The following is a 57,671-nucleotide window of genomic DNA, read 5'->3' as shown; positions in this document are numbered from 1 at the left end:
ACCTGTCACCTGTCACCTAAAATTATGAACATCACTAAAAACATCACTAATTGGTTAGAAACTCGCGCATCTACACCAAGTTATGGCGGTTGGGTATTAGTCGGTATTGCAGTTTGTTATTTAGGTGCTGCTATTAACACAATGGCGGGCTGGTTATATGTAATTAGTGGCGTATGTTTGGCTTTATTAGGTGTATCAATATTTTTAGCACCGCGATCGCTCAAACATCTGATCATCAAACGCTCTCCCATCCCACCTGTCACCGTGGGAGACGAACTCAACATTGAAATAGAAATCTATAACCCCACCCCAAAACCTGTAACTTTATTACAAGTCAGCGATATACTTCCCTTTATTTTAGGCAAACCAATTAAAAATCCTATTGATACCATTGAAGCACAAAATAGTTATCGTTGGCAATACTACCACCCTACCCAACGCCGAGGATTATACAGATGGGATAAAGTAGAATTAGCTACAGGTGCGCCCTGGGGTTTATTTTGGTGTCGTCGTCAAAGAGAAAGTAAAGCGATCGCCATCGTTTATCCCACAGTATTACCCCTTAGCAATTGTCCTTTAGTAGATGAAATTGGCCAAGACGACAGCGAAAGAAACGATCCGCGAGGAAAACCCTTACAATTAGCCACATCAGGATTAGTGCGATCGCTGCGTCCTTATCGTATCGGTGATCCTACCCGTCTCATCCATTGGCGTACCAGCGCCCGTTACGGAGAATTACGAGTAAGAGAATTAGAAATTATTACAGGTGGAAAAGAAGTGATAATTGCCCTTGATAGTGCCGCCAAATGGCAAGAAGAGCAATTTGAACAAGCTGTCATTGCCGCTGCATCCTTGTATTTTTACGCACAAAGACAAAAATTACAAGTACAACTTTGGACAGCAGCCACAGGAGTAGTCAAAGGTGATACCATCATTCTCGAAACCTTAGCAGCAACCAACCCCCTAGAAGACGCAAATACACCACCAGAAAACCATCCTTTAATTTGGCTGACTCAAAACCCCCTCACCATCTCTAAATTACCCCAAGGTAGTCGTTGGGTGTTATGGGAAAATACCCAATCATCCCCAGAACATAAGGTCATTAATCTAGATTACCCCGGTATCATTTTGCAAAGTGAACAAGAACTACAACTGCAACTGCAAAAACCATTAACTTCATTTTAGGGAACAGAAATCAAAAATCAAAAACTCCTGACTCCTGACTCCTGACTCCTGACTCCTTGCTGTTGTACAATGCAAGGAAATATTTAAATTATCAAAGCCGATCCAATGATAAATTCAGAACCTAGCACAAAAGCCAGTGATAAAAGCTTAGAGGCAATGCGTCATTTTTCCGAACAATACGCCAAACGCACTGGAACTTTCTTTTGTTCTGAATCTTCCGTGACAGCAGTTGTTATCGAAGGTTTAGCCAAACATAAAGACGATCTCGGTGCGCCTTTGTGTCCTTGTCGTCACTATGAAGATAAAGAAGCGGAAGTTAACGCAGCTTATTGGAACTGTCCTTGCGTACCCATGCGAGAACGCAAAGAATGTCACTGTATGCTATTCCTGACTCCAGAAAATGATTTTGCTGGTGACAAACAGGAAATTTCTATGGAAGCCATCAAAGAAGTGCGGGATAGTATGGGTTAATAGTAGATGAGTGAAAACCTGCCCCAAGAGTTTTGGCAAGGAGTAGAACAGTTCAACTCTGGACAGTTCTACGCTTGTCATGACACCCTAGAAGCTCTGTGGATTGAAGCAACAGAGCCAGATAAAACTTTGTATCAAGGTATTTTGCAAATTGCTGTAGCCTTATATCACCTGGGTAATGGCAACATAAGAGGAGCAATGATCTTATTAGGAGAAGGTTCTAATCGTCTCCGTCGTTACCCAGACTATTATTGCGGTATCAATGTGGAAAAATTATTACTTGAGAGTGTGGAGTTTTTAAAGGCACTTCAACAAGTTGATATAGAAAAAATCGCTGGTGGTGATGTGGGTGAAAATATAGCCTTGCCTTTACCCCAAATTTCTATGATCAAAGAATAGCAGTTTTCAGGAGTGAGTAGGGGTTTAGCAAAAGCTAAACCCGTACAAGAGTCAGAGTATTTGGTGGTATCAGCAAGGTGAAAACCTACCAATAAAGAAACCTTTGGATGCAGGAAACCGTCAAACCTCCAAATTAGAATATCAAGCAACTGCCAAAATGGTAGTTCACAAACAGATAATAAAACTTGTGATCAAACTTGTGATCAAACTTGGAAACAAACAGGTTTGTAAATCTGCCACTAGTCCCCAGTCCCCAGTCACCAGTCACCAGTCCCCAGTCCCCAGTCACCTGCTATAACCTGAAAACTTCTATCACAAATTGCTATGACAAGTCCCTATCACTGCCTAAAATCACAGATGCTCCGTCTAGGATTAGCTGTAATGCTGCCTGTAGCCCTCTTGGGTACAGTTACCCTTACTAACCAACTTCCCACCGCTACAGCCCAATCTTCTGGGGGAAACCGTCCCCTGACTATTCGCTCGGATGTCCAAGAATATGATGCTAAAGCTCAAGTAATTACTGCTCGCGGTAACGTGCAGATGTTGTATCCTGCACGTCAAATACAAGCCACAGCCGCCCAAGCACAATACTTTAGCAAAGAACGACGCATTGATTTCAGTGGCAACGTCTATATTTTGCAACAAGGTAATAACAGTATTAGGGCAGAAAGAGTCACTTATTTAATTGACGAAGGTCGATTTATCGCCTTACCTCAGTCCAATCGTCAGGTAGAATCTGTTTACATGGTGGATGATGGTGATATGAGTGGACAAACCGCTAAACCAGCGCCCAGAACACCACCCCTCAAGCGTTAAAATTAGTATTCATTACCACAAAAACGCGAATAGTGAAAATTGTTTTAGAAAATATTCATAAATCTTATGGCAAGCGAGTCATTGTCAATCGTGTTAATCTTTCTGTAGCCCAAGGTGAAATTGTTGGTTTACTTGGACCCAATGGTGCTGGTAAAACCACAACATTTTATATTGCCACAGGTTTAGAAAAACCTAATCAGGGTAGGGTGTGGTTAGATAATTTAGATATTACGGGAATGCCAATGCACAAACGAGCTAGATTGGGTATTGGCTATTTGGCACAGGAAGCTAGTGTATTTCGGCAACTGTCTGTTATAGATAATATTCTCTTGGTTTTAGAACAAACTAATGTGCCACGTAGGGAATGGTCAAGCCGGTTGGGTGATTTATTAACAGAGTTTCGCTTAGAAAAAGTTGCCAATAGTAAAGGTATTCAACTTTCTGGAGGTGAACGACGACGGACAGAATTAGCCAGGGCTTTAGCAGCAGGTAGACAAGGTCCAAAATTTTTATTTTTGGATGAACCCTTTGCCGGAGTTGATCCTATAGCAGTTTCAGAAATTCAGCAAATTGTAGCACAACTGCGCGATCGCGGTATGGGCATTTTAATTACAGATCACAATGTCCGCGAAACTCTCGCTATTACTGATCGTGCCTACATTATGCGGGAAGGGCAAATTCTCGCTTTTGGTATTGCCGATGAACTTTATAATAATCCCCTTGTTCGACAATATTATTTAGGTGATAATTTTAATGTTTAAAAATAGGGAATAGGGAATAGGTAATTGGTAATTGGTAATAATTATTTTTTTTCTGACTTCTGACTCCTGTACGGGCGTTCCCGAAGCGTGCTGGAAGCATCAGCATTCGGACGACCTATCAATTTTTGTCCCAGCTTATTTTCCTGTAAGGGCGAAGCATTCGGACGACCTATCAATTTTTGTCCCAGCTTATTTTCCTGTAAGGGCGAAGCATTCGGACGACCTATCAATTTTTATCCCAGCTTATTTTCCTGTAAGGGCGAAGCATTCGGACGACCTATCAATTTTTATCCCAGCTTATTTTCCTGTAAGGGCGAAGCATTCGGACGACCAATTATCAATTTTTATCACAGCTTATTTTCCTGTAAGGGCGAAGCATTCGGACGACCAATTATCAATTTTTATCACAGCTTATTTTCCTGTAAGGGCGAAGCATTCGGACGACCAATTATCAATTTTTATCACAGCTTATTTTCCGAATGCTTCGCCCCTACGACTCCTGACATTTTTATTTTTAACTCCTCTTATGGCATCTAAGCAAATTAAATCTTTCTATACCCTTAATTCACTGCTGCCTTTTTCGATTATGGATCGTTATTTGGCGACGCAGTTACTCCCGCTTTTTTTATTTGGAGTTGGGGCATTTACTTCTGTAGTTTTAGCCATTGATAGTTTATTTGAATTATTACGAAAAGTCGTAGAATCTGGATTACCAATTAATATCGCTCTCAAGGTTTTTGTCTTAAAATTACCTTATGTAATGGTTTATTCTTTCCCCATGTCCACCTTACTCGCTACGTTGATGACTTACAGCAAGTTATCTAGTGAAAGTGAACTAATTGCTTTAAGGGGATGTGGTGTAAGTGTATATCGGATGGTATTCACGGCTGTTTTATTAAGTAGTTTAGTCACAGGTATGACTTATGTATTTAATGAACAAATAGCCCCAGCCGCCAATTATGAAGCAACTCGAACTTTAGAACAAGCACTGCAATCAGACAAACCATCATTTAAACAACAAAATATTTATTATCCTGAATACCGGGAAGAAAAAGCAGCAGATGGTAGCACAAATAAAATCTTATCTCGCTTGTTTTATGCCGATCAATTTGACGGTAAGCAAATGAAAGGTTTAACAATTATCGACCGTTCTAGAGAAGGAGTTAATCAAATTTTAGTTTCCGAATCTGCTGCATGGAATCCTACTCAACAAGTTTGGGATTTTTATAATGGTACAATTTATTTGGTTGCACCAGACCGTTCTTATCGGAATATTTTGCGCTTTGAACATCAACAATTGCAACTTCCCCGCACGCCTTTAAATGTTGCAGAAAATAGTCGAGATTATGGAGAAATGAATATTTCTCAAGCCCTAGAACAATTAAAAATTGAACGTTTAGCAGGTAATCCCCAAAGAATTAGAAAATTAGAAGTGCGGATTCAACAAAAAATTGCCTTTCCCTTTGTTTGTATTATTTTTGGTTTAGTGGGTTCGGCGATGGGAACTATACCTCAACGTACTGGTAGAGGTACGAGTTTTGGTATTAGTGTGATCGTGATTTTTAGTTATTACTTATTATTATCAGTTTCTGGGGCTTTAGCACAGGCAGAAATTCTTTCTCCCGTTGTCGGTGCTTGGTTGCCTAACTTGTTTGGTTTGGGAGTTGGTCTATTTCTGTTAATGCGAGTTGCCCAAAGATAAGGTCTGAATTAACTGACTGAAAAACTATTGCTCTCCGGTAATTAAAAGTGCATAACCTTCATTGCTAATAAAACAAATACCCAACTTCTTTAAAATATCTCACTTACATTGATACTCACACCAGGAAAAGCGAAAATTGATAAACTTTGATTTTTCTCTAAAGTTTGCATATCTTGATAAATTCCCTGGTGAGGATGGCGATATACTTCTATTATTTCCTGATTAACATCTATTAACCAAACTTCAGAAATATTTGCTTCTGCATACAAGGGAATTTTAACTTGGCGATCATATTTTACAGTTGTATCAGCAACTTCTATTAATAAAAATATATCTTCTGGTTGAGGGTGTGCATTGCTGTAAAAATCTGGACGGGGTTTTAATAATGCTATATCTGGTTGTGGTTCGGAAATTTCATCTAATTCTACAGGATTTTGGGCTGAAAGCACGATTTTTTTACCGAGAAGCTGAATGAGAAGATTAACTAATCTGTTTACACAACCTGAGTGTCTTGTACCAATAGGTGACATATCAATCATTTCCCCCCGAATTAGTTCGACTCGATCATTTTCTGATAAAATACCAGATTCAGCCATTTTGTGAAATTGCTTCACTGTAAATTGGTGTCTGAGTAGTTGTACAACCATTGTCACCTCTATGGAAATTTTATTTAATTAATTGAGATGTTTATTTTATAGTAGGTTGGGTTAAGCGATAGCGCAACCCACAAAACCCAACAACAGTATTAAGCTAATAAACCTTTAATTGGGAGCATCCCAAATTTGTACCAAATTTGTAATTTGATTTTTTGCTAATCTTTGAATTGCTACAAAGTCCTAATATGAATGAACCGCAAAGAACGCAAAGGACACAAAGGGAAGAGAGTTTAAGAGAGTTTTTGGTGTTGCTGCGGTTATTTTTTCAAAATTGGGATGCTCCCCTTTAATTTGCATAACTAGGGCGGGCAGGATGCCCACCCCACAAGAGTTTTAATTTGAGATTTTGATTGCAAGTTAAATGTCCAACAGCTTAATTATGTTGGGTTTTCTTGCGTCAACCCAACCTACTAAAACTACAAAAACTAGACTAAAGCTACTTCAGGAATAACTCCTTGCATTTTAGAAAAAACATCAATTAATGTCTGTAATTGTTGTTCAGCTTTAAATACTCCTAAACCCCTCGCTGTTACTTTTCCTTGAGAATAAACAAAGCGATTTCGCATCGAGTCTGTTAACTTTTCTGCTAACAAATTCCAAGCAGGTTCTTCCATTGGAGTTTCTAAAACTATATGCTGTTTATTCTCTGGTTTAATGCGACTGAATCCTAAAGCTTTCGCTAATTGTTTTAATTCCATCACCCGTAAAAGTTGATTTGCAGGAACAGGAATTGCACCATATCTATCAGTCCATTCTGCGGCAATTCCTTTTAATTCTTCTTGAGATTTTGCTGTTGCAACCGCACGGTAAGCACTCATTTTTTGATCTATATCGGTAATGTAGGTTGAAGGAATCAATGCAGTGAGATTCAGGTCAATTTGGGTATCTTCAACCTGGGGTATTTCTTGACCTCTAATTTCTCGAATCGCTTCCTCTAACATTTCCATGTACAAATCAAATCCGATGGCATCCATTTGACCAGATTGTTCAGCACCAAGCAAGTTTCCTACACCACGAATTTCCATATCTCGCATTGCTAGTTGATAACCAGAACCGAGTTGAGTAAATTCTTGAATTGCTCTTAATCTTTGTCTAGCTGCATCGGATAATTCTCTTTGTTTGGGGTAAAATAACCATGCGTGAGCTTGGATTCCTGCTCGTCCTACTCGTCCTCTTAATTGATATAATTGCGATAAACCAAAACGATGAGCATCTTCAATTAAGATGGTGTTCACTCGCGGAATATCTAAACCAGATTCGATAATTGTGGTACAAACTAAGATGTCAGCTTCATGGTTGCTAAAGGTGAGCATAGTTGATTCTAACTCACTTTCATCCATTTGACCGTGGGCGATCGCAAATCTTCCCCCTGGGATCATTTCCCTTAATTTTGCTGTTGTTTCTTCAATTCCTTCGACTCTGGGAACGACATAAAAAACCTGTCCACCTCTATCTAATTCTTGTCTAATTGCACTTCTAACAATTTCCGGGTTTAAAGGTGCTAAATGAGTTTGAATTGGTCTTCTGGTTGGGGGTGGTGTGGTAATTAAACTCATTTCCCGAATCCCAGATAAAGACATATATAAGGTTCTAGGAATAGGAGTTGCTGATAAAGTTAACACATCAACTTGTGTTTTTAAACTCTTGATTTTTTCCTTTTGATTGACACCAAATCTTTGTTCTTCATCAATTACTAAAAGTCCTAAATCTTTAAATTGCACACCTTTTCCTAATAATTGATGTGTTCCTACAACAATATCTAATTCTCCAGTCGCTAGACGTTTTTGAATGTTGCGTTTTTCTTCTGCACTGCGGAAACGATTTAATAAACCGACATTCACAGGATAAGGTGAAAACCGTTCTTTAATGGTGTGATAATGTTGCTGAGTTAAAATTGTCGTTGGGGCTAAAAGTGCCACTTGCTTACCAGCAGTAACAGCTTTAAAAATTGCCCTAATTGCTACTTCAGTTTTCCCAAAACCCACATCACCACACACTAAGCGATCCATCGGTCTTTCACTTTCCATATCCCGCTTGACATCTTGCACAGCTTTGAGTTGATCTGTGGTAGGTTGATAGGGAAAAGAATCTTCCATTTCTGCTTGCCAAGGCATATCTTGGGGATAAGAAAAACCTTGTTGTTGAGAACGGGCAGCATATAATTTTAGCAAATCTACCGCTAATTTTTTAATAGATTTTCTAACTTTGTTTTTAGTATTTTCCCAAGCTTTACCCGTCATTTTATGTAATGCTGGGGGGTTATCAGCATTAGTTCTAAACCGAGACAAAGAACCAACTTGATCCGCCGCAACTCTCAGCACACCATCAGCATATTGAACAACTATATAATCACGGGTTTCATGATTAATTGTCAAACTTTCTAATTTGATAAATTTACCAATGCCGTGACTACGATGAACAACAAAATCACCTGGTCTTAATTTATTCGGATCAACTTGTTTAGATTTAGCTTGACGACGTTTACGAACATAACCAAAATTAGCTAAAGAATGTTGTCCGTAAAATTCGCGATCTGTAACAATAACAATCCGAAAAGAAGGTAAAATGAAACCTTCTAATTCTGCTAAACCGGAATATTTCAGGGCAACTGGTGTATGATTGATTTGTAGTTTATCAATTGCTTGATAATCACGAGGATTAGGGATAAACTGGGCAGGACAATCATGTTCTTGCAGTAAAGCTACAGAACGGGAAGGTTGAGCAGAAATTAACCAAACTGCAAATTTTCTTTCTCTTTCTTGTCTGAGGGTTTCTGCTAATTTAGCAAATTGATGAGGTGTAACAGGTAAAGGTCTACTCGCTAAATTAGTACCGCTATTTTCTTCCGCTAATTCTGATAAATATAACTTGTGAAATTTGTGAAAACTGCTAATTTCCGCCAAACATTCATCAAAAGTTTTATGAATTTTAGAAACTCGATAAGATTCTTCCCCAGTCACCATTCCCCACTGTTCATCAGCATTTTCTACCCAGCGATCGCTATGGGCATGACATTGTTCTACCTCATCAATAGCAATGAGGGTATTTTCAGGTAAATAATCTAAAATTGAAGCGGGTTTATTAAAAGCTAAACCTAAAAATCTTCTACTTCCTTCTAATGATTGTAATTCCGATTCCTGTAGAGCAGTTTCATGAAACGTCTCTACAATAGTTGTAAAATTGGGATGATTTTTTAATGCTGCTAAAACAATCGGCGCAAAGCTAGTAGGAGTAAGAGAAATTTGATTAATCTTATCTAAAGCAGAACGTTGGGTAGAGGGGTCAAATTCCCGAATTTTTTCAATTTCATCCCCAAACCATTCTAAACGGACTGGTAACTCAGAAGATACGGGAAAAACATCAACAATATCCCCTCGTCTACTCCATTGACCTTCAGTTTCTACTAAAGAAACCCGTTCATAACCTAAAGCGGTAATTTTTTCACTAAACTCATCTAAATCATATTCCATCCCCTTTTGTAAAGAGAGACAAAAAGATTTAAATACCTCTAGGGGTGGTAGATGTGGTTGTAGCGCCCCTATAGTAGCAACAATAGCTGTATTTTTATTCGGAATGCCACTACTAATCAAATCTGCCAAAACCTGCATTTGACCCCAACTTAACTCAGTTTCTGGGTCAAAAGGTTCATAGGGGGAAGCTTCCGAAGTGGGGTAAAAATGTACAGTATTCCATCCCATCGCTTCCATTTGGGCATAAACCCGTCCAGCTTCTTCCAGAGTGGCACAGATCACGCATAAATCCCTACCCTCAGGATGAGCCAAAGCGGAAGTAACTAAACCCTTGGGTAAGCGAGAAATGCCATTTAACCGCAATTCTTGATGTTTTTTGAGTTTAGTGTTTAGTTCGGTGGTGAGAGGCGATCGCGCCAAAGCACGCACAATAGAAGAAAAAGCCATAAGTGTTACTAGCGTGAGAAGTCTGGAAAAGTGGGAAAATCTAGATTGTAGTTATATGTAAACCATTTTAGGTGATTGGTGATTAGGGACTGGTGATTGGTGACTGGGGACTGGGGACTGGTGATTGGGAAAATACAAATAATTTCCCCCTGCTCCCTGCTCCCCTGCTTCTTCTTCTCCTGCCTCCTGACTCCTGACTCCTGACTCCTTGAACTCCTTCCAAAACAAAATGTCATCTATCACTATTGAAATTTTAATCATTTTGGTGCTAATTCTTGCCAACGGCGTGTTTTCCATGTCTGAAATGGCCATAGTTTCCGCCCGTAAGGTCAGATTACAGCAACTAGCCAATCAAGGAAACCTCAACGCCCAAGCTGCACTGCAACTGGCAGAGTCTCCTAATCATTTTTTATCTCTGGTGCAGGTAGGGATTACACTGATTAATATTCTCAATGGTGTTTTCGGTGGTGCTACCATTGCCCAAAGGCTAGAGAGATATGTTCAGTTAGTTCCTTTTTTGGCAGATTATAGCCAACCTATTGCTTTTGGAGTGGTGGTTTTAGTCATCACCTATTTATCATTAATTGTCGGTGAACTTGTACCCAAGCGGTTAGCATTAAACAACCCAGAAAAAATAGCCTCATCTGTAGCCCTTCCCATGCGGGCTTTAGCGGCATTAGCTTCTCCTGTGGTTTATCTTTTAAGTGTTTCCACAGAAACAGTATTGCGAATTTTAGGAGTTAGACCTTCTCAAGAACCGCAAGTTACAGAAGAAGAAATCAAGATTTTAATAGAACAGGGAACAGAAGCGGGGACTTTTGAAGAAGCGGAACAGGATATGGTAGAGAGGGTTTTTCGTTTAGGCGATCGCCCTGTGAGTTCTCTAATGACACCCCGCCCGGATATTGTTTGGTTAGACTTGGAAGACTCCCCAGAAGAAAACCGTCACAAAATGTCTGAGAGTGCCTATTCTCGTTATCCCGTATGTCAAGAGGGACTTGATCATGTTTTAGGTGTTATTCCTGTGACTGATTTATTAGCCAGGAGTTTACGCCATGAACCTTTTGATTTAACAATAGGATTACGTCAACCCATATTTGTCCCCGAAAGTACCAAGGGTTTAAAAGTTTTAGAGTTATTTAAACAAACCGCCACTCATATTGCTTTAGTAGTTGATGAATATGGAGTCATTCAAGGACTAGTAACGCTCAATGATATTATGAGTGAAATTGTCGGTGATGTTCCTGCACAACCTGGACAGGAAGAACCCCAAGCAGTGCAAAGAGAAGATGGTTCTTGGTTGGTAGATGGGATGTTACCAGTAGAGGAGTTTTTTGAACTTTTTGATATAGAAGAATTGGCAATAGAAGAAAGAGGTAATTTTCAAACTTTAGGCGGTTTAGTTATTACTCATTTAGGGCGTATTCCCGCAGCAGCAGATCATTTTGAATGGGAAAATATGAGAATTGAAGTTATGGATATGGATGGAAATAGAGTTGATAAAGTGTTGGTTATTCCTAAAGAAAAGGGTAATGGGTAATAGGTAATAGGTAATGGGTAATTGGTAATAGGTAATAGGTAATTGGTAAGAACAATATAGGAATCCTATTTGATTATTGAACAAAACTTCCTACACCAAAATTATCTAAAAACCTTTTACCTGCCTACACAAATAATTGCAGGAATCAAATCGGATCACTATAGTATAACATTAAATATACTCAGTAAGTGAACATAATCATATACTTTGTGATGCTGTAGCTGTTGAAATTTAATATCAATCAACATCATCCATTCACCCGTAACCAATAAACTACGAAAATTGCCAATGGAGAAATATGTGATTATAGTATTGGTTGATGATTCAATAGGATTTTATGCCCCTAAAATTTTCTCAAGATATTAAATTATTATTGCAACATTTAGCTGAAAAACCACTGACTTTGGGTGACGTGATTTCAGAAACATCAGAACGGGGTTTTAGCTTAGTGATTGCATTATTGGTATTACCCTTCTTGTTACCAACACCACCAGGGTTAAGCACTCCTCTAGGTGTAGCTTGCTTATTAATGTCAGGACAAATGGCACTGGGAAGGCGTACACCCTGGCTTCCTAAAAAAATTGCCTCCCTTAAATTCCCTGATTGGTTTGCTCAAACACTGTTGCGAAATTTACAGCGTGTAACCAGAATCTTAGAAAAAATCACCCGTCCACGCCTCCAGAAAATTGCTGAAAATCAATTAACTTGGCGGTTTAATGGGATGTGTCTAACCTGGTTAGCAATATTATTAATGTCCCCATATCCCCCTGCTACTAATCCTATTCCTGCTGTGGGAATGTTAATTTTAGCAGTCGCAACCATCGAATCTGATGGAATATTGATGTGTATTGGCTATGTAGCTACTGTTTTGAATACTTTGTTTTTTGGCTTCGCTTTTTATATTTTATATACAGGAGCTACTTATTTATTGCCTAATGTTTTTCGCTAGAAGTAGTTGCTAATTATCAAATTATCTTTAAAGCATCAACTACAGCTTCCGCTTTTAACAACATTTCTGCTAATTCTGCTTGGGGGTTTGATAAAATTACAATTCCCCCACCCACACCTATAGAAGTTTGTTGATCTGTTAAAATTGCAGTCCGAATCACAATGTTTAAATCTGCTGTACCATGACAACTTAAAAAACCAATTGCACCAGAATACACACCTCTTGCTTTTGGTTCTAATTTATCTATAATTTCCATAGTTCTAATTTTTGGCGCACCTGTCATTGAACCACCAGGAAAAGCATTTTTAATACAGTCAATAGCATCCATTTCTGGACGTAATAAACCCCTAATTGTAGTTACTAATTGATGTACTGTACTATAGGTTTCTACATCCATTAATTTGGGAACATGAACACTACCAACTTGACAAACTCTCCCTAAGTCATTACGCAATAAATCAACTATCATTAAATTCTCAGAACGATCTTTTTCACTGTTACGTAAACTTGCTTTTAAAAGTTCATCTTCTTGGGGTGTTTTTCCCCTGGGTAATGTTCCTTTAATGGGTTTTGTTTCTACCCAACCTTGAGAGTCTATACTTAAAAATCTTTCCGGTGAAGAACAAGCTATAGTGAAATTATCGAACTTTAAAAAAGCTGAATAAGGTGCAGGGTTAATTTTTCTGAGTGTGCGATAAAATTCTAAAGGTTCTGGTGTAAATTCTGTAGATAATTTATTGGTTAAACAAACTTGATAAGTTTCACCTTCATAAATTTCTTTGAGTGATGTTTGAATATCCTCAAGATAATTTTTTTCAGACTGTTGTAAATTAAATTTAATCTTTTCTTGTGGTTGAGGTTTAAGTTTAGATTTAATAATTGGTTGAATAGGTGATAATGTTTGTAATTTTAATTCTGTCTCTGAAAACCATGTTTTTGCAGTTTCTTCATCTGTGGTTAAACAGACTAAATAAATAACTTGTTCTTGATGATCAAAAGCAATGATTCTATCTGCTAAAATAAACATAGCATCGGGTAATTCAGAATTATGTACTAAATTTCCTCCACATTCTGCTTTTAATTCATATCCAAAATAACCCACAAAACCACAGTTAAAATCAAAGGGTAATTCCTCATTTACACAATTTACATAATATCTATTTTTAATTTCTCGTTGTAAATAATCAAAAATACTTTCATGATAAGTTGTAATTTTACCACCTTGCGTAATTTTAATTTCTTGATTTTGGGTTTGATATTCAACTAATAAACTATGAACACCGCTATTATCTCCCATAAAGGAAAACCGAGATAAACCAGGTTCATATCTACTACTATCTAACCAAAAGGTATTTACCTTGTCACCAAAAAGCTGTGTAAATACCTGTTCTGCATCAGGATATATATCTAATTTTTTACTACAAACTTGATATTGTTGCTGTTTTTGTTTTTGATGTTTTTTGGTTAAAAGTATGTTTTGATGATTTGTATTTTCGGGAATTTGATAATTATAAAAATTAGCTGTTATATTTCTAAAGTTGTTAAAAATCTCTTTTCCATATTCAGTACAAATTGATTCAGGATGAAATTGTACACCCCAAAAAGGTAAATTTCGATGACGTAAACCCATGACTACACCTTCTGGAGTCCAAGCAATTTTTTCTAAACATTCGGGTATGTCATCCGCAACAACTAAAGAATTATAACAAACAGCTAAAAATGAAGATGGTAAACCTTGAAATAATTGACAATGATTATGATAAACTTCACTTAAACGACCATGTTTAATTTCTGGTGCATGGATAATTTTACCACCATAAAAATAACCTAAACCTTGATGTCCTAAACACACACCCAAAACAGGTACTTGAATATTCTGTAAAACCTGACCACAAATACCAAAATCTTCTATTTTTTCTGGTCTACCTGGTCCTGGAGAAATAACCACATTATCAAAATCAATCTTAGTCAAATTTTCCCAGTCAACTTCATCATTACGGATGACTATAGGATTTTTTCCATTTACTTCCGCAATGAATTGATATAAATTAAAGGTGTAAGAATCATAATTATCAATGATTAGAGTTTTCACAAATAGGGAGTAGGTGACAGGTGACAGGTGACAGTAAGAAAGGAATAGGGATAAGTGAACTAACTTTGAGATAATCTTTTTACATCTTTCCCCTTTAAGATTGCATTAGCTTTAGCTAACATTTGGGGTATTTTCTCAGCATGAGGACTGTTAACTAAACATCTTCTCAAATCTAATTCATCTAATTTATCTGCTTGATTACCAGGAAACCAGTGATTACCATTACCTAAGAGATTATAACGCATTTTTCCATATTCCACCATGTCATAAGCTAAAGCTAAATTCAACAACCATAACACATATTTAATATTAATTTGTCCTGGTGTTTCTTCCCAACTTGGTAAATTTTGATCCCAAGATTTTACCCAATCTTCCCCTAAAACTTCTATAGCAGCATTTTCTAATCTGGCAATAATTGGAGGTAAGATTTCATCAGCTTTGTTTAATAATTCTAAGGTTTTTAAATGTTCATCAAAATCACTGGGTTTTGCAGCACCAATACTTAATGTATTTACCTGGGGATGACTTAAACAAAATAAGTCATTAAATACCATTGGACTTAATGGATAACATAACTTAACCAACTTTTCAGATGGTTGATATAACAAACCTCCTTTATTAGAAGGACTGATAATAAACACCCCCATATCTAACTTATTAGCAGCTTCTATTGCTGACCAATTCCATTGATTGATATAGTACCAATGGAGGTTAATATAATCAAATTCATTGGTATTAATTGCCTGTAAAATTATTTCTAAAGGTGCATGAGTAGAAAAACCAATAAATCTGACTTTTCCTGCTTTTTGTAGTTCCTTAGCAACCTCTAAACAACCACCTTCACCAAGACTATAATTTAAAAATTCGGCATTATTAATACCATGTAAACCTAATAAATCAACATAGTCTAAATTGAGATATGATAAAGATTTTTCAAATGTTTTTCTAAATTCCTTAGCATCTGCAACAGGAGAAACTTTAGTTTGGACAATTAACTTTTCACGGGGAAATGTAGGTAAAATTCTCCCTAACTGCATTTCCGAAGTTCCATAACCCCTAGCAGTTTCAATATGATTAATACCTAAATCCAAAGCGCGATGAATAACAGCTTTTAAATTTTCCTGATTATCTTGAGGAATTTCCTCTAGTTTAACATCTTGCCATTTAAATTGATAACGCATTCCCCCGCAGGAAAATACCGGCATTTGTAAATTTGTGCGTCCAAATCTTCTGTATAACATCACGGAATTTTAGATAATAATCATGTACTTTCTTTGCGCCTTTGCGTCTTGGCGTGAGCTTTTTTCATAGGTGGGAAAAACCCACCCTTTTTATTTTACCTACATTTGACGAACAACAGGTTGACCATCAATAACTTCACCAATTAAAACCTGACTGACACAGTTAACAAAGATGCCATTTTCCAAAACACCAGGAATATTATTCAGTGTTGTTTCCAAAGTTACAGGATCATCAATACTATCAAATCTGACATCTACCACCATGTTACCTTGGTCAGTGATTACAGGACCTGCTTTTTTCACACCCATACGTAATTCTGGCTGACCACCGAGTTTTTTGATAGCATTAATGACTGGAGTAATAGCCATCGGAATGACTTCCACAGGTACCGCAAAAACAGAACCCAAACGGTCAACCAACTTACCGCTATCAACTACCACAATAAATTCTTTTGCTAGATAATCTACCACTTTTTCGCGGGTATGTGCAGCACCACCACCTTTAATCAAGTTTTTATGGGGGTCAACTTCATCAGCACCATCAATAGCGATATCAATATGATCAATAGCGTCTAAAGTGGTGAGAGGAACACCGTACTGTTTTGCTAACACTTCCGACTGAAACGAAGTAGGGATACCGACAATATCTTTAAGTTCACCAGACTTGAGGCGATCGCCCAAAAACTGTATAGTGTAAGCTGTAGTTGAACCCGTACCCAACCCAACAATAGAACCTGATTTTACTAGGTTCGCTGCTGCTTTACCAACTTCTTGCTTCATTAACTTTACGGGATCTGCTGATACGGACATTCTCAACTCCTGAAAATTTCACAACATGAAAAATACTCTCATAGCCGAATATACTACAAAATTGGTGATTGGTGATTGGTGATTGGTAATTGGTAATTGGTAATTGGTAATTGGTAATTGGTTAAATAATATATAATTTTCAATCACATTAATTATACATTTTTAGGGAAATCAGAAACATTAAAAAAAAGTAACCGTCAATATCCAAGAACGAAGCTGAAAATAAACAATTACAATAATCTGGGATATGAAGAAATTAGCAATTTTGACCTTGGGGACATTGAACTTATTAACCTTCCTGTTTATATTTCCAGTCATTGCCCAGGAAGTCAACACACCAAAGCTTTCTATTGAAAATAATATTGAAAATCTTGTTGAAAATACAGACAAGAGCGATTTAGATTATATCCAAAAAGTTGTAGAATCAAAATTAATGGATAACTTACCCGATGGAAAATTTTATCCAGAAAAATTAATCAGTAGGGCAGAATTAGCAGCAATTTTAGTCAAAGCATTTTATTTAGATAAACGCCAAGCAGCTAAACAAGAAAAAACCATAAATGTACCAGATGTTCCGAAATATCATTGGGCATATCAAGATATTCAAACAGTGCTGAAAACCGATATTATGAAAGGATATCGGGGAAATATGTTTTTTCCAAACCAAAGAGTCACTAGGGCAGAAGGTTTAGCAATTTTTGCCCAAGCTTACGGAGTGTTTCAGTTTCCAAATGCAACAGTGAACCAGATTTTATCAAAATACCCTGATCAAAATTCTATACCGACATGGGCAAGAAAGGCGATCGCCACAGTCATAGCAGAAGGTTTCATCAACACAGACCCTAACGGTAATCTTAACCCATTAAGCCCCATGACTCGCGGTGATATGGCTTACTTGTTAAGTAGATATTTGCAACGTCAGCAAAAACAGGCAGAAACACCCATAGTTCCCACTACCCTGAAATTTTAACGGAGAGATGGGGTGATGGGGTGATGGGGTGATGGGGAGAAATTATTTGTATTTTCCCAGTCACCAATCACCAGTCACCAGTCACCAATCACCAGTCAACGTTATATTGATAAAACTGGTGACAGTGAGATTTTTATAGTCCCGGAAGTGGGAAAATCAATTAATGCCAAAAAGTAGAGTTAGAGAGGAAAACCTTATAATATGCACCTGAGTGAAATTACCCATCCTAACCAGTTGCACGGTTTGTCTATTCGGCAGTTACAGCAAATAGCCAAACAAATTAGAGATAAACACTTACAAACCGTAGCCGCAAGTGGGGGACATTTGGGACCAGGTTTAGGAGTTGTAGAATTAACCTTGGGACTATATCAAACATTAGACTTAGATCGGGATAAAGTAATTTGGGATGTAGGACACCAAGCTTATCCCCATAAACTAATTACCGGACGCTACCACGACTTCCACACCCTCAGACAAAAAGACGGAGTAGCGGGATATCTCAAACGTTGTGAAAACCAATTTGATCACTTTGGCGCAGGACACGCTTCTACAAGTATTTCCGCCGCTTTGGGTATGGCCTTAGCCCGTGACTTAAAAGGGGAAAAATTTAAAACAGTAGCGGTGATCGGTGATGGTGCTTTAACCGGCGGTATGGCATTAGAAGCTATTAACCACGCAGGCCACCTCCCTAAAACTAACTTGTTGGTAGTTCTCAATGATAACGAGATGTCCATTTCTCCCAACGTCGGCGCTATTCCCCGCTACTTAAATAAAATGCGCCTCAGTCCCCCGATGCAATTTCTCACTGATAACATTGAGGAACAATTTAAAAATATACCCTTTGTTGGTGATGAACTAGAACGCATTACCGAAGGGATGAAACGGTTAGCTGTTTCCAAAGTTGGCGCAGTTTTTGAAGAACTAGGTTTTACCTACATGGGTCCAGTGGATGGCCATAATTTAGAAGAACTGATCGCCACCTTCCAACAAGCACATCAAATGACTGGTCCAGTGCTGGTTCACGTAGCCACCGTCAAGGGTAAAGGCTATGAAATGGCAGAAAAAGACCAAGTAGGCTATCATGCCCAAAACCCCTTTAATTTGACCACTGGTAAAGCTATTCCTTCTAGTAAACCTAAACCACCTGCTTACGCAAAAGTCTTTTCTCACACTTTGGTGAAATTAGCAGAACAAAACCCGAAGATAGTCGGTATTACTGCTGCTATGGCTACAGGTACAGGTTTAGATAAATTACAAGCTAAATTACCTAACCAATATATTGATGTGGGTATTGCTGAACAACACGCCGTTACCTTAGCTGCGGGTTTAGCTTGTGAAGGTATGCGTCCGGTAGCTGCCATTTATTCTACCTTCTTACAACGTGCCTACGATCAAATTATCCATGATGTCTGCATTCAAAACCTGCCTGTATTTTTCTGTTTAGATCGGGCAGGTATTGTAGGTGCTGACGGTCCAACTCACCAAGGGATGTATGATATAGCTTATCTGCGTTGTATTCCCAACATGGTGTTAATGGCACCCAAGGACGAAGCAGAACTACAACGGATGACAGTCACAGGTATTGAATATACCGATGGACCGATCGCTATGCGTTTCCCCCGTGGTAATGGTTATGGTGTTCCCTTGATGGAAGAAGGCTGGGAAGCGTTGGAAATTGGTAAAGGGGAAATTCTCCGCCAAGGCGATGATGTGTTAATTGTCGGCTATGGTACGATGGTTTACCCAGGTATGCAAGCAGCAGAAATTCTCAGCGAACACGGTATTGAAGCCACTGTCATTAATGCCCGATTTGTGAAACCTTTGGATACAGATTTAATTGTACCTTTGGCAAAACAAATTGGCCGAGTTGTCACTTTGGAAGAAGGTTGTTTAATGGGTGGTTTTGGTTCTGCGGTAGCGGAAGCTTTACTTGATGCTGATGTGGTTGTACCAGTTAAAAGAATTGGTGTTCCTGATCAGTTAGTAGATCATGCCACACCAGATGAATCTAAGGCTAGTTTAGGTTTAACCAGTCAGCAAATTGCAGAAAATATTATGCAAGCTTTCTTTAAGAAAGAATTAGCTGCTGTTAAGTAGTTTTCTTTTTTCGTTCCCATACTCTGTATCTCTTGTTATCTCTCGTTCCCATACTCTGTATGGGAATGAATTATTTAAGGCTCTGCCTTTAACATCCTGAAAATCCTCAAATCCTGGTAATCCTGATTCTGACAAAATTTATCTATTTCCTCACGCAAAGACGCAAAGGCGCAAAGAAGATATCCTGTACATTCTTAAATACTGATTCTGATAATCTGCGTTCTTATCCTGAAAATCCTTAAATCCTGGATGTCTTGATTCAGATAATAATACTCCCTTGGATTATTCTAAAACCTATCATAACACAACCCTGTCAGAAGTCAAGACCCTTGAAAATACGTTGAGTCATTCGCAACCATTCTCAATAATTTCGGGCTAAAAAAGGGTGTTGAAACTTTTTTGGGATTTTGGGGTTAAGAATTGTTAAGGTAGTGACGTTAAGACGGAAAGATAAAATTAATTCATTCCTGGGTTTTTCTAGTTCCCATACTTTGCTATAGTAATCATTGAACCACAAAGAAAACGAAGCTATTTTTAGAAGTTAATGAAAACAGAAAAAACACAAGAATTATTAACGGCTATAGAGTTATTTGCAGGTATTGGAGGTTTTCGTTTAGGTTTGGAATCTGCTAATATTCAAACTATTTGGGCAAATGATATTAATGAATTATCTTGTCAAGTTTATCAGAGTAATTTTGGTGATGATTCTATTGTTTTAGGTGACATTAATAATATTTCTATATCCGATATACCTAATCATAATCTTTTAACTGCTGGTTTTCCTTGTCAACCTTTTAGCCCTGCTGGTAAAAAACTAGGAGTAAGAGATCAGGTTAGAGGAACATTATTTGAACGTATTGTGGAAATTATAGCTGTAAAACAACCACAGTATTTTTTATTGGAAAATGTCAAAAGACTTTTAACAATGGAAAATGGTTATCACTTCAAAGTTATTTTAAATGCCTTATCTGAATTAGATTATTTAATTGAATGGAGAATCATTAGTCCTATTAGTTTTGGTATTCCTCAAAATCGAGAAAGAATTTTTATTTTTGGTACTAAGTTTAATTCTGTCAATATCAATTGTGATTTTTTAGAAAAAACATCTGTATTTTTAACCCAAAAAGATTTGATAAATCTAGAAGATATAGATTTTCTCATAGAAAAATATATGTCCCCTATAGCTGAAAGTAAAGGCAAGAATGGTAATTGGGGAATTGCTTATAAAAATAAAATGTTTACTCGCAATATGTCGCTATTAGCAGATATTAAACCCAGAAAAATGCTAAAAGATATTTTGCAAGATGAGACAGCAATAGAACCTCAATTTGATTTTACAATTGATACTTTAGAAAGGATTAAAAAAAGTAAGGCTGTGAATCGTTATTGTCAAGGAGTAGAGATATTATATAATCAGGATGGAGGTTCAAGACTGGGTTATACAATATTTGGTATTAATGGTATTGCGTCAACATTAACTGCTTCTACTTCCAGACACTATGAACGCTATAAAGTAAATGATAAATATCGACGTTTAACTAACATTGAATATGCGCGGTTAATGGGTTTTCCTGATCATTGGTGTAGAGAAGCAAAAATTTATGATCAATATGCTTTGTTTGGTAATGCAATTGTTCCTGCTTGTGTAGAATGGGTATGTAAAAGAATTGGTAAAAAAAATATTGAGTTTAATAAATCTAATTGCCAACAATTAACTTTAGCTATTTAGTTTTTTTTATTTCCTTATTTAATGAATTTTGCAAAATATGGAATTACTCACACTTGAATCGTTGAAAATGGCTGCACGTAGTTTTTGCTTAGAACTGAGTGCAACACCAATTAATAATTTATATGGAGTTACAGATGGAAAAGCTGTAGGAACTTACGTAGAATCTACTTTTAATCAATATTTATCAAAGAGGTATGATTACACTCTTGGTAGTGCAGCGTTAGGAATAGATTTTCCTGGTTTAGAAGTTGATTTAAAAGTAACTTCAATCCGACAACCTCAATCTTCATGTCCCTTTAAAAATGCCAGTCAAAAAGTATATGGTTTAGGTTATCATCTGTTAATATTTAGCTATGAAAAAAATGATGACTATAATTCTCATACTGCAAATCTAAACTTTCAAAACGTTGTTTTTGTAGATAAAAAACGTACTGGAGATTATCAAACTAGCTACGGTTTACAAGAAATTTTACGCCGTCATGGTAATAAAGATGATGTGGTCGCTTTTTTAGAAGAACGAAATTTTCCGTTAGACGAAATTGGTAGAGAAACACTTGCAGAAAGAATTTTACGTGAACCTCCAGAAATTGGCTATCTGACTATTTCCAATGCTTTACAATGGCGATTACAATATAGTAGAGTGATCCAAGTCTCTATTGCAGGAAACACAACAGGTATAGAAAATCTCTTAATTTCTTAATTCACACAAAACTATTTAAAGTTAACAGTAAATCAAATATTTGCTTGATTGAAAATGATGGGTGGATGATATTTTTGTCTGAATCAGGATGTCCAGGATTAAAGGATGTACAGGATGAAAATGACAAATCTCTCTAAAAACCTCTTTCCTTTGTGTCCTTTGCGTCCTTTGCGGTTCGTTATTTAGTGACTTGTGCGTAACTAACCATCATCAAATAACATCCTGAAAATCCTCAAATACTGGAAATCCTAATTCACACAAAAATCTATTTCGCGCAAAGTCGCTAAGGAGCAAAGTCGCAAAGAAGATATCCTGAAAATCCTGATTCAGACAAAATCCCCATTCCCCCATCTTCTATTCTTCCACCCTATATCCTAACTCTGCTAACCTCACCCGTGAATGTCGCCATTTTGGTTGCACTTTCACAAACAACTCTAAATAAACTTTACCCGCAATTAGTTTTTGGATTTGTTCACGCGCAGCACTACCAATAGATTTTAACATTGTCCCACCTTTACCAATTAAAATTCCTTTTTGGGAATCTCTTTCTACATGAATAGTTGCAAGTACACGGGTAATAGTTGGGTTTTCTTCTACTAAGTCAATGGCGATCGCCACTGAATGAGGTACTTCTTCACGAGTCAACAATAAAATCTGTTCCCTGATTAATTCCCCCATAATAAATCTTTCCGGTTGATCTGTCACCAAATCTGGTGGATAATAAAAAGGACCAGGTTCTAAATGTGCAATTAATAAATCTTGCAGTTCTAGTAAACCCTCACCATTCACCGCTGAAAATTTGACAATTTGCCATTCATTTTCTCGCGCTAATTCAATATAACTATTATCTATTTTTTCCGAATCTGCTGGTTGTTCATCAATTTTATTAATACCCAAAATTACAGGTATTTCACTCCGACTTAATAACTCAGCAATAAAGCGATCGCCTCCACCACAAACCGCTGTTCCATCAACTACAAACAATACCACATCTACCGATTCAATGGCTATTTTGGCATTTTGTACTAGCACTTCCCCCAGTTGATGATGTGGTTTATGAATCCCTGGAGTATCCACAAAAATTAACTGCGCTTTCTCAGTAGTTAAAATTCCCCTTAACCGATTTCTAGTAGTTTGCGCTACTGGTGAAGTAATCGCTATTTTTTGTCCTATTAATTGATTCATCAAAGTAGATTTACCGACATTAGGACGACCAATAATACCGATAAACCCAGATTTAAAATTAGCAGGTGCTTGGGGAATCGCAAATTCTTCAGCAACTGTAAAACTATAATTATCAATATTACTCACGTTTGATTACACCTTTATATTTTCAAATTAAAATAGATTGGTTTTTTCCCGAAAATAAAACATACATAAAATCACAAACATAAAATTACAAACATAAAATTACATTGTTATGTGCGAGTATGTCTTTATTTTTAGTGTAATCTATTTTGGAATCAGGTAACAGGTGACAGTAAAAAACCAAGAGTTTATTCTTCCCAATCACCAATCACCAATCACCAATCACCAATCACCAATTTACGTTCCTCCTAAACTTCGCAATCTTGCATCTAAATGAGTCCGATCTGCTAAAGTTAACAACATCGGACCATGTTCAGTAAATTCTATAATACTCACAGAACCAACGGGACATCCCCAACGATAACGAAAACGCCCCACATCAATACCTAACAAACTACACAGAATAATTCTAATTGTTGCTTTATGAGTAACAACTAAAACATTACCATTTTTGTAAAGCTGTTTAATTTCTTCAATCACCTGCATAGCGCGAGAAGCAATTGTTACAGCTAATTCTCCTCCATTGGGTGCATACCAAGCCGGATCAGCAGACCAGCGCAGATAATCATCATGATATTCCTGACTGATCACTTCTGGGGTTTTTCCTTCCCATTTACCATAGTTAATTTCTCGTAAACCATCACGCAATATTGGTTGTATTCCTAACGCCGTATATAGAGGTTTTGCCGTCTCCATAGTGCGACGCATGGGACTAGCAAAAATTGCTTCCCAAGGAGTAGAACGATAAGCAGCAGCAAAAGCATGAGCCATTTCTACACCTTCAGGAGTTAATTCTGAATCTATCGAACCACAAAAAGCATGATTGCGGCTACATTCTGTTTCACCGTGACGGAGTAGGTAAAGAGTTAAACTCATAACAATTTTAGATTTTAGATTTTAGATTTTAGATTTTGGATTTTAGATTTTAGATTTTGGATTTTGGATTTTGGATTTTGGATTTTGGGAAATAGCTATATTAAATAAAGTACCTTCATAAAACTCAACAATAACAATGACCACCACCTTAGTAAACCCCTATTTAGATGGGAATTTTGCCCCAGTTAGCCAAGAAATTACCGCAGAAACCTTGAAAGTCATTGGTGAACTACCCCCCGACCTTTCCGGGATGTTTGTTCGTAATGGACCAAACCCCCAACATTCACCCATAGGACAATATCACTGGTTTGATGGTGATGGAATGTTGCACGGTGTAGAAATTACCAATGGTAAAGCTATTTATCGTAACCGTTATGTGCGTACTAGAGGTTGGAACATTGAAAACCAAGTAGGGAAAGCTGTTTGGAGTGGACTTTTAGAACCACCGCAAATGGACAACCCTTATGGACCAGGGAAAAACACCGCTAATACTGCCTTAGTTTGGCACGCTGGACAATTTTTAGCATTGTGGGAAGGAGGATCACCCCATAATATTCAACTTCCTGAATTACAAACCATAGGAGAATATACTTACAATCATAAACTAACTTCCCCTTTTACCGCCCATCCCAAAGTAGACCCAGTTACCGGGGAAATGATGTTCTTTGGTTATTCCTTTGCACCCCCGTACTTACAATATGGCGTAGTTTCTGCACAAGGGGAAATATTGCAGACTGTACCCATTGAACTACCAATAGGGGTAATGATGCACGACTTCGCCATTACTGAAAATTATACCATTTTCATGGATTTACCCCTGACATTCAGTGTAGAACGGATGCAAAGGGGAGAACCAATGATGATGTTTGAGAGCGATCGCCCCAGTCGTTTTGGCATTTTACCCCGTCACGGAGACAACAGCAATATCCGTTGGTTTGAGGGTCCTTCCTGTTACGTTTTCCACACCATGAACGCCTATGAAACAGAAGACGAAATCATCCTTATTGCTTGTCGCATGAGTTCTACCACCGTATTAGAAACCAATATCTCAACAAATGATCCCACCGCAAATATACCCCTCTTACATCGTTGGCGTTTTCACCTCAAAACAGGTACAGTCACAGAAGAAAAGTTAGATGACGTACCCGCAGAATTTCCCCGTGTTAACGAAAACCTGCTAGGGAGAAAAACCCAATACGGTTATGCTGGCAAAATGGCTAATAGTCCTCTGCCTTTATTTGATGGTGTAATTAAGTATAATTTCCAAGATGGCAAAACCCAAACCCATGAATTTGGAGAAGGGCGTTATGGTGGTGAAACTGTATTTGCACCTCGTTTAAATACAACCACAAATGCAACCACAGAAGATGATGGTTGGTTAGTTACTTTTGTTTATGATGAAAATTCACAAACTTCTGAATTAGTAGTTATCAATGCTCAAGATATCACCAGTGAACCAGTTGCAAGAGTAATTATTCCCCAAAGAGTACCCTATGGTTTTCACGGTGCTTGGATATCCCAAGTACAATTAAATAGATAATTGGGCATGGGGCATTGTAAAATTAAATTAATCAACTCTTGCCAATTCCCCATTCCCAATTTTATGCCTAAAAAAACCAAGTCTGCATCACCAACACCCCCAACAACCACCACCCTAGCACTTTCTGACCTGCATATATATTTAGCATCTCTAGAAAAAGAACATCAATCCTTATTGAAACAGATTAAGAAAAAGCGCACGGAAATCAGTAATTTTGTTGAAAAAATGCGTTCTCTAGCTACAGAAATATTTCAAAAAGCCAGTCCTTGTTTCCAAAAAATGTCAGATTTGGATCAAGAAATTCATGGGTTATTTCAGGAAATTCTGACTACTAGAAAATTTGGTAAACAAACCCAAAACAAAATAGAATCCCTGTACATGAATTTACAAATGTCAGGAATAATTAGCCCCAAAGCTGTGGGTGAAGATGAAGATACTGAACTAGATGAAATGTTTGAAAACCCAGAAACAGACAATCATCAACATCGTCAAAATCAATATTGGGATTCACAACAGGAAGTTGAATCAACCTCTGCTAGTAGAAGTGAAGATTCTCGAAAAATTAGACAGACATTTTTAAAACTAGCAGAAATCTTTCATCCAGACAAAGTACAAGATTCTGAAACACATAAATCTCATACAGAGATCATGAAAGAAATTAATAAAGCTTACCAAGAAGGAGATTTAGCCAGACTATTAGAAATCGAAAGACAACATCAGTTAGGGGAAAATATTGATAATAATAGCGAAGATGATTTAAATCGCAGATGTAAAAATTTAGAACAGCAAAATGAAATTCTCAAAACTCAATATGAGAAATTAAAACAAGAACTGAGATTAGCTAAAAATACTCCTGAAGGAGCAATGGTTTCTGATGCTCGCAAAGCTGCTAAACACGGAATTGATGCCACAGGTGTCATGTTGCAGCAATTAGAATCTCAAATTGAAATTGTAGTTGATATTCGTGATTTTATTCAGAACTTTAGAGACAAGAAAATTACCATCAAAGAATTTCTGGAAGGTCCACCCAGTTTGCGTTCCCTCAGAGAAGAAATGATGGAAGAACTCTTAGAAGAAATGATGGCAGAATTTGGCGGAATAATTAATTTTTAAGGAGTCGTAGGGGCGAAGCATTCGGAAAATAACCTGTGATAAAAATTGATAATTGTCTCGTTCCCATACTCTGTATGGGAATGAATTATATAAGGCTCTGCCTGGAGTCAAAAAGATGCTACAAAAGAGGTAGAACCTCTATGATGGCATTCCCAGTCAGAGACTGGGAACGAGATAAACGAGATAATAGGAGTCAGGAATTAGAAATTTTAGAAATTAGCAGCAGGATTTAATTTTTAGATACTAATTCAGCAAACTCTCTCAATTTCTGACCATATTTTTCTTGTGCAACATCAAAAAAATCATTATGATTTGCATTTTCCACCCACAAATAAAGCTTAGGTGTAGTGACAGCAGCAAACAATTTTTCCCCATGCTCAAAAGGAACAATATTATCTAACTTACCGTGCATCACTAAAACCGGAACTTTGACTTTTTTGATTTTCTCTAAATTATTAAACTTATCAAATGGTAAAATGGGAAAAGGTACAACTACCCGAAAAGCCGAAGTAAAGGTACTTTCCACCACTAAACCCGCTATCGGTTTTCTTGCTGCTAAGTCTACCGCTGAACCACCCCCTACAGAACGCCCAAACACAATAATTTGCTCTGGTTTGATTTTTAAATCTTCTGTTAAATAATTATAAGCAGTATCAACATCTTGATAAGCAGCATTTTCTGTAGGTGTTCCCTCACTCGTACCATAACCCCGATAGTCATAAGCAAAGACACTAAAACCCACATCCCGTATTTTTTTTAAAGTTGCTCTAATATCTCCCAAGTCTTCAGCATTTCCATGAACATAAAGAATAGTGTACTTAGCAGTAGGGTTTGGTAAATAAACTGCGGAAATTTGCTGATTTTCCCTCGTTTTCAGTTTGATAATATCTTTTGTATCCTCATAGCTAGAAGGTTGGGGTAAAAAAATCATGCTATCAGCACAAAAATACACATAGACCGCAAATAAGGTATAGATTACAACAAAAGACCGAATCATCCGCTTCCAAGTAAAATCCCCAATTAATAGTTTTTTGAGCCGTTGTTTATTCATGATCTAAAATAGAAAGGTTGTACTTAAATAGAATAGAATTTTGGAGGTTTTTCATGTCCCGTCGTTGTGAACTTACTGGTAAAAAGGCTAATAACGCAATGGCCGTTTCCCACTCTCACCGTCGTACCAAGCGTTTGCAACACGTTAATTTGCAAACTAAGCGCGTTTGGTGGCCTGGTGGTAATCGTTGGGTGAAACTAAAACTCTCTACCAAAGCGATTAAAACCCTAGATAGCAAAGGTATAGAAGCAATGGCTAAAGAAGCTGGTATCAATTTAAATCACTATTAAGTAGTCAGGGTTAAAAATTGTTGTGATGAGAAGGCAGCAGAGAAGAGGTTTTTAGACAAATTTGCTTTTTGTTATATACTTCTGTTTTTTTCGCGCCTTTCTACTTAATTTTCACTTTTCAAGGAAGTAGGGGTAGCGCCTCCGTGCCTACCCCTGTTTTTCGGGCAACCACGGGAAGGGGCAACCACGGGGGGTTTGCCCCTATCCCACTAATTCAGTACAATTACTGAAATTAGTAGCCTGATAATAGGGTATGCTAAGAATAAATCAACACTTGCGCCTGTGTCTGATGATCACAGTTTCATGGAGCCTGACATCACCAAAGCTGTTTAATGAGTGTGAGAAGTGATTGTATGAAGTGATTTATCATTTTTAACAGCTTTATTCAATTGGTATAAAAACTTCAATAATGGACAATTAATAATGAAAAATTGACAATTACCTCTCCGTTGAAGGGAGAGGATTGAAAAATCGGAATTTTTCTCTTTTTTCCCCTCGAAAGGAGAGGTTTTAAACCTTGAATGAAAAAATTATCAATTATCAATTATCAATTATCAATTGATCAAGTTACTTTTCTGCAATCAGACTCTCATCATATATCTTTTATCGTCAAAAATTAACCATACCCGGAAAAAATTATGAATACTAAATCTTTGCATACTAGATTAAAAATGGCTTTGCTACTCCACTCTAGAGAATCAGGGTTTGCAATGGTAATCGCTGTTTCACTAGGGTTAATTATGATCCTGGTAGGGTTAACCATGACTATGCGTTCCCAAGGTGATCAGATAACAGCTTCACAGCAAAAAGCCACAGATCAAGCATTAGCCGCAGCAGAAAAAGGCGTTGCTTATTATCAGCAATTTATCAATGCTAATCGGATGTTATCTAGATATGATGATTGTGGTCCCACAAACCCAGACCGTGCCACACAACCTGCGGGTACAAGCTGTAGTAATACTACTGCCGTGAGTTGGGCTAATGCAGCAACTGTACCACTTCCAAGAGTTAACTCAGCTTGTAATCCTGGTACAGCAGATCCAGATGCTATAGCCGATGCGGCAAGCACGATTTGGCAAGCAGTAGACTCTACAGATGTCACAAAAGGGCAATTTAGACTTGTTTCTTACAGATATAAGCCTGATAATAAAAATCCTGATCCTAACGATGATCTATCTTATTACCCAGGCAAAGGTACACTAATTGTTGAAGGGCGCATGGCTAATTCAACAAGTAACGACGAAGAAACAAAAGCCAAGGCAAAAGCCATTACTAGACTCCAGGTGGTTATTCCTGTCAAACGTCCTGATATAGAGAATGTTCCCATACCAGGAGTATGGCTTGGTGGTTCTAGTACAGAAGATCCTGATGCTACAGGTAAGAACCCAATTGCAGCTAACTTGTTAGTCAATAATTGTTCTCTCGAACTTACCGATATAAATATCGTGGGTAGTAATTTCTCTGCCCAGAAGACCGATTTGTCTATGCCAACTTTGCCAGAAATGCCAACAACAGGTGTGATTAACTTGGGAACCATAAGTACCGATACGACCATTCCCGTCACCACAGGTCCTAATGCTAGTCGTCATAGACCTATAACTTTTATGGGTCAACCCAATACCTATGTATATTCAGTTGATGGTATGACCGGTAGCGGTAACACAACATTATCAGTTACATCTCCTAACAATGTAGTTATCTTCTTAAACGGGAATATCGACAAGAATATCTTTGTAGATTATTGTCGTGATGTTAATGGTAATCGTGTTAGTAATTGTAACCCGATGAATTTTAAAATTTTTGGCAGAGGTCCAGTTGGATCATTTATATGCCTGAATGGTAATAGATATTTGGAAGCTTTTATCTTAGCTCCTAACTATACTGTAGGGGTTGCAGGAGGTGGCGGTGGTGGAGGTGTAAAAGGTGCAGTTTGGACAAGAAGTTGGTCAAATCCAAATAGCAGTACAGTTGAAGGTGACTGTGCTTCCAATACTGCCAACGTGGTTGTTGAACAACAAGGAAGTTGGTCTAGCTTAATAGGTTTACAACCCAAATATCTCAAGCCAACCATTGATCCAATCACTTCATGGCAACGGCAAAGTGTCAACAACTAACAGCAACCATAAATAATTATGAACAAGCCAAGATTTGATCCCGACTCAGGCTTTAGCTTGCTTGAGGTTTTAGCTGCTATTTTAATAGTGACTTTCTTTACCACAGTAGCAATGCAAATGCTGGTAATTTCCACAGCTTTTAAAGCTAGAGCTAAGGAGTATGCAACAGCAGCCAATTTGATACAACAGGACTTGGAAAATATTAGGAGTTTAGCTAGTGAATTTCAGTTCCCCACAGCTTCCCCTACTCCCACTGTAGGAGCGACTACTGTAACAGTATTACCAGTGAATAATGGATTAGCAACAGGCGATAAAGTTCAGTTTGAGAAATCCCCCTATATTTATACTATTAGTGTATCCGGCTCAACCGTAACCATCACACCGGCTTTAATTGAAGCTCTAGCTACGCCCACCGTAAGACTTGTTAGTAATACAGTATGTAATCCTCCCTCACCAAGCCCGACTCCTTCACCTACTACAGGACTGGCGCAAAAATTGCGGTTAAACACACAAGGTAATCTTGGTTCTGTAACGGCTACCTATGCTGGATTAACTTATACATCTGTTAACAATTATGCACCTTATACAATACCGGGTACACAGATGAGACTTTGGCTGATGCGAAATGATACTAACAGTGTTAATTATCCCTATGATGTTTTACAGGTCAAGTATATAGTTGCTGGACCAGAACCTAGGCCAACATCCAGCTTCTATGGAACACTTAATACTAATGCCCCTAAGATTGTAGCTGAACTCACCAGCGAGGTAATACCCAATGCGTCATTCCAATGTATCAGATAATCAGGGCTTTACAATCCTAGAAGCACTAATAGTAGTAGTGTTTGTTGGTATTCTTGCAGCTATGGCTGGACCGAGCTATTTTGTATGGTCACAAAGAAGGGCTGTAGATTCTGCAATTACTAGCATTCAGGGAGCGATTAAAGAAGCTCAAAGACAAGCTATGGCTAGGTCACGAACTTGTACACTGACATTTAACTCCACAACAATTACAAGCAGTCCTGCTAACTGTCTGATAACAGGCGATCGCACATTAAGCAATGTGAGTCTGGAAACTTCTCTAAATGATACTTCCTTGGTAACAACAGGAGTTAGTTTTAATTTAGATTTTTTAGGAAAGACTGTTGACAGTAGTGGCGTTGACTTAACTTCCAATATAACAATAGTTGTTACCCATGCTCAAAATACTAACCTAAAAAGATGTCTAGTTGTATCCAGTCCGCTCGGATTAATAGGTACTGGTCAATACACTGAACCAAGTGGAGCAATTTCAGCCAGATGCACTAATAGAAAAGATTTAATTATCTAGGTAAAAAAAATGAAATTTTATCTACAAAAACTGCAATCTAATCATGCTGCTGATAAAGGATTTACTTTGATAGAAATCTTGGTAGCAGCAGTAATAATGTCAATGGTTGTGACTCTAGCCGGCACTGCATTTGTAGCCCTACTCCAACAAAATCAAAAAGCAAAAGCTGAGAGCGATAGGCGTACTAACTTAAATCGTGCCTTAGATTATATGGCTAATGAAATTAGAATGGCTAACCGAATAGCAGCTACAAGTTCAACCATGCCTTCAAATGCTACAGGGGTGATCCGTTTAACAATTCCTAGTGATTCTACAAATCCAAACCGCGAATATTATATACGTACCAGTGACAGTAATGCTTCATGTAATAGCAGCAGCAGTTTATGGGAATGTCCCTATTCAATTTATCGCAGGTTGATCGATTCTACAGGGACTATAGATAATCTCTTAGTTGATGGAATGCAAGCTCCAACTTCAGGCGCTCCCACTTGTCCTACACCTACACCAGCACCTACACCTCCACATCAACTTGTTGGCAGTAATGGTTTTTATGCCTGTATATATTCAGGTGGGAAGAAAGTTGACCTGTATTTATACGGAAAATTATCAGATGAGCCAAGAGATCCAGATTATAACAAACGCCTGGAAGTCAAAAGTACCGTATATACCAGAGCCAATTAATTAAATCCTTAAACATCTATTTTGCTAAGGAATAAGCTGTTGTGCATTTAATTTGTATAAGTGGAACAGGCATCTTGCCTGTTAAACAAGAGTTCAGAATATTAGGATTATACAATTTAGCTGTGTAACAGCTTAGGACTCAGAATGAAGATTTTTCTCTTCCCAATTCCCAATTCCCAATTCCCTATTTTTTAACTTGTGACTTTAAACTTAATTATTTTTACCCGTTATCCAGAACCAGGGAAGACAAAAACCAGACTGATACCTGCTTTAGGTGAAGTTGGTGCGGCTGATCTGCAAAAGCAAATGACTGAACATACCATATTGCAGGTACAAGAATTACAAAACATATCTGCTATAACTGTGGAAGTGCGGTTTGCTGGGGGTAATTGGCAATTAATGCAAAATTGGTTAGGTGTTGGTTTTGTCTATCAAACTCAAGGTGAAGGGGATTTAGGTGAGCGGATGATGCGATCGCTTGTAGATGCTTTCAGTAACAATGCAGAACAGGTAATCATCATTGGTACTGATTGTCCTGGTCTAAATTCCCAGATTTTAGCATCAGCCTTTGACCAATTACAAACCTCTGACCTCGTGCTAGGACCAGCTATAGACGGCGGTTATTACTTAATTGGGTTGAAAAAACCAATTTTAGACTTGTTTACTAGCATTTCCTGGGGAACTAATCAAGTGTTATCACAAACAGTCACAATCGCCCAGGAACTTCATTTGTCTTTTGTAAACCTACCTACATTAGCAGATGTTGACCGTCCAGAAGATTTACTTGTTTGGGAACAGTGTACCCTGATAAATGGCCATTAGCTTTATTGACCCAAACCTTACTTTACAAAAATTATGGTTAACCGTGTTTCGTCCTTCAATAGTTCCCTTATACTCAAAGTAGTTGGGATAGTTTGTATCTTGTCGTTTTTTGTTGATTTTGTGATTTTGTTATTGGGTTTCAGTCTCACTGATAAACAAGTACAAATAGGTTTCACAACCGCCCTAGTTGATCGGGGAATTGTTCCACTGGTGGGTTTAGGGATAATATCGGCCGCATATTGGTTAGATAATTTAGAGACTGGAGGCGATCGCTCAGGTCTAGATTTAAGATTACCTTCTATGATACTTGCCAGTATCTTAGGTTTAATGTTTTTGTTAATTTTTCCCTTCCACCTCAACAATGTCCGTCAAGCAAGTACACAACGAGTAAACCAAATTTCCCAAGAAGCTCAACAATTAGAAAACCAAACCAACCAAGAAGCCCAACAAGCAGAAACCCGGCTGAACAGCCAACTATCTGAATTTCAAAGTCAGTTAAATAATGATCAAGCTAAAGCTCAACTAGAACAAGCTAGAAATCAAGTAAAAGCACAACTCACTCAAATATTAAAGGATGAGCAGAGATATAAGCAAGCACTAGAAAATCCTCAACTACCCCCAGAACAAAAAGAACTACTGAAAAAATTTAAAGCCAACCCCCAAGAACTGGATAAATTTCTTGCCCAACAAACAGATCCTAATCAACTAGCTCAACAAACGACCAGTGAAATTCGCCAACGCAAAGAACAAAAAATTGCTGAAATTCGCCAACGTAAGGAAGAAGCTCAAAAACAAGCAAAAAATACTGCTTGGATGTCTGGACTAAGGATAGGTATTAGCAGTTTGATTTTAGCTATTGGTTATACCATCATCGGTTGGACAGGATTAAAAGGATTAAAAGAAATAGGTGCATTACAAAATCGTAAACCTAAAGCCCCACTAGGTTAAGCCATCAGTAAATTTTAAATAGAGTTTGCTGAATAAACATGAAAATATTACAGGTAAAGGATTTTAGGCAATTGGAAATTGAAAAAGCCGCGCTTCACGGCAGACAAGTGTAAACCTTAAAACTAATCCCACTTCCCAACTAGCACTGAGGGATTTACTTCGACTTACTTCGACTTCCCTCAGTACAAGTCGCTAACTGACCAATGACACTCACTGCGAAGCATTTAACTTTTGTGGGCAGCCAGACATGAAAAAATGTTTTTAATTCTCCTCCTGACTCCTGACTCCGCGCCAAAAATTAATATTCTTAATAAAAGTTATTTAAATTGTCATCAGAAAATCCCCACCTTCACCTTGTGATCCCCAGTTGTAAATGGCGATAAATATAATCTATACTTTTGATCTGATAAATTTGAGCATCTGGTCAGATACCGCGTTAGGATTAATAGTACCTGAGAAACTGGTAACAATCATTTACCAGAATTACAAAGAAAAGTAACATTGGTTAACCAAATATCATAATCCATAGCTATTCATTTGATTATGGGTGATGGAATGCGATTAAACTTGTCTCATCATAGTCAAATGCAATTACAGAGAAGTTGAAAAATTTTAGTAGCCTAAAAAAAGGAGAATCGGGGCTTGGTAATTGAACGGCTGAAACAGGACTTAAAAAATGACCTGATTGCTGGTTTGTTGGTGGTAATTCCCCTAGCAACTACCATCTGGCTGACCATTACTATTGCCAGTTGGGTAGTAAACTTTCTCACCCAAATCCCCAAACAGCTAAATCCCTTTGATGGTCTACATCCGATATTAGTCAATTTATTGAATTTGCTAGTTGGACTGGCAGTACCACTATTGAGCATCCTAGTCATTGGTTTGATGGCTCGGAATATAGTTGGTAAGTGGTTGCTAGATTTTGGGGAGAGAATACTGCAAGCTATACCCTTAGCTGGTCAGGTATACAAAACCCTCAAACAATTATTAGAAACAATACTCAAAGATTCCAATGGTAAATTTCGCCGTGTCGTTTTATTAGAGTATCCCAGAAAAGGAATTTGGGCGATCGCCTTTGTCACTGGTGCAGTGAGTAGCGATATTCAAACCCAGATGAATCAACCGCTGTTGAGCGTTTTTATCCCCACCACCCCTAACCCTACCACTGGATGGTATGCACTGGTTAGAGAAGATGAAGTAGTAAACCTCTCAATATCTATAGAAGACGCTTTTAAAATAGTAGTATCAGGAGGTATAGTCGCCCCCAATAATGGCATATCCCCATTGGTTTTACCAACCGCAGTGTCAGCAATAGAACCCAAAAGTCACGTTATTTCTGTAGAATAAGCCTGATTTTTTCTTATTTTTGATTCTTAGCAGTTGCGTCTACAGTCATAACACATACAAAGCGCACATCACTTTGCTGGAAGAAATAAGCTGTTGTACATTTAATTTGTATCAGTCTAGCGGGCAAGATGCCCGCACCACAACACTTAACTAGGGTTTGCTGAAAAAGTCCTTTCATGAGGGAATAGGAGTCAGGAGTCGTAGGGGCGAAGCATTCGGAAAATAACCTGTGATAAAAATTGATAATTTATCGTCCGAATGCTTCGCCCTTACAGAAAAATAGCCTGTGATAAAATGTGATAAAAATTGATAATTTATCGTCCGAATGCTTCGCCCTTACAGGAAAATAGCCTGTGATAAAAATTGATAATTTATCGTCCGAATGCTTCGCCCTTACAGAAAAATAGCCTGGTTCCCTGTTCCCTGTCTCCACGACAAGACTTTTTCAGCAAACCCCAATTACCAATTACCAATTACCAATTACCAATTACCAATTACCAATTACCAATTACCAATTACCAATTACCAATTACCAATTACCAACAGATAATCTAATTGTTAAAATATGTCAAACTTGATATATTAATAAGTTTGCCCCATTTACTTCATTATTTCTTCCCTAACTAGAACCAGCATTATGCAACGTCGTAAACCCCAGCAAATAGCCAGAGAACTGGCATTGTTAAGCCTCAGCCAGCTGCCAGTCAACCCCAAAAAATTAGAGAAACTGCAAGATGAACAACTGGTAGCCAAATTAGTTCTGGGTGCTGTCCGCACCCTGACTACAGAAGTGCAAGACACCCTGAATAGTGCAGCCGCAGAACTGCAACGCAGTAATGATCGCCTTTTAACCAGTCAAACGCGAGCTTCTGACCTGAATACAGCTAGAACCATGCTGCAAGAAGCGATCACCTACACCCAGACCGCTATCAATCAGTTAGGTACAGCCGTTGATTTTCCAGAATTGATTCAGTTAGCCAATCAAGATAAGGAAGTTCGCAATTACGCTAAAGAAATAGTGATCACCGTTGATGAAAACCGCAACGTTATTGATCAAATAATTTCTGGAGCTTTAGTAGATTGGCAAGTAACACGACTAGCCCAAATAGATCGGGATATCCTACAAATTGCTGTAGCCGAAATGAACTTTATGGCAGTTCCCGCCAGTATTGCCATCAACGAAGCTGTAGAATTAGCTAAACGCTACAGTGGAGATGACGGACATCGCTTTATTAATGGTGTTCTCCGTCGTGTCACAGAGCAGAAACAAATAGCATAGAGTGATATCCTCACTTCTTCCCGATCTTTGAGTGCGTTAAAAGTGAGGATATTTGGAAAACTTCCCACTCCAGAAAAAGTGGCAAATTAAATTAAACTGATATAGCAGGTGACTGGTGACTGGTGACTGGTGACTGGTGACTGGTGACTGGTGACTGGTGACTGGGGACTGGGGACTGGTGACTGGTGACTGGGGAGATTTATGACTTTTCATCACAAAATATATACAGATTTTACAGGATTAATTAATTTCTCTCTTCCCCAATCACCTATTCCCTATTCCCTATTCCCTATTCCCTATTCCCTATTCCCTATTCCCTATTTTCTTCTGTCACCTGTCACCTGACTTTATGCAATATCGACGTTTTGGTAAAACAAATTTAAAATTATCAGTGTTTTCTTTGGGAACCATGCGTTATTTAAATAACGTAGAAACTGCTCATCAAACTATTGAAAAAGCTTTATCTTTAGGTATCAATCACATAGAAACCGCTAGAGGTTATGGTAAAAGTGAGGAGTATTTAGGTACAGCAATAAAAAGCGGTTTATCAGTACCAAGAAATCAATTATATATCACTACTAAAATTCCTCCCTCTACTGATGCTGACACCATGCGTCAGTACATTGATGAATCTTTACAACGTTTAAATTTAGATTATTTAGATTGTTTGGGTATTCATGGTTTAAATACTAAGCAACATTTAGAATGGGTAGAAGCTAAAAATGGCTGTATGCAAGCTGTTCATGAAGCTGTAAATGATGGCAGAGTTAAACATATTGGTTTCTCTACTCATGGTGCTTTAGAGATTATTTTGGCAGCAATTAATACAGATTTATTTGAATTTGTGAATTTGCATTATTATTATTTTTTCCAAAGTAATGCTTTAGCGATTGAAGCAGCTACAGAAAAAGATATGGGTGTATTTATTATTTCTCCTGCTGATAAAGGAGGAAGACTTTACACACCACCAGATAAATTAAAAGAACTGTGTCAACCTTTCACACCTTTAGAATTAAATTATCGGTTTTTATTGAGTGATTCCAGAATTACAACTTTAAGCGTCGGTGCTGCAACTCCAGAAGAATTAATTGCACCTTTGGCAGTTTCTCATAATATTAATGAGTTAACAACAGAAGAGATAAAAGTTTTTAAAAACTTAGAAAATCAAAAGAATCAAGCTTTAAAAACTAATAAATGTAGTCAATGTTATGCTTGTTTACCTTGTCCTGAAAATATCAATATTCCTGAAGTTTTAAGATTAAGAAATTTAGCAGTTGCTTATGATATGATTGATTATGGAAAATATCGTTATGCAATGTTTGAAAATGCGGGTCATTGGTTTCCCGGAATGAAAGGAAATCGGTGTACAGAATGCGGTGATTGTTTACCGAAATGTCCTGAAAATTTAGATATTCCTGCTTTATTAAATGATACCCATGAAAGATTAAATGGGAAAGGGGGGAGGAGGTTGTGGGGTTAGATATTTTGTCAGAATCAGGATGTACAGGATTTAAGGATGTACAAGATGGAGATATTTAATATTTTTGTCAGAATCAGGTGGTTATCTCGACTTCGCTCGATAACCACCTGATTCTGACAAGAAAAATATGAAAACAAACAATTTAATTTTCCAACCAATTCTCTAATTGCAGATTTTTGATATTGATAAAATCCTTAATATTATTAGTTACAAGAATATCCCCACGGGAACGAGCAACAGCAGCAATTAAAGCATCTAATTCACCAGTTGGTTTACCAATTTTCCTGAGTTCACTTTGAATTTTACCAAATTCAATAGCTGCATCTAAATCAAATGCTTCTATAGGGAACATAGCAATAAATTCTGCTAAATTTTCTAAGTTATTGACTAATTGTTGAGAACAATAAACGCCTTTGTAAAGCTCGGCGATTATTATAGTAGATAAATAACACTGACTAAAGTAGCGATTAAATTTATTTACCGCTTGTCGGTTGTTTTTGAGGAGCGCAATACAAATGTTAGTATCTAGTAGATACATTATTCATGCTCCTCTTGATCAATTGAATCTATATTTCTACCTTGATAAGCATGACGTTGTTGGTCAATTTCTGCAAATATTTCTGTTAAGTCAGGTTGATTTTCCCAGACACCAAATAATTTATTGAGTTTAGCTAATTTTTCCTCTGGTGTTAAAGATGATTGTGGTTCGGAAATTTGCTTCTCAATAAAATTTAAATCTACTATTATTTCTGTTCCATCGGGAATATTATTAATTTGTTCTATGATTTCAATGTTTTGTCCGCGTTTTATACCTCTCACTTTCATGTTTTATTTTCCCTTATTTTGATAAATTGTGATGTACATTCCTATTATAACACTTTTATTTTAAATTCAGGTAATATACCAAAGTTTTTATTTATAAATAATTATCCAAATAAAAATCCTAGACATCCTGATTCAGACAAAAAAATCTCTCAATCATCATCAAAATATCCAAATAAAAATCCTGTAAATCCTGAAATCCTGGACATCCTGATTCAGACAAATAAAAATCTTCAAATCATCTTGAACAAAATCCCAATAAAAATCCTGAAAATCCTCAAATCCTGGATATCCTGATTCTGACAAAAACCTCATTTACTCAATCGGAAACCCAGGAATAATTTGATCAATATCTTCCATAATACGTAAAGTTTCAGTTAACACAACCACGATTTTTTGATAATGGATAATTTCCTCATCTGATAATTTGCGTTTAGCGTTTTTTCTATCTTTTAACCATTTATCTAAAACTTGATATCCACCAATCTTAAATTCCCAAATATGTTGAGGAATATCTGTAAAATAATTCTGTTTATTAATATAAACTCTCTGTAATTCTGAATTATAGGTGACTTCAGTAATTTGATGATCTCCTATTTCCTGATATGTTGTAATTAAATTATTCAGAAGATCAGATTTCATTAAATGTAAATTTACTAATGCTTCTCCTTTGTTTGCTAAAGCATTAAATAGATTTTGATTACTTGTCAAAGGAAGACGGGGAAAATCTATTTTGAGAAATTCAGCGTATCTACTGCGATAAGTAGGACTATGAAAAATAGCATAAGCATAGTAAAATATTTTTTCTGGTGTGGGTATTTTACCGAGTTTGTTTTTAATCGCTTCTAAAAATTGAGTAGATAAATTAGGAGTTTTTTCTACAAAAAGATTTGTTTGATCATTATCTGTATTTGGGTATGTATACAGGAGAAATAAATAATTAGTTTCTCTAGTTTTATTAGAAATAGCGCAACATTCTATAATTTGATCAGAAACACTCACTAAACTCCATTCTCCAGATTGAGACTGTTGACGACATAAAATCAAACCAATATTATTTAATTTATTTACATTTTGCATGATTTCATTTCTAGTTAACTCTACGACATCCTGATGATGATAGTAAAACCTTGTATCAAAGGGACGATAGAAACAAGTAGTAAAATAATTCATCCAATCTAGATTACTAGATAATAATTTTCTTTTGATACTAATTTTCCAATCACGAGTATCTCGCAGATCATAAATATTAACTAATTTATCATCTGTTATATCTAAATTTCTAAAATCTTCTATTCTTTTACGTAATTGTTGTAAATCAAAATCTATAACAAAGTGATCTCGATGAGTCTTAACACCTGTTGAATTTACAGGAAAAATATCTGTAACATTCCATCCTTCATTATATTCTGTAGCTAAATCAAAATTTTTCGGTGCAAAAAAATAATTAGGTGCAGTAGGTTTAACCTCTATCCAATTAACATTATCTAAACTTGTAGACTCTAAAAAATTATATTTTTCCTCCCGACATCCCCACAAATCATAATAGAAAACCTGCGCTAACTCCTTCACCCCATCTCTAGACTTATAAGCAGTAGAAAAATAATCAGGTGCGCTTTTTTCCCTAACAGCAATTAAAATCGCTACCCCTTGCTGAATATCAAAAACATTTTCATCAACACCCCCATCTGGTGAGGTTTCTTTTAATAAAGAATTACCATGTAAATCCATTATATATAAAGTATCAAAATATTTCAATAACTCCTCTCTCATTCCTCGATGAATCAAACCATTAATATAGGAATGATTAGTAATAAAACCGATAATTCCATAACCTTGAGGAGTTTTTTGAATTTGATATTGTGCAAACCGAATAAATTTAATATAATCATCATCTAAAGGTTGAATATTTTTCTCACCTTCTAATCTCACCCTACCTTTATATGATTCTAAAAGTTCCCCAATATGGGTTAATTCTGTAATTGTTTTTCCAGCTTTACCATTTTTTAAAACTTTATTCCACACTAAACCCGTATATTCAACATCTGCTAAATATTTCTCATCTTGATTTAAAATTCTCTTGCGTTTACTCGCATTCTGTGAACTCACGGAATAGGGAGGATTACCCAATACTACCATAATCGGAATTTCTGTTTTCACATTTGCAGCTTGACTAGATTCTTCCGCGATAATTTGAGTAATACCAGGAATTAAATCACCTTGTTTGATCCCTTCTTCCAAAGCATTAGTTAAATAGATTTTTAACCTTTCATCCGGTGCAAATTCATATTTAAAATCTGCTAATAATAAACCTAATTTTAAATGTGCTATTGTATAAGCAGTCATTAATAATTCAAATCCAAATAAACGATTTAAAACTTCTGCATCTTTTAACCAAAGATTCCATCTATCAACACCATATTTAGCAATATTATCACGCATTTGTTTAATGACTGCATATAAAAATGTCCCTGTTCCCGTTGCAGGATCAAGAATTGTTACTCGTCTATTACCTAACCCGTATTCTAAATCAAAAATATTTCTATCAGTTAAAATATCATTAACTGCACGCACAATAAAATTAACTATAGGTTCAGGAGTATAATAAACACCGCGACTTTTTCTTAAAGATGCTTGATAAGCTGCTAAAAATGTTTCATAAAAATGCAAAACTGGATCTTCTGTTCGCGTTTCTCGACCAAAATTTTCTAAAATATTGGTCATATCTATTGTGTTAAATAATTCTATTAAATTTTCAATTGATTTGTGAATTTGACTAACACTATTAGCACCATTAACATTAATTACTATATCGAAAAACCCTTTTAAAAAAGGTATTCTTTCAGTAATATAAATACTAGCATTGGTGCGGTTAAAAACAAAATCTCCTGGGTTTTGTGCATGATTATTTGCATGATTTATTTTTGCAGTAAATAAACCATAAGCGATAGTTTGGGCGTACATATCCGCAAAATTAGCGTTATCTATATCTAAAAGTAGTAATTTTTTAAAAGTTTCTTTTAATTCCTTTAATTCATCAGTAGTTGTTTCAATAATCAAAGATGATTCAATAGCATTTCTGATAGTTTTAGTATAAGTTGCCATTGCTTTAGCCAAATCATAATAGTTATTAATATCTTTGGCTTTTTGATTAATAAATGACTGTAATAATTCTGTTATAGGTTGTAAATCATCAACCAAAGAAATTTCATTGTCTTTGATATTAGCTAATTTAGCTATTTTTTCACATTCACCATCTACATACCAACGAAAATCCAGATAATTTGTTAATATGAAATTATAACCAATATTAGATTCTAAATAACGTTTAATTTGTTCAGATTTATCTAACTTACTAATATCAACATTCACATCCTTAGCCTCAATATATCCCACAACCCGATCATTTTTTCTAATAGTCAGGTCAGGAATACCAGCTTGATTACCTTTTTCTTCCACTATAACATTAACACCAATAATCAAACCCTCTATCAAACGTTCTAAACTAGAGTAATGACTACGTTCACCACCATGTTTAATCTTGTCTTGTAAATCTTGGATGTAATTATTAAAATCTGACATAAGTCTCTAAAAACCTCTTACCTTTGTGTACTTTGCGTCCTTTGCGGTTCAATCAAATTAAGCCTGGGATAATTTTCCATTGTTAGATAAAAATCAAATGACACATTTGGCTTATTACCATCTTATAGAATTTCTATAGTCAACCTAATTAATTACTTAATGGGGGAGGAAAACGGATATCTGTGTTAAATTGGTTAATCCTAGAACTTTGATAAATTGGTAAAACACATTCTAAATTTTCATGGGGACGAGGAATAATATGATGGGAAAGTATCTCACCACCATTCACTTTTAAAACTGATTCTAATCCTTGAGTGACTGCCATTTTCACTTCAGCCACATCACCACGAATTAAAATTGTAATTCTGCCTAAATCGGTATTTTCATAACCTACAAATGTGATTCTAGCTGCTTTACACATTGCGTCTGCTGCTTCCACTGCTGCGGGAACACCATATACTTCTATCATGCCTAATGCTAATGTCAATGTTGTTTTCCTCCTATTGTTAGCTCAAATTTTGTTAGCTCAAATTGGCGTAAACCATTAATAAAACCTCAATTCCCAAAGAATTTTCACACTGTCACCTGTCACCTGTCACCTACTATAGTTATCTGGAATACCTACAGGTGATAAACCAGCGATCGCTCTTAAATTTTGACACCTAATTAATTCATTAAAATCTAAACCAGAACGCCCTTCAATTTTTGCTACTGTTTCAATGGCAGTTAACAAATGTTGGGCTGCTTCTGCTTCTGAATAACCCCGTCTTTGGGCGATAAAAACGGCTGTTGTATCGGCTTTTAATTGTGATGCTTGGGATTGATTGATGCGCCAGATTCGCACCCCAGCTAAAGCACTTAATCCCCCAGCTATAATTACACCTATCACATCAGACTGAGCAGCTTCCACTACTCCACCCAATAACCCTGCTAAAAACACTCCTTGATAAATGTCTGGTTGTATCCACTTCACCCCTGTTAACCAACTTACCTGATGTAACAGTAGTAAATCTCGCTGTGGTTTTGTCAAGCGTCGCCACAAATCAAAATTAATATATATTGGTCTATCCTGACTCCAGGGTAAGGGAAAAGCGGCATCTATGACCTTGTTTTGCTCTGGTTTACTGACGATTTTCGTCATCATTCGCCCAGAAGCGGGCATGACATCTAACAAACGGCGAATTTCAATATTTGGCTCTATCATTTTCATTATTAGAGATAATATTATTATGTATATTAATTTACTACTAAAACTTTACTGAAAATATTTATATGGACGCTTTTGCTCCCACACCACCAGAATGGACAAATCAAGCAGTTCACGCTTATGAATTTTGCTGTCCCAAATGTCACTCTAGCAGTAGAGAAGCGGTACAAGTTTGGTTAAATCGGCGATCGCCTGTGACAACACCAGAAAATCGTCGCAAATGGCAAGAATTTTACCTGTGTCATTGTGGTTGTGCTTGGTGGGGTTGGAGTAGCGATCGCAAAGCTCCCAACTAATATCAATCACGTCTGTACGGACGTTTGCGAAGTATGCTGGAAGCATCAGCATTGGGCAATCAATGATCAATTTTTGTCTAAGGTTAAGCTGTTGTGCATTTAATTTGTATAAGTGGAACAGGCATCTTGCCTGTTAAACAAGAGTTCAGAATATTAGGATTATACAATTTAGCTGTGTAACAGTTTATTTTCCTGTAAGAGGATGTTTGAAAAGTTTTTAATGTATAAATAAACCCCTCTCTAAACCTCTCCCCGACGCGGGGAGAGGCTTTGAAACCCCCATTCCCTTGTAGGGAAGGGGGGAAGGGGGGTTAGGTTTCTAGAGATTATCGGTTTCATCTAATACTTTTCAAACAACCTCTAAGGGCGAAGCATTCGGACGATAAATTATCAATTTTTATCACAGGCTATTTTCCTGTAAGGGCGAAGCATTCGGGCAACAAATTATCAATTTTCTGACCAGGTTATTTTCCGAATGCTTCGCCCCTACTGACTTCTTCTACATAAGCTTTCACTTGCAAATCAATACCAGTAATTGCAGTACCAACTACAACTGCATCAGCACCTACTAAATTCAATGCTTTTTTTGCCTCATTTGGGGAAGAAATACCACCTTCACAAATAACAAAGGTATCTAATTTTTCTACTATCTGTGTGAGAAGTTCCCAACCAGGAGGGGCAAAATTTTTAGTTTCCGCAGTGTACCCAAAAAGAGTAGTACCAACAATATCAGCACCTGCGTCAACAGCTAATTTTGCAGAAGTAAATGTATCCACATCTGCCATGACTGGTTTACCTAATTCTTGATGAATGCGGGTAATAATATCAATTAATTTTTCATCACCTGGACGATATCTAGTAGTTGCATCTATAGCAATAATATCAGCACCAGCTTCAGCCACTGCTAAAGCATGATGAAACTGGGGGGTAATATATACATCAGAACCTGCTATTACTTGTTTCCAAAGTCCAATAATTGGTACATTGACTTTTTCCCGCACAGCTTTAATATGATTAGGTGTGTCAATTCTCACGGCTACAGCACCATTATTCACTGCGGCTTGTGCCATTGCGGCAATAATATAAGGATCATGTAATGGTGACTCTACAGGTGCTTGACAGGAAACTATTAATCCTTTTTCTAAATTAATCATGTTGAATTTTTAGTATTTTATAATCCAGCAATTTATCAAATATTCTGACTCCTGACTCCTGACTCCTGACTCCTGACTCCTGACTCCTACTTTAATTGTTGTGGTATCCAAACAGTAAAAATTGAACCCATACCTACAGTTGATTCTACTTCAATTCGACCCCGATGAAGTTCTACCAGTTGTTTAGTTAAAGCTAAACCAACTCCTGTACCTTCATAGCGACGACGATAGGGAGTATCAAGTTGTTGAAATTTCTCAAACAGTAATGGTAATTTTTCTTCTGGTATACCAATTCCAGTATCTTCTACTTGAAATACAGCGGTATTTTCTTCTACCCATAGACGTAACGTGACATTACCACCTTCTGGGGTGAACTTAATAGCATTAGTTAATAAATTCCAAAGAATTTGTTCTATTCTTCCAGAATCAGCTTGAAAAATATCACTGGTAGAATTAATTTGTAAATCAAGTTTCAGGGTAACTTTTTCACTGGTTGCTTTTTCTAATAAAGAGTCTAATATCTTTTCTGCTGACTTCACTAAAGAAAATTCAGCAATATTTAATACTGTTTTCCCCGCCTCAATCTGTGATAAATCGAGGATATCATTAATCATTTCTAATAGGTGTTCTCCGCTGTCATGGATAGTTTGTAAATAATCCCGTTGTCGTTGACTTAACTCACCCAAAGGCCAGCGCAATAATGTAGAAGACATCCCAATAACATAAGTTAAAGGAGTTAATAATTCATGGCTGATAGTAGCGAGAAATTCACTTCTGAGACGACTGGCTGCTTCTGCTGCTAAAAGTGCTTCTCGCAGTGCCATTGTCCGTTCAATTACTCGTTGTTCTAAAGTTTGTTTTTCTTGAGTCAAAGTGCGTGTAGCTTCTCGTAGAGAACCCATTAATTCAGATTGATGAATAGCTATAGCTAACTGTTCTGCAACTGATGACAACAAGCTTTTTTCACTTTCACTCCAATTACGAGGAGTATGACATTGATGAGCAATTAATAAACCCCAAAGTTTATCTTCAAAAATAATCGGGGCTGCCAACTTTGCCCTTATTTTATTCTTCTTTAAAAAATTCAATAAACAATCTTCTAAGAAATAGGTTTTTTCTACATCATCTACTGCTAAAATAAAGCCTTGGTGATATTTTTCCCAAGATCCTGAATTTATATTCAGACAGTTTTCCTCTTGAAAATTTAAAACAGAGGTAATAGAATCTTGTCCTAGAGATTCATAAACTACACAACCTCCATCATGTTGATTTTCGTGTTCAGTAAGTTGAGAATTTACTACCGTAGCTGCTGAATACTGACAGTTAGGTGATGTGTTTTGACTTGGGGACGTAGATGAAATAAATTTATAGATAACTAATCTATCTAATTCCAAAAACTCACGGACTTGTGTAATTGCCGTAGACATAATTACTGGCAAATCGAGACTTTTACGGATTTGCGTTGTTACTTGATGTAAAAGTCTTTCTTGGGCAATTTGTTTTGTGAGAGCATCTTCTACGGGTTTACAAGTAAAACCCTCTGGTGGAATCGAAAATGTAGGTGTTTGTACCTCATTGTTAACCAGTGGGAGAAGATATTCTAAGATCAACAAAGTAAATTTACTTTGCAGTATAGCATTATTAGGAGAAATAACCTGTTGATATTGTGTGATGTTTTTGTAAGTGTAAGAATGAGACTCAAATAAATTTCTTAAATTAGAGACAAAAGCAGCGATCGCTTGGGAATTAAATGTCAAACTAGCATTTAAGCAATTTAAGGTAACATCTTCCTTCTGTGCTACCCTACTTCCCTCTTCCCCTGCCTCTATGTTGCCTAACAACAGCGCACTAAATCGCTCAGAAACTACAAGGGTAAATCGTTGTTGTTGCCACTCAACAGGAATGAGAATCCGCGCCAGCACAGCTTCTGTAAGTACCAAAGCAGCACTGCCTATTGCTTGAGCCATCTGGTGCAACAACTCGCCAAGCCGATTAAATATACTTAAAGGCAAGGTTCGAGAAAAGCTCAAATCGGGAGAACTAAGCATTTTCAAAATTCTAATGAGATGGGCGGAATACCTAAGTAGGGTAATGGGGAATGGGTAATGGGTAATGGGGTTATTTACCTCCCCAGCTTCCCATCTCCCTATCTTCCCATCGTCTTAGCCTGTTCGTAGGACTTGCAGGATTTTTCCTGGTTTTTTGTGATTGTGTACTAATCAACAGTTTAAGGTAGTAATAAAGAATTATGCATCGTATAAGTGCCACACCAGGCGGATGGAATCAGTCAGACGGTTTAGTTCTTCTGGAACAAACCCCAGCCCCTTTCGTTTTGATTACTGCTGCTGACACCGACATTCAAACTTTAGCAGCAACAGTACCAAAATTACCTGCTGAATTTCCTCAAATTAGAGTTGCTAACCTGCTGCAACTACAGCAACAAATCAGTATTGATAATTATGGCGAACAAGTTTTAGAACTTGCCCAGGTAATTGTTTTGCGCCTTTTAGGAGGAAGTTCCTATTGGGCGTATGGTTTGGAAGTGGTGCAGGAAATTGCCGCAAGTAATGGCATAACTTTAATTGTAATGCCTGGAGACGACGCTCTTGATCCAGATTTAATATCAAAATCAACTATTTCTACTGAACTTGTTAACCAAGTATGGCAGTATTTCCGGGAAGGTGGTATAGAAAATTTCCTGAATGCTCTACTTTTTATCGCTGATATTTCCCTCTTAACCACATTCAACCCCCCACAACCACAACCTGTTCCCCGTGTGGGATTGTATAAAGGACAGGGAGCAGGGGAGGAAGAAGCAGGGGAGCAGGGGGAAGATTTTTCCCAATTACCCAAAATAGGTATTTTATTCTACCGCGCCCATTATTTAGCCGGAAATACAAAAGTTATTGATGCTTTATGTACTGCATTAATCAAGAAAAATTTACAACCTGTACCGATTTTTGTTTCTTCTTTACGTGAACCAGGTGTAACTGATGAGTTAATCAAGTTTTTTCAACCTGAAGATTCTCAACCTATTAGCCTGTTATTAAACACTACCAGTTTTTCTCTAGCACGTTTGGAGACGGAAACACCGCAAATTGAACTGTGGGAAAAGTTAGATGTGCCAGTGTTACAGGTGATTCTTTGTGCTAGTTCAGTGGAACAGTGGGAAGCACAGTTACAGGGTTTAACTCCCCGTGATATGGCCATGAATGTGGCTTTACCAGAGGTAGATGGGCGGATTATTACTAGGGCGGTTTCTTTTAAAAGTTGGCAAACTCGCAATGATGACTTGGAAACTGATGTAGTCGTTTATGAACCAGTGAGCGATCGCATTGATTTTGTTGCCCACCTGGCTGCAAATTGGGTTCGATTACGCCATAAAATGCCCTCAGAACGTCGTCTAGCTCTAATTTTGGCAAATTACCCCAACACCAATGGTAGGCTGGCTAATGGCGTAGGTTTGGATACTCCTGCTAGTTGTGTAGAAATCCTCAAGTCCTTAAAATCGGCTGGTTATGATGTGGGCGATATCCCCGCAGATGGTGATGAGTTAATTAAAATTTTAACTGCGGGTGTTACCAATGATCCAGAAGGAAAAGATTGGAAACCAGTAAATCAAAGTCTTTCTGTAGAAGAATATCAAAGGTATTTTGCTAGTTTACCCGCACCTGTACAACAAGGAATTATTGAACGTTGGGGAGATGGGGAGGTAAATAACCCAATCACCAATCACCAATTACCAATCACCAATCACCAATTTCCGATTCCCGGTATTCAATTTGGTAATGTTTTTGTAGGTATTCAACCATCAAGGGGTTATGAAAATGATCCGAGTTTAAATTATCATGCACCAGATTTAGAACCAACTCACGATTATTTAGCTTTTTATTATTGGGTAAGAGAAATTTTTGGCAGTGATGCGATCATTCATGTCGGAAAACATGGCAATTTAGAATGGTTACCAGGTAAAAGTGTAGCTTTATCTAATACTTGTTATCCTGAAATAGCCTTTGGTCCCATGCCTCATTTATATCCTTTTATTGTTAATGATCCAGGTGAAGGTTCACAAGCTAAACGTCGTTCTCAAGCAGTCATCATTGACCATCTGACACCACCCATGACACGGGCGGAATTATATGGAGCATTGCAACAAGTAGAAAATTTAATTGATGAATATTACGAAGCAGAAACATTAGATCCTTCTCGTTTACCCACATTACGCGATCGCATTCAAGAATTAGTCATCAAAGAAAATCTCTATAAAGATTTAGGTATCACTGATGAAAAGGATATTGTAAACTTTGAAAGTTTAATTTTAAACTCCTTAGATGGTTATTTGTGCGAACTCAAAGAAGCACAGATCCGCGACGGTTTACACATTTTCGGACAAGTTCCCCAAGGTAGACAACTAAGAGATTTAATAGTGGCGATCGCCCGCATCCCCAACCGTCATTCTATCGGAATTACCCGTGCGATCGCAGAAAATTGGGGTTTAGATTTCGATCCTTTAACAACAGAATACAGTAATAAATTTCATCCTCCTGAAACTCTCTCTGCGCCTCTGCGTCTCTGCGTGCAAATTAACTCCTGTCATACCCACGGCGATGTCATTGAACTATTAGAAGAAGAAGCCGCTTTTTTAGTCGAAAAAATCATCAATTCCCAGTCACCAGTCACCAGTCACCAGTCACCAGTCCTTAACTGGATAGAATCAAAACTTCTTCCAGCATTAAAAAACACAACCCAAGAAATTACCAACTTACTTAAAGGAATAGATGGAAAATATGTTCCTAGTGCTGCATCTGGCGCACCGACAAGAGGAAGGCCAGAAGTTCTTCCCACAGGTAAAAATTTCTATGCTGTAGATATTCGCGCTATTCCTACAGAAACCGCCTGGGATGTGGGCAGAAAAGCAGCAGAAAATCTCATTGAAACCTACACTCAAGAACATGGAGAATATCCCAAAACTTTGGGTTTATCAGTTTGGGGAACTTCTACCATGAGAACAGGAGGAGATGATATTGCGGAAGCTTTAGCTTTATTGGGTGTGCAACCGGTTTGGGATGGTGCAGCTAGAAGGGTAGTAGATTTTGAAATTCTACCTTTATCAATTTTAGGTCGTCCCCGTGTTGATGTGACTTTGAGAATTTCAGGATTTTTCCGTGATGCTTTTCCTAATTTAATTGATCTATTTTCTCAAGCAGTGGCAGCGGTTGCAAGTTTAGATGAACCAGAGGAGGAAAACCCGTTAGTAGGTGCGGTAAAGCAAGATATTGATTTATGGACACAACAAGGTTTAAGTTTAGAAGATGCCAAAGAGCGATCGCTTTATCGGGTTTTTGGTTCTAAACCCGGTGCTTATGGTGCTGGACTTCAAGGTTTAATCTCTTCCCAAAACTGGCAAACTGATCAAGATTTAGCCCAAGCTTACATCAACTGGAGTTCCTACGCTTACAAGGGAACAGAGAATAATAATACTGTCACCTCTCAAGAAGTATTTGAACAGCGTTTAAAACAAATGCAAGTTGTTCTACATAATCAAGATAATCGAGAACATGATTTACTTGATTCTGATGACTATTATCAGTTTCAAGGTGGTTTAACTGCTGCGGTTCGTTCTCTCCAAGGAAAAAACCCCGAAATTTATTTTGGTGATAATGCTAATACATCTCAACCCAAAGTCCGTAAACTCAAAGAAGAAATTACCAGGGTTTATCGTTCCCGTGTGGTTAACCCGAAATGGATAGCAGGGGTAATGCGTCATGGTTATAAAGGCGCGTTTGAAATGGCAGCAACGGTAGATTTTTTATTTGCCTACGATGCCACCGCCCAATGTGTGGAAAATTATATGTATCAGGGAATTGTAGATAATTATTTACAAGATTCTGTAGTTTGTGAGTTTATTCACAACAAAAACCCTTGGGCTTTGCGAGATATAGCTGAAAGGTTGCTAGAAGCACACAAACGAGGTTTATGGGAAGATGTCAATTTAGAAACTTTGGAAAATTTGAGAAATTTAGTCCATGAAGCAGAAGCAGCTATAGAAGAAAATTAGTTATTGGGCATTGAACATTAGGTTATTCATCCGCCCAATCACCAATCACCAATCACCAATCACCAATCACACATTAGCTAAAGTGGCATTAATGCCCGTTGGCATTTGGGACAAACAGCATGAATAGTTAATTGACAATCTAGTAAGTGATAACCTTCTTTTTGGGCTGTTTTTGCACCGATTTTCAAAATTGAATCGTTTTTGAACTCAATTGTAGTATTACAACGAACACAAATCAGATGGTGGTGATGATGGGGGTAAGGTTGGTTAATTTCATAGTGTTTATGTCCTTCACCCAACTCTAGTTCCCGTAAAATTCCCATCCTGGACATTAACTTGAGGGTGCGATAGATGGTTGATAAACTGATACCCTCACCATCACTTTCTAGGCGATGATAAAGATCCTCAGCACTTAAATGTTCACCCTGGGGAAGTTCTTGAAATATATGTAGAATTGTTTCTCGTTGAGGAGTTAAACGCCAGCCTCGGTCGTTTAGTTCTGCCTTAAGTGAACCAGTTGTGTAGACAGTCATACTAAATTTTCTCAACAAAGCCTGTTAATTGAGAATATAACAAATATTAGGAGCAATTTGCAACAATCCTAACTTATTGAGAATGTTTGTTAGTTGTTATTGGGCATGGGGTATGGGGCATTGGGTTATTCATCTTCCCAATCACCAATCACCAATCACCAATCACCAATCACCAATCACCAATCACCCTAACTTAAAGATTCTAAATAGTCGCGGACGAGGTTACGGCGCTTGGGTTGGCGAAGTTTTTGTAAGGCTTTGGATTCTATTTGTCGTACTCTTTCTCGTGAGAGGTCTAAAGCGCGGCCTATTTCGGCTAATGAATAGGGATGTCCATCGGATAAACCAAACCGCATCAAAATCACTTCACGTTCACGGGTGGTTAAATCTGCTAGTAAATGCTGCAAATCTTTATGTAAAGATTCTCGCATTAACATTTCTTCTGGGGTAACGCTATCAGTTTCTAATAAATCTCCTAACTCGGTGTCTTTGTCTTTCCCTACTTTAGTTTCTAGTGAAACAGAACGAGGAACTCGCAACAAAACTTCCCGCACTTGGGTAGGTGTCATATCTAACTCAAGTGCTAAATCTTCTAAAGTAGGTGTACGACCTTTTTCTTGAGCAATTTTCCGTTGTGCTTTTTTGATTTTGTTGAGTTTTTCGGTAATATGAACAGGTAGGCGAATTGTCCGGCTGGAAGTAGCGATCGCTCTGGTTATTCCTTGACGTATCCACCAATAAGCATAGGTACTAAAACGATAACCCTTTGTAGGATCAAATTTCTCTACTGCTCGTTCTAATCCTAAAGTACCTTCTTGTACTAAATCTAATAATTCCAAGCCACGATTTTGATACTTTTTGGCAACAGATACTACAAGGCGCAAGTTAGCCTTGATCATGTGTTCTTTGGCTTGAAGTCCTTGAGATTGAATTTCATCAAGTTCTTCTACTGTCAACTTGGCAATTTCCGCCCAGCGTTTTTTACCTTCTGATAATGTAGGTTTAAGCTCGGATAATTCTATGCCAGCAGTTTTAGCCCATCTTTCTAATGAGGGGCGGTGTCCTAATTCAGATACTAAACGCTCCTGAACTTCTATTAAATTCAGATAAGGGGCAATTACAGCGTCACCTTGTTTTGCTGCGTTAGCAAGCACGATCCGCATCCGCAAATATCGCTGTACTTTTTGAGCTTCGGAAACTTCTTCATCCCGCCCTAACAAACGTACTCGTCCAATTTCTTGAAGGTATAAACGTACTAGGTCTGTACTACGACGGTTGGTATTATTTGCAGCCAAGTTATGAGGATCAACAGCAGCTATTTCTATATCTTGTAGTTCATCTAGGGACAAATCACCCTCATCAATATTGAGATCAGAGTCTAATGTTAGGTTAGACTTTTGGGAATCGTAGGCTGCATCTGTGTGAAAAGATGTTGCGGGCATAATGTCTTAATTGTGAAGGTACTAATAGATTACGGTCAGCTAAAATCGCTAAAATTACGGTCAGATCATCAACTGTTGCTATTGTTCCCGTAATTCACGATGAAATAACAAAATTGAATTTTGCAGTACAATTCTTTGCAGAAGGAAGATTGTACTAATTCTGCGGGGCTGTCTGAAAAGTAGGTGGCGAATATAATTCGCTACTACACAACTCAACTTACCCTGCCCAAGCTACAACCAAAATTATTAATGGTATAAAATTAGATTCTTGAACTCACTGAGGGATAGACTTTTACCGAATTTTTTTTTGGTAACTGTAGGTTTTTGATTGAACTCATAGACGTTTCTAGCTACGGCCAGGCTGGAAACACAGTAGCGGTATGTAGAGATGTTCTGGTGGAACTTCTCTAAGGACAAACGTCTGTATAGCAGTCAAAGCTTCTTGGTACATAGGGAAAGTAAATAAAAAGTACATCAATTGTTGACTTCATTTACCTGCTTTTTGCGGTAATCACTGACTTAGTTAACTGAGATGTTCTAGGAATATTTACGGCTATTTTCATAACTATGTACAATTCTATCCCTAGTAATTTTGCTGTTGATAAACTACATAGTTATATTTACATGATGGGGGAAGTAGTTTCCTGACGATTTAACAATTTCTTTAGTGATTATTTGGTAATTAGCAGATGTGAGTTACGAAATAATGCTTATAGTGGAGCATGGTGCAAGCCATTCATTTATTGGTGATATTCTGGCTTAGTATCTCTTAACATGAGTTCATCTAATGCCTGTTTGGGTGTAACTTGAGTTTCCAATAACCGATAAACCTGCTCAGTAATAGGCATAGTAATATTTTGCTGCTGGGATATTTGCATCAAAACTTGACAAGTGTTTACACCTTCAGCGGTTCCTGGTAAAGAGGCGAGAATTTCTGTCAGCGTTTTTCCACTGGCCAACTGATAGCCGACTTGATAATTACGGCTTAAGGGGCTGTTGCAGGTGGCTAACAAATCTCCTAGACCGGATAAACCATAAAAAGTTTCCGTTTTTGCGCCCAAAACCTTACCAATACGAATGATTTCTGTCAAGCCGCGAGTTACTAAGGCTGCTTTGGCATTAGTTCCCAAATGCAAACCATCACAGACACCAGATGCGATCGCCATCACGTTTTTGAGTGTACCACCTAGTTCCACACCTACCGGATCAGAGTTAGTATACACACGAAAACGTCCAGAAGAAAAGACTTGTTGCACGACTTGGGCCGCAGCGGTATTTTTGCTGGCTACTACGGTAGCGGCGGGTAAACCCTGAGAAATTTCTTCAGATAAATTAGGACCTGAAAGGACAACTACGGAATGATCAGGAAATTCGGTTTGCCAAATTTGGGAAGGTGTACGGGTTGTTTTCGCATCTAAACCTTTGGTAGCGGTGACAAATATTGCCTGTGCAGATACTTGACAAGATTTAACCGATAACGCTACATCCTGTACACCTTTCATAGATATAGCACAGAGGACTATTTCGGCATTTTTAACAACATCCTCTAAGGAAAGATCACCCTGGCGTGACCATAAACGCACCTCATGACCATTTACCCGCGCTAAATTTGCCAGGGTTGTACCCCAAGCACCTGCACCTAAAATAGCGATCGTTTTAGTCATTGGTAATTGGTAATGGGTAATTGGTAATGGGTAATTGGTAATTGGGGAAGAAGGGAACAGGGAACAGGGAAAGAATTTTCTCCCCAGTCACCAGTCACCAGTCACCAGTCCCCTATCTGGGATAACGTTTCATTAATTCCCTGACTTGTTCAGCATGATAGGAGCTTCTTGTCAAGGGGGAAGAAACAACTTGTAAAAATCCGATTTCTTCACCATAAGCTTGCCAAGCTGCAAATTGTTCAGGAGTAATAAAATCAGTAACTTGCAGATGTTTTTGACTGGGTTGGAGGTATTGCCCAATGGTCAAAATATCACATTTTACTGATCGTAAATCTTGCATGACTTGGCGAACTTCGGCATCTGTTTCACCTAAGCCGACCATGATACCAGATTTGGTGTAAGTGCTAGGGCAAATTTGGTGAGTACGTTCTAACAGAACCATCGTTCTTTGATAGTCACCTTGGGGACGTACTCGACGATACAAACGTGGGACGGTTTCCGTATTATGGTTTGTGACTTCTGGTTTAGCCTGGAGTATGATTTCTAGTGCATCCCAGTTTCCGCATAAATCAGGAATTAGCACTTCAATAGTAGTTTTTGGTGATACTTCACGAACTGCGTTAATACACTTAACAAACTGGGACGCACCACCATCTACTAAATCATCTCTGTTCACGGAAGTAATCACGACGTGATTTAGCTGCATTCTGCGAACAGCCTCCGCGAGTCTTGCGGGTTCGGTGGGATCTAAGGGTTTGGGTTTTTTCTCAAAGTCAATATCACAGTAAGGACAAGCTCTGGTACAGGCTGGACCCATAATTAAAAATGTAGCAGTTCCAGCGTTGAAACATTCGCCAATGTTGGGACAGGATGCTTCTTCACAAACTGTATTCAGGGCTAAATCCCGTAAAATTTCTTTAACGTTACCAACGCGCTCCCACTGCGGTGCTTTTACCCGCAACCAGTCTGGTTTTACAGTCACAATCCGCTTTGTTTACTGAAGTTATACAACTATAATCCTAGCAAGCAAAGTCCTTTATAAAATATTTTGTTTTTTTATTTTGCTATGGTTATGATATACTAGTCTTGATAAGCATATTTTTTTTACGGGATGTAGCGCAGCTTGGTAGCGCACTTCGTTCGGGACGAAGGGGCCGCTGGTTCGAATCCAGTCATCCCGATTTTTTTATCATGTATAATTTTTTGCTAACTTGCCTGGTCAGTTTTGGTGTAATATTTTAAGCTAAACCATTAATATTAAAAATCCTACAGTACAGTAAATGTTTGAGCAAACTTTTAAAAATATTGATGATGTTCTCTGGAAAGAGGCGGGGTGTACTACAGAGTTAGATTACACTGAACAAACTTCATGGTTATTGTTTTTGAAATATTTGGATGATTTAGAACAGGAACGATTTGAAAAAGCGGAATTAAGTGGTGAATCCTATACGTTTATTATAGATCAAAAACATCGTTGGTCAGTTTGGGCAGCACCAAAAAATACTTCGACTTCGCTCAGTAAGCAGGGTAAATTAGATCATGATCATGCCTTGACTGGTGATGATTTGATTGATTATGTAAATGATCAGTTATTCCCTTATTTACGGAGTTTTAAGGAACGGTCTAGCGGTTCAGATACCATAGAATATAAGATTGGTGAGATTTTTAGCGAGATAAAAAATAAGTTTCAAAGTGGTTATAGTTTGCGGGATGCTTTGGAATATATTGATGAATTAAGATTTAGATCCCAGCAGGAAAAACATGAGTTATCCCATCTCTATGAAGCGAAAATCAAGAATATGGGAAATGCGGGGCGTAATGGTGGAGAATATTATACACCACGTCCTTTAATTCGGGCAATAATTCAGGTGATCAAGCCGAAAATCGGGGAAAAAATTTATGATGGTGCTTGTGGTTCGGCGGGTTTTTTATGTGAAAGTTATGATTATTTAAGACAGGGTTTCGGCTTCGCTCAACCCAGGGGTAATTTAACTACTAAACAACTGGAAATACTGCAAAAAAATACTTTTACAGGGAAAGAAAAGAAAAGTTTAGCTTATGTTATTGGCATCATGAATATGATTTTACATGGGATTGATGCCCCGAATATTATTCATACTAATACTTTAACGGAAAATCTTAGTGATGTTCAAGATAAGGATCGTTTTGATGTGATTTTAGCTAATCCGCCGTTTGGGGGGAAGGAACGGAAGGAAGTACAGAACAATTTTAATATTAAAACTGGAGAAACAGCGTTTTTATTTTTACAGCATTTTATCAAAATGTTGAAGGTTGGTGGTAGGGCGGCGGTAGTTATTAAAAATACCTTTCTTTCTAATTCTGATAATGCTTCCCGTGCTTTGCGTCAAGAGCTTTTGAGTAGTTGTAATTTACATACTATTTTAGATTGTCCTGGGGGGACTTTTATCGGGGCGGGGGTGAAAACTGTTGTTTTATTTTTTGAGAAACGTCCTCTGAGCGAAGTCGAAGAGGGCGTTCCCTTCGACTTCGCTCCCTTCGACTTCGCTCCCTTCGACTTCGCTCCCTTCGACTTCGCTCCCTTCGACTTCGCTCCCTTCGACTTCGCTCCCTTCGACTTCGCTCCCTTCGACTTCGCTCCCTTCGACTTCGCTCCCTTCGACTTCGCTCCCTTCGACTTCGCTCCCTTCGACTTCGCTCCCTTCGACTTCGCTCCCTTC

Annotated in this window: 51 protein-coding genes and 1 tRNA gene; 30 read left to right on the top strand and 22 right to left on the bottom strand. The window is 37.6% G+C overall.

The genetic code is table 11. The features are described from left to right. Positions 1–24: 24 nt before the first annotated feature. The 7 genes from H5968_RS10310 to H5968_RS10280 all read left to right on the top strand — a co-directional run bounded on the left by H5968_RS10310 (position 25) and on the right by H5968_RS10280 (position 5,334). Complete coding sequence (locus tag H5968_RS10310; RefSeq protein WP_187039884.1) at positions 25–1,185, top strand: DUF58 domain-containing protein; 1,161 nt, start codon at positions 25–27, stop codon at positions 1,183–1,185. A gap of 105 nt (positions 1,186–1,290) precedes the next feature. Continuing rightward, positions 1,291–1,656 (top strand): ferredoxin thioredoxin reductase catalytic beta subunit, encoded by a 366-nt coding sequence (locus H5968_RS10305; RefSeq protein WP_187039883.1) that lies wholly within the window; start codon positions 1,291–1,293, stop codon positions 1,654–1,656. 6 nt (positions 1,657–1,662) lie between these two features. Continuing rightward, positions 1,663–2,055, top strand: a complete 393-nt coding sequence (locus H5968_RS10300; protein ID WP_096569618.1) for a DUF309 domain-containing protein — start codon at positions 1,663–1,665, stop codon at positions 2,053–2,055. A gap of 103 nt (positions 2,056–2,158) precedes the next feature. Then, positions 2,159–2,353 carry a hypothetical protein gene (locus H5968_RS10295; RefSeq protein ID WP_187039882.1) on the top strand — a complete coding sequence of 65 codons (195 nt, stop codon included), beginning with the start codon at positions 2,159–2,161 and terminating at the stop codon, positions 2,351–2,353. A gap of 59 nt (positions 2,354–2,412) precedes the next feature. Beyond that, positions 2,413–2,871: an LptA/OstA family protein gene (locus H5968_RS10290; protein WP_255427099.1), complete on the top strand. Its 459-nt coding sequence runs from the start codon at positions 2,413–2,415 to the stop codon at positions 2,869–2,871. A 32-nt stretch (positions 2,872–2,903) separates the two neighbouring features. After that, complete coding sequence (gene lptB, locus H5968_RS10285; RefSeq protein ID WP_096569614.1) at positions 2,904–3,632, top strand: LPS export ABC transporter ATP-binding protein; 729 nt, start codon at positions 2,904–2,906, stop codon at positions 3,630–3,632. Positions 3,633–4,218: 586 nt separating this feature from the next. Further along, positions 4,219–5,334 carry an LptF/LptG family permease gene (locus H5968_RS10280; RefSeq protein ID WP_187039892.1) on the top strand — a complete coding sequence of 372 codons (1,116 nt, stop codon included), beginning with the start codon at positions 4,219–4,221 and terminating at the stop codon, positions 5,332–5,334. Positions 5,335–5,423: 89 nt separating this feature from the next. On the opposite strand, the gene H5968_RS10275 is transcribed toward H5968_RS10280, so the two are convergent. From H5968_RS10275 to H5968_RS10265, 3 genes are all read right to left on the bottom strand, one after another. After that, positions 5,424–5,981, bottom strand: a complete 558-nt coding sequence (locus tag H5968_RS10275) for a Uma2 family endonuclease (RefSeq protein ID WP_187039880.1) — start codon at positions 5,979–5,981, stop codon at positions 5,424–5,426. Between the two features lie 434 nt (positions 5,982–6,415). Continuing rightward, the gene (mfd, locus tag H5968_RS10270) at positions 6,416–9,907 is read right to left on the bottom strand and encodes a transcription-repair coupling factor (RefSeq protein ID WP_187039879.1); all 3,492 of its coding nucleotides are present in this window, start codon (positions 9,905–9,907) and stop codon (positions 6,416–6,418) included. Between the two features lie 51 nt (positions 9,908–9,958). Beyond that, complete coding sequence (locus H5968_RS10265) at positions 9,959–10,150, bottom strand: hypothetical protein (protein ID WP_187039893.1); 192 nt, start codon at positions 10,148–10,150, stop codon at positions 9,959–9,961. Between H5968_RS10265 and H5968_RS10260 the strand changes: the two genes are divergently transcribed. Further along, on the top strand, positions 10,137–11,447 hold the full coding sequence (locus H5968_RS10260) for a hemolysin family protein (RefSeq protein ID WP_187039878.1): 1,311 nt from the start codon (positions 10,137–10,139) through the stop codon (positions 11,445–11,447). The two genes, H5968_RS10265 and H5968_RS10260, sit on opposite strands and share 14 nt — an antisense overlap. 337 nt (positions 11,448–11,784) lie before the next feature. Continuing rightward, a complete protein-coding gene (locus H5968_RS10255; protein ID WP_187039877.1) occupies positions 11,785–12,396 on the top strand; it encodes an exopolysaccharide biosynthesis protein in 612 nt (203 codons plus the stop codon). Positions 12,397–12,412: 16 nt separating this feature from the next. On the opposite strand, the gene pabB is transcribed toward H5968_RS10255, so the two are convergent. The 4 genes from pabB to H5968_RS25620 form a co-directional block, all read right to left on the bottom strand. Next, positions 12,413–14,488 carry an aminodeoxychorismate synthase component I gene (gene pabB, locus H5968_RS10250; RefSeq protein WP_187039876.1) on the bottom strand — a complete coding sequence of 692 codons (2,076 nt, stop codon included), beginning with the start codon at positions 14,486–14,488 and terminating at the stop codon, positions 12,413–12,415. A gap of 59 nt (positions 14,489–14,547) precedes the next feature. Then, positions 14,548–15,729 carry an aldo/keto reductase gene (locus tag H5968_RS10245; protein ID WP_187039875.1) on the bottom strand — a complete coding sequence of 394 codons (1,182 nt, stop codon included), beginning with the start codon at positions 15,727–15,729 and terminating at the stop codon, positions 14,548–14,550. 99 nt (positions 15,730–15,828) lie between these two features. Then, a complete protein-coding gene (rpiA, locus tag H5968_RS10240; protein ID WP_096569597.1) occupies positions 15,829–16,539 on the bottom strand; it encodes a ribose-5-phosphate isomerase RpiA in 711 nt (236 codons plus the stop codon). An 18-nt stretch (positions 16,540–16,557) separates the two neighbouring features. Further along, a complete protein-coding gene (locus tag H5968_RS25620) occupies positions 16,558–16,686 on the bottom strand; it encodes a hypothetical protein (protein WP_255427098.1) in 129 nt (42 codons plus the stop codon). Positions 16,687–16,786: 100 nt separating this feature from the next. Here H5968_RS25620 and H5968_RS10235 point away from each other — a divergent pair, with 100 nt between their 5' ends. The 4 genes from H5968_RS10235 (at position 16,787) to H5968_RS10220 (ending at position 22,035) form a co-directional block, all read left to right on the top strand. Next, on the top strand, positions 16,787–17,509 hold the full coding sequence (locus H5968_RS10235; protein ID WP_187039874.1) for an S-layer homology domain-containing protein: 723 nt from the start codon (positions 16,787–16,789) through the stop codon (positions 17,507–17,509). Positions 17,510–17,710: 201 nt separating this feature from the next. Next, entirely contained in the window at positions 17,711–19,606 is a 1,896-nt protein-coding gene (dxs, locus tag H5968_RS10230) for a 1-deoxy-D-xylulose-5-phosphate synthase (RefSeq protein WP_096569592.1), read from the top strand. 544 nt (positions 19,607–20,150) lie between these two features. Continuing rightward, entirely contained in the window at positions 20,151–21,335 is a 1,185-nt protein-coding gene (locus tag H5968_RS10225; RefSeq protein ID WP_187039873.1) for a DNA cytosine methyltransferase, read from the top strand. A 37-nt stretch (positions 21,336–21,372) separates the two neighbouring features. Further along, on the top strand, positions 21,373–22,035 hold the full coding sequence (locus tag H5968_RS10220) for a restriction endonuclease (RefSeq protein ID WP_187039872.1): 663 nt from the start codon (positions 21,373–21,375) through the stop codon (positions 22,033–22,035). A 354-nt stretch (positions 22,036–22,389) separates the two neighbouring features. On the opposite strand, the gene era is transcribed toward H5968_RS10220, so the two are convergent. Together era and H5968_RS10210 are read right to left on the bottom strand one after the other, a co-directional pair. Next, positions 22,390–23,346 carry a GTPase Era gene (gene era, locus H5968_RS10215; RefSeq protein ID WP_187039871.1) on the bottom strand — a complete coding sequence of 319 codons (957 nt, stop codon included), beginning with the start codon at positions 23,344–23,346 and terminating at the stop codon, positions 22,390–22,392. 234 nt (positions 23,347–23,580) lie between these two features. Beyond that, on the bottom strand, positions 23,581–24,219 hold the full coding sequence (locus tag H5968_RS10210) for a histidine phosphatase family protein (RefSeq protein ID WP_187039870.1): 639 nt from the start codon (positions 24,217–24,219) through the stop codon (positions 23,581–23,583). 136 nt (positions 24,220–24,355) lie between these two features. Here H5968_RS10210 and H5968_RS10205 point away from each other — a divergent pair, with 136 nt between their 5' ends. Both H5968_RS10205 and H5968_RS10200 read left to right on the top strand, forming a co-directional pair. Next, positions 24,356–25,759, top strand: a complete 1,404-nt coding sequence (locus H5968_RS10205; RefSeq protein ID WP_187039869.1) for a carotenoid oxygenase family protein — start codon at positions 24,356–24,358, stop codon at positions 25,757–25,759. A gap of 63 nt (positions 25,760–25,822) precedes the next feature. Further along, positions 25,823–26,872, top strand: coding sequence for a J domain-containing protein (locus H5968_RS10200; RefSeq protein WP_187039868.1), 1,050 nt, complete (start codon positions 25,823–25,825; stop codon positions 26,870–26,872). A gap of 229 nt (positions 26,873–27,101) precedes the next feature. Here H5968_RS10200 and H5968_RS10195 read toward each other — a convergent pair whose 3' ends face one another. Beyond that, the gene (locus H5968_RS10195; protein ID WP_187039867.1) at positions 27,102–27,923 is read right to left on the bottom strand and encodes an alpha/beta hydrolase; all 822 of its coding nucleotides are present in this window, start codon (positions 27,921–27,923) and stop codon (positions 27,102–27,104) included. Positions 27,924–27,976: 53 nt separating this feature from the next. On the opposite strand from H5968_RS10195, the gene rpmB reads away from it, so the two are divergent. From rpmB to nusB, 10 genes are all read left to right on the top strand, one after another. Beyond that, on the top strand, positions 27,977–28,213 hold the full coding sequence (gene rpmB / locus H5968_RS10190; RefSeq protein ID WP_187039866.1) for a 50S ribosomal protein L28: 237 nt from the start codon (positions 27,977–27,979) through the stop codon (positions 28,211–28,213). A gap of 638 nt (positions 28,214–28,851) precedes the next feature. Then, positions 28,852–30,327, top strand: a complete 1,476-nt coding sequence (locus H5968_RS10185; protein ID WP_187039865.1) for a hypothetical protein — start codon at positions 28,852–28,854, stop codon at positions 30,325–30,327. Positions 30,328–30,345: 18 nt separating this feature from the next. After that, positions 30,346–31,131 carry a prepilin-type N-terminal cleavage/methylation domain-containing protein gene (locus H5968_RS10180; protein WP_187039864.1) on the top strand — a complete coding sequence of 262 codons (786 nt, stop codon included), beginning with the start codon at positions 30,346–30,348 and terminating at the stop codon, positions 31,129–31,131. Further along, a complete protein-coding gene (locus H5968_RS10175) occupies positions 31,106–31,657 on the top strand; it encodes a Tfp pilus assembly protein FimT/FimU (protein ID WP_187039863.1) in 552 nt (183 codons plus the stop codon). The genes H5968_RS10180 and H5968_RS10175 overlap by 26 nt, the downstream gene beginning before the upstream one ends. Positions 31,658–31,666: 9 nt before the next feature. Beyond that, positions 31,667–32,338 (top strand): type II secretion system protein J, encoded by a 672-nt coding sequence (locus H5968_RS10170; protein WP_187039862.1) that lies wholly within the window; start codon positions 31,667–31,669, stop codon positions 32,336–32,338. Positions 32,339–32,536: 198 nt separating this feature from the next. Continuing rightward, positions 32,537–33,160, top strand: a complete 624-nt coding sequence (locus H5968_RS10165) for a TIGR04282 family arsenosugar biosynthesis glycosyltransferase (protein ID WP_187039861.1) — start codon at positions 32,537–32,539, stop codon at positions 33,158–33,160. 33 nt (positions 33,161–33,193) lie between these two features. Continuing rightward, positions 33,194–34,108: an HpsJ family protein gene (locus H5968_RS10160; protein ID WP_187039860.1), complete on the top strand. Its 915-nt coding sequence runs from the start codon at positions 33,194–33,196 to the stop codon at positions 34,106–34,108. A gap of 642 nt (positions 34,109–34,750) precedes the next feature. Continuing rightward, the gene (locus H5968_RS10155) at positions 34,751–35,455 is read left to right on the top strand and encodes a DUF502 domain-containing protein (RefSeq protein WP_187039859.1); all 705 of its coding nucleotides are present in this window, start codon (positions 34,751–34,753) and stop codon (positions 35,453–35,455) included. A gap of 363 nt (positions 35,456–35,818) precedes the next feature. Beyond that, the gene (locus H5968_RS10150; protein WP_187039858.1) at positions 35,819–36,010 is read left to right on the top strand and encodes a hypothetical protein; all 192 of its coding nucleotides are present in this window, start codon (positions 35,819–35,821) and stop codon (positions 36,008–36,010) included. An 82-nt stretch (positions 36,011–36,092) separates the two neighbouring features. After that, complete coding sequence (nusB, locus tag H5968_RS10145) at positions 36,093–36,734, top strand: transcription antitermination factor NusB (RefSeq protein WP_187039857.1); 642 nt, start codon at positions 36,093–36,095, stop codon at positions 36,732–36,734. A gap of 36 nt (positions 36,735–36,770) precedes the next feature. Here nusB and H5968_RS10140 read toward each other — a convergent pair whose 3' ends face one another. After that, on the bottom strand, positions 36,771–36,950 hold the full coding sequence (locus H5968_RS10140; protein ID WP_222620638.1) for a hypothetical protein: 180 nt from the start codon (positions 36,948–36,950) through the stop codon (positions 36,771–36,773). A 133-nt stretch (positions 36,951–37,083) separates the two neighbouring features. Between H5968_RS10140 and H5968_RS10135 the strand changes: the two genes are divergently transcribed. After that, complete coding sequence (locus tag H5968_RS10135; protein ID WP_187039855.1) at positions 37,084–38,214, top strand: aldo/keto reductase; 1,131 nt, start codon at positions 37,084–37,086, stop codon at positions 38,212–38,214. Between the two features lie 142 nt (positions 38,215–38,356). Here the strand turns inward: H5968_RS10135 and H5968_RS10130 are convergent, their stop codons facing one another. From H5968_RS10130 to H5968_RS10110, 5 genes are all read right to left on the bottom strand, one after another. Beyond that, positions 38,357–38,752, bottom strand: a complete 396-nt coding sequence (locus tag H5968_RS10130) for a type II toxin-antitoxin system VapC family toxin (RefSeq protein WP_187039854.1) — start codon at positions 38,750–38,752, stop codon at positions 38,357–38,359. After that, on the bottom strand, positions 38,752–39,039 hold the full coding sequence (locus H5968_RS10125) for a hypothetical protein (protein ID WP_187039853.1): 288 nt from the start codon (positions 39,037–39,039) through the stop codon (positions 38,752–38,754). The genes H5968_RS10130 and H5968_RS10125 overlap by 1 nt, the downstream gene beginning before the upstream one ends. A 312-nt stretch (positions 39,040–39,351) precedes the next feature. Beyond that, complete coding sequence (locus H5968_RS10120; RefSeq protein WP_187039852.1) at positions 39,352–42,618, bottom strand: type ISP restriction/modification enzyme; 3,267 nt, start codon at positions 42,616–42,618, stop codon at positions 39,352–39,354. Between the two features lie 148 nt (positions 42,619–42,766). Beyond that, a complete protein-coding gene (locus H5968_RS10115) occupies positions 42,767–43,105 on the bottom strand; it encodes a carbon dioxide-concentrating mechanism protein CcmK (RefSeq protein ID WP_187039851.1) in 339 nt (112 codons plus the stop codon). A 108-nt stretch (positions 43,106–43,213) separates the two neighbouring features. Beyond that, complete coding sequence (locus tag H5968_RS10110) at positions 43,214–43,819, bottom strand: DUF3318 domain-containing protein (RefSeq protein ID WP_187039891.1); 606 nt, start codon at positions 43,817–43,819, stop codon at positions 43,214–43,216. 71 nt (positions 43,820–43,890) lie between these two features. On the opposite strand from H5968_RS10110, the gene H5968_RS10105 reads away from it, so the two are divergent. Then, positions 43,891–44,121, top strand: a complete 231-nt coding sequence (locus H5968_RS10105; RefSeq protein WP_187039850.1) for a hypothetical protein — start codon at positions 43,891–43,893, stop codon at positions 44,119–44,121. A 464-nt stretch (positions 44,122–44,585) separates the two neighbouring features. Here H5968_RS10105 and H5968_RS10100 read toward each other — a convergent pair whose 3' ends face one another. Further along, positions 44,586–45,275, bottom strand: a complete 690-nt coding sequence (locus tag H5968_RS10100; protein WP_187039849.1) for an N-acetylmannosamine-6-phosphate 2-epimerase — start codon at positions 45,273–45,275, stop codon at positions 44,586–44,588. Between the two features lie 86 nt (positions 45,276–45,361). Further along, a complete protein-coding gene (locus tag H5968_RS10095; RefSeq protein WP_187039848.1) occupies positions 45,362–47,323 on the bottom strand; it encodes a GAF domain-containing sensor histidine kinase in 1,962 nt (653 codons plus the stop codon). Positions 47,324–47,523: 200 nt separating this feature from the next. On the opposite strand from H5968_RS10095, the gene cobN reads away from it, so the two are divergent. After that, a complete protein-coding gene (gene cobN, locus H5968_RS10090) occupies positions 47,524–51,333 on the top strand; it encodes a cobaltochelatase subunit CobN (RefSeq protein WP_187039847.1) in 3,810 nt (1,269 codons plus the stop codon). Between the two features lie 77 nt (positions 51,334–51,410). On the opposite strand, the gene H5968_RS10085 is transcribed toward cobN, so the two are convergent. From H5968_RS10085 to lipA, 4 genes are all read right to left on the bottom strand, one after another. After that, positions 51,411–51,866: a Fur family transcriptional regulator gene (locus H5968_RS10085; RefSeq protein ID WP_096572159.1), complete on the bottom strand. Its 456-nt coding sequence runs from the start codon at positions 51,864–51,866 to the stop codon at positions 51,411–51,413. Between the two features lie 188 nt (positions 51,867–52,054). Continuing rightward, positions 52,055–53,308 (bottom strand): RNA polymerase sigma factor SigC, encoded by a 1,254-nt coding sequence (gene sigC, locus H5968_RS10080; protein ID WP_187039846.1) that lies wholly within the window; start codon positions 53,306–53,308, stop codon positions 52,055–52,057. 740 nt (positions 53,309–54,048) lie between these two features. Beyond that, positions 54,049–54,972, bottom strand: a complete 924-nt coding sequence (locus H5968_RS10075) for an NAD(P)H-dependent glycerol-3-phosphate dehydrogenase (RefSeq protein WP_187039845.1) — start codon at positions 54,970–54,972, stop codon at positions 54,049–54,051. 112 nt (positions 54,973–55,084) lie between these two features. Next, positions 55,085–55,954 (bottom strand): lipoyl synthase, encoded by an 870-nt coding sequence (gene lipA, locus H5968_RS10070; protein ID WP_137666224.1) that lies wholly within the window; start codon positions 55,952–55,954, stop codon positions 55,085–55,087. A gap of 125 nt (positions 55,955–56,079) precedes the next feature. Between lipA and H5968_RS10065 the strand changes: the two genes are divergently transcribed. Beyond that, positions 56,080–56,153: transfer RNA gene (locus tag H5968_RS10065), tRNA-Pro, on the top strand. Between the two features lie 99 nt (positions 56,154–56,252). Further along, positions 56,253–57,671: class I SAM-dependent DNA methyltransferase (locus H5968_RS10060; RefSeq protein WP_255427097.1), on the top strand; the 1,419-nt coding region annotated here is incomplete at its 3' end.

This window comes from Sphaerospermopsis sp. LEGE 00249 (genome assembly GCF_014299995.1).
GTDB lineage: Bacteria > Cyanobacteriota > Cyanobacteriia > Cyanobacteriales > Nostocaceae > Sphaerospermopsis > Sphaerospermopsis kisseleviana.
Note: the sequence above shows the minus strand (reverse complement) of the source record. Positions and strands in the feature narration are given on the sequence as shown.

What these genes read in the sequence shown, in the direction of transcription:
- H5968_RS10310 (WP_187039884.1), top strand. Translation starts at nt 25, where the DNA reads ATGAACATCACTAAAAACATCACTAATTGGTTAGAAACTCGCGCATCT.
- H5968_RS10305 (WP_187039883.1), top strand. Translation starts at nt 1,291, where the DNA reads ATGATAAATTCAGAACCTAGCACAAAAGCCAGTGATAAAAGCTTAGAG.
- H5968_RS10300 (WP_096569618.1), top strand. Translation starts at nt 1,663, where the DNA reads ATGAGTGAAAACCTGCCCCAAGAGTTTTGGCAAGGAGTAGAACAGTTC.
- H5968_RS10290 (WP_255427099.1), top strand. Translation starts at nt 2,413, where the DNA reads ATGCTCCGTCTAGGATTAGCTGTAATGCTGCCTGTAGCCCTCTTGGGT.
- H5968_RS10280 (WP_187039892.1), top strand. Translation starts at nt 4,219, where the DNA reads ATGGATCGTTATTTGGCGACGCAGTTACTCCCGCTTTTTTTATTTGGA.
- H5968_RS10275 (WP_187039880.1), bottom strand. Translation starts at nt 5,981, where the DNA reads ATGGTTGTACAACTACTCAGACACCAATTTACAGTGAAGCAATTTCAC.
- mfd (WP_187039879.1), bottom strand. Translation starts at nt 9,907, where the DNA reads ATGGCTTTTTCTTCTATTGTGCGTGCTTTGGCGCGATCGCCTCTCACC.
- H5968_RS10260 (WP_187039878.1), top strand. Translation starts at nt 10,137, where the DNA reads ATGTCATCTATCACTATTGAAATTTTAATCATTTTGGTGCTAATTCTT.
- H5968_RS10255 (WP_187039877.1), top strand. Translation starts at nt 11,785, where the DNA reads ATGCCCCTAAAATTTTCTCAAGATATTAAATTATTATTGCAACATTTA.
- H5968_RS10245 (WP_187039875.1), bottom strand. Translation starts at nt 15,729, where the DNA reads ATGTTATACAGAAGATTTGGACGCACAAATTTACAAATGCCGGTATTT.
- rpiA (WP_096569597.1), bottom strand. Translation starts at nt 16,539, where the DNA reads ATGTCCGTATCAGCAGATCCCGTAAAGTTAATGAAGCAAGAAGTTGGT.
- H5968_RS10235 (WP_187039874.1), top strand. Translation starts at nt 16,787, where the DNA reads ATGAAGAAATTAGCAATTTTGACCTTGGGGACATTGAACTTATTAACC.
- dxs (WP_096569592.1), top strand. Translation starts at nt 17,711, where the DNA reads ATGCACCTGAGTGAAATTACCCATCCTAACCAGTTGCACGGTTTGTCT.
- H5968_RS10225 (WP_187039873.1), top strand. Translation starts at nt 20,151, where the DNA reads ATGAAAACAGAAAAAACACAAGAATTATTAACGGCTATAGAGTTATTT.
- H5968_RS10220 (WP_187039872.1), top strand. Translation starts at nt 21,373, where the DNA reads ATGGAATTACTCACACTTGAATCGTTGAAAATGGCTGCACGTAGTTTT.
- H5968_RS10210 (WP_187039870.1), bottom strand. Translation starts at nt 24,219, where the DNA reads ATGAGTTTAACTCTTTACCTACTCCGTCACGGTGAAACAGAATGTAGC.
- H5968_RS10205 (WP_187039869.1), top strand. Translation starts at nt 24,356, where the DNA reads ATGACCACCACCTTAGTAAACCCCTATTTAGATGGGAATTTTGCCCCA.
- H5968_RS10200 (WP_187039868.1), top strand. Translation starts at nt 25,823, where the DNA reads ATGCCTAAAAAAACCAAGTCTGCATCACCAACACCCCCAACAACCACC.
- H5968_RS10195 (WP_187039867.1), bottom strand. Translation starts at nt 27,923, where the DNA reads ATGAATAAACAACGGCTCAAAAAACTATTAATTGGGGATTTTACTTGG.
- rpmB (WP_187039866.1), top strand. Translation starts at nt 27,977, where the DNA reads ATGTCCCGTCGTTGTGAACTTACTGGTAAAAAGGCTAATAACGCAATG.
- H5968_RS10185 (WP_187039865.1), top strand. Translation starts at nt 28,852, where the DNA reads ATGAATACTAAATCTTTGCATACTAGATTAAAAATGGCTTTGCTACTC.
- H5968_RS10180 (WP_187039864.1), top strand. Translation starts at nt 30,346, where the DNA reads ATGAACAAGCCAAGATTTGATCCCGACTCAGGCTTTAGCTTGCTTGAG.
- H5968_RS10175 (WP_187039863.1), top strand. Translation starts at nt 31,106, where the DNA reads ATGCGTCATTCCAATGTATCAGATAATCAGGGCTTTACAATCCTAGAA.
- H5968_RS10170 (WP_187039862.1), top strand. Translation starts at nt 31,667, where the DNA reads ATGAAATTTTATCTACAAAAACTGCAATCTAATCATGCTGCTGATAAA.
- H5968_RS10160 (WP_187039860.1), top strand. Translation starts at nt 33,194, where the DNA reads ATGGTTAACCGTGTTTCGTCCTTCAATAGTTCCCTTATACTCAAAGTA.
- nusB (WP_187039857.1), top strand. Translation starts at nt 36,093, where the DNA reads ATGCAACGTCGTAAACCCCAGCAAATAGCCAGAGAACTGGCATTGTTA.
- H5968_RS10135 (WP_187039855.1), top strand. Translation starts at nt 37,084, where the DNA reads ATGCAATATCGACGTTTTGGTAAAACAAATTTAAAATTATCAGTGTTT.
- H5968_RS10130 (WP_187039854.1), bottom strand. Translation starts at nt 38,752, where the DNA reads ATGTATCTACTAGATACTAACATTTGTATTGCGCTCCTCAAAAACAAC.
- H5968_RS10125 (WP_187039853.1), bottom strand. Translation starts at nt 39,039, where the DNA reads ATGAAAGTGAGAGGTATAAAACGCGGACAAAACATTGAAATCATAGAA.
- H5968_RS10120 (WP_187039852.1), bottom strand. Translation starts at nt 42,618, where the DNA reads ATGTCAGATTTTAATAATTACATCCAAGATTTACAAGACAAGATTAAA.
- H5968_RS10105 (WP_187039850.1), top strand. Translation starts at nt 43,891, where the DNA reads ATGGACGCTTTTGCTCCCACACCACCAGAATGGACAAATCAAGCAGTT.
- H5968_RS10100 (WP_187039849.1), bottom strand. Translation starts at nt 45,275, where the DNA reads ATGATTAATTTAGAAAAAGGATTAATAGTTTCCTGTCAAGCACCTGTA.
- H5968_RS10095 (WP_187039848.1), bottom strand. Translation starts at nt 47,323, where the DNA reads ATGCTTAGTTCTCCCGATTTGAGCTTTTCTCGAACCTTGCCTTTAAGT.
- cobN (WP_187039847.1), top strand. Translation starts at nt 47,524, where the DNA reads ATGCATCGTATAAGTGCCACACCAGGCGGATGGAATCAGTCAGACGGT.
- H5968_RS10085 (WP_096572159.1), bottom strand. Translation starts at nt 51,866, where the DNA reads ATGACTGTCTACACAACTGGTTCACTTAAGGCAGAACTAAACGACCGA.
- sigC (WP_187039846.1), bottom strand. Translation starts at nt 53,308, where the DNA reads ATGCCCGCAACATCTTTTCACACAGATGCAGCCTACGATTCCCAAAAG.
- H5968_RS10075 (WP_187039845.1), bottom strand. Translation starts at nt 54,972, where the DNA reads ATGACTAAAACGATCGCTATTTTAGGTGCAGGTGCTTGGGGTACAACC.